The sequence below is a fragment of the Ruegeria sp. BHSC037 genome (assembly GCF_059613045.1).
Window position 1 is genome coordinate 1 of the sequence record NZ_JBXWRT010000005.1, and the last position, 57,671, is coordinate 57,671.

Genomic DNA, 57,671 nt, shown 5'->3' on the forward strand with positions numbered 1-57,671 from the left:
CTTCCTCGAGCGCGTGGATAAGCCCTCGGAACTTGGAGATTTCAGCTATGAAGTGGCCGACACCAAACTGAAGCGCAAAGCGCATCCAAAGCATGTCTTGCAGCTCGTGCTCTATTCCGATCTGCTGACAGAGGTGCAGGGCGTGGCGCCCGAGTTCGCCCATGTCGAACTTGGCGACGGCACCCGCGCGACACTGCGGCTTTCGGATTATGCCCATTACGCTCGTGCCGCGCGGGACCGGCTCCAGGCCTTCGTGGCGGCGCCCGAACCGACCAGGCCAGTGCCGTGCGCGGACTGCGGCCTTTGCCGCTGGGGCGATCATTGCGAAAACACCTGGCAGGCCGAAGACAGCCTGTTCAACGTTGCGAACATCTCGCGCGGGCAGGTGAAGAAGCTCGAGGCCGCCGGTATTTCCACACTGGCCGGATTGGCAGCCCATGAAGGTGGGGTCCGTGGTTTGGCCTCGGGCACTTTGGGCAAGCTGCGCAGCCAAGCTCGTCTGCAACACGAGCGCAAAACAGGCGGGCCGTCCTTTAAACTGCGCCCGCCCGAACCCGGGCGCGGCTTTGATCTGCTACCTGAACCTCAGCCGGGTGATCTGTTCTACGACATCGAGGGTGATCCGCACTACGAGGGCGGGCTCGAATACCTGCACGGCGTCTGGTTCGACGGCCAGTTTCGTGCCTTCTGGGCCCATGACCACGTTGCCGAAGCGCGGGCTCTGGCCGGGCTGCTTGAATTCTTTCGTGCACGGCTGGCTGAATACCCGGAGGCGCGAATTTATCACTACGCGCCCTACGAGATCACCGCGCTCAGGCGCCTGACCACAAAATATGGGATCGGCGAAGCCTTCCTCGATCGGCTGTTACGCGAGCGGCGTTTCGTCGATCTCTTCGCCGTGGTGCGTGGCGGGTTGATCGCGTCCGAGCCCAACTATTCGATCAAGTCGATGGAAGCCTTCTATGGTTTGACCCGCGAGGGCGAGGTCAAGACCGCGGGCGGATCGGTGGTGGCCTACGAGAAATGGCGCGAGACCGGCGAGCAGGCGATCCTTGACGAGATCGAGGACTACAACCGGATCGACTGTATCTCGACCGAGCAACTGCGCGACTGGCTGGTATCGATCCGTCCCGCAGGACCGTGGCCAAAGATGGCCGCCGATGCCGGCGAGAGAGAGGAAGAAGAGGAAGCCGAGGTCGTCGCCCTGCGCACGCGGCTCGCAGCGAGTGGCCTGCCTGAGGATCGGCTGGAGATGTTGTTCAACCTTGGCCTTTTTCACAAGCGCGAGGCCAAGCCCGCGTGGTGGGCGATCTTCGACAGTCTCGGCAAGGACGAGGACGAGCTGATAGACGATCTGAACGCGCTTGGCGGGCTGGTGGCGACTGGCCCGGCAGAGCCGGCGAAGCGGTCCATGCTCCGCGAATATCTCTTCCCGCTGCAAGAGACGAAACTGCGTGCGGGGCAGCGCCCGAATGTGCCGCATGAAGAAGGCTTTGCCTCGGTCGCGCTGGAGGAGTTCGACGCCACCACCGGCCGATTGGTGCTGAAGGTCGGCGCGGCCAAGGCGCATGTGCTGGCAGACCGGCTGACGCTGCATCCGCCCGCGCCGATCGACGCGGGCGTGATTGCCGAGGCGCTGCGCGACGTGATCGAGGACCAGTGCGGGGCGCAGCTTTTTCGCGCGGTCGATGACCTACTATCCCGCCGCGCGCCGCGTCTGCGCGGCTGGTCGGGCGACATCCTGAAGGGCGACGATCCCGTGTCCGGCACCATCGCCGCCGTGCAGGCAATGGATGAGACCGTGCTGCCGATCCAGGGCCCGCCCGGCACCGGCAAGACCTATGTCACTGCCCGTGCGATCCTCTCGCTGGTGCGCCGTGGCGCGCGGGTGGGGGTGACATCGAACAGCCACGAGGCAATCCGCAATGTTCTGATGGGCTGCCTTGACGCGCTGGAAGATGAGGATCTGCCGATCACGTTGGACCTGATACACAAGGTCTCGAGCGATGATGGCGGCTATCCCGACGATTGTCCCATTCAGCGCACGACCTCGAACGACGAGGCCGCCGCCGGGGGCCATGTGGTGGGTGGCACGGCGTGGTTCTTCGCGCGCGAGGAAAACGTGCAGGCCTTCGACTGGCTGTTCGTAGACGAGGCTGGACAGGTGGGGCTTGCCAATATGGCGGCAATGGGTCGCGCGGCGAAGAACATCGTGCTGGTCGGCGATCCCCGGCAATTGCCGCAGGTGATCCAGGGGGCGCATCCCGAACCGGCCAACCTCTCCTGTCTTGAGTGGATGCTGGGCGAATACGCTACCGTCCCTTCCGATCGCGGCATCTTTTTGGCTACCACCCGCCGGATGCACCCCGAAGTCTGCCGCTTCATCTCTGATCAGGTTTATGAGGGGCGACTAGCAAGCCACCCGGACACTAAGCGGCAAACCGTGTCTGGTACGCCCTTCCCGCAGGCCGGAGCATTCTGGGTTCCGGTCGCACATGAGGGTAACGCACAGGTTGCGCGCGAAGAGGTCTCAGCAATTGCCGAGGCTGCTCGTGCGTTGGTGGCCGGCGCATGGACCGACAAGGACGGTAGCACGCGACCCGTAACGCAAGCCGATATCATCGTCGTCGCCCCATACAATGCCCAGGTGAATGCCCTGCGCGAGGCACTGCCCGCGGGTATCCGCGTGGGCACGGTCGACAAGTTTCAGGGACAGGAGGCGCCAGTTTGCCTAGTCTCCATGACCGCCTCATCGGCCGAGGAAACGCCGCGCGGGATGGACTTCCTATACTCTCTAAATCGCGTCAACGTAGCGGTATCCCGTGCCAAGGCGCTGGCGCTCGTATTCGGAAGCCCCCGCTTGCGAGAAGCGAAATGCGAGACGGTGGAACAAATGAGGTTGGTGAACACGCTTTGTGCCTTGGAGGAAGGAGCGATCAACGAGTTTTGAAAAGATCATTTCAGGTTTGTCAAAGGACACGGCGAAGACGCTCAAGCAACGACTGGAGAACGCCAACCGCCTTCTCGCTCGCGACTCCGCTCATGAGAATGCGAAGATTTTGCGAGCCGCCATTGCGGAAGAGTTGGCCAAGCGAAAGTTGGCGAACCGAAAGATGGTTGGGCCTTTGTGGTGGGAGCCGCATGACCCCGACGTTCCTGAGTTCCTTGCCTACGAAACAGCGGACTCGACCGTGCCAGTGGCGGCCATCTTCAAGCACAACATGCATACAGCCACACGCAAAGACGTATATTCGGTGCGGATCGGCGAACACGAGTTGCCCGGACGGTTTTCTGAAGTCGAGATGGCGCGCCGCGCAGGTTCCGAAGCATTGGAGAAGGGCCAAAGGCCGTGAAGTCCCGGAGATCGACTGAGACGATGGTGAGGATAGAAGGTGAGGACAAATGAAAGATAAAGGCTGGTTTGTGATGCGTCCGCAGAAAGCTCAAGCTTATGGCCGCCCCGAGGCCGGGGGCTTTCTTGTCCGCAAGGACTCCACGGTAATGCGGGAAGGATCCCCTCGTGTGAAGCGGGATCGCGAGGAGCGCGATCGTCTGGTTCGGCAGGGGGTCCTTGTTCCTGACAGCGACCCGGACTTGTATCGCTTTTCGCGCGATCACCTGTTTCCAAGTGCGAGTGCCGCTGGCGGCGTTATCAAGGATGGGAATTGCAGCGGTCCTCAAAGTTGGCGCCGCGCCAGCGACAGGAAAACACTCAAGGAACTTTCCTGATGAATGACTCCTCCTATCGCATAGAAAGATGAGGCCTAGTAATTGAAATTGTCTACCGGTATCGCGTCCCTCAATTTTTCCGAGGCTCTGAAGATCAAAGCCCGCAATGCGCTTTCGAACGCACTTGATGCGCATCGCAAGGATCTCCCGACCTACGAAAGCCTTAAGAATCTCGGAGAAGTCATTGGGACTGAGTATGGTGATCGTGTCCTTTTCGAACTTATACAGAATGCACATGACGCTCACGAAATTGGTGAGGACGGCGCAATCTCGATCAAGTTTGTAAAGGTATCGGATTCCGAAGGTTGCCTTTATGTCGCCAACCGAGGGCATGGTTTCAAAGAGCGCGACGTTAATGCCATCATGAATTTAGCGACCAGCGGAAAAGAGATCGGTGAAGGGATTGGTAACAAGGGACTCGGATTTCGAAGTGTTGAGGCGATCACTGACGATGTACACATATACTCGCGATCTCAGGGCGGGGCGTCCAACACATTTGACGGATACTGCTTTCGGTTTTCCAAACCCGATGAAATACGTGACATCATCCTGTCCGAACTGCGGCATGAGAATGTTCAGAAGGATGAAGCAGATCGGATCTCGAAGACAATTCCCAGATATCTTGTCCCCCAACCGCTGAACGAAATTCCCCCTGAGGTAAAACGCTTCGCCGCTGCTGGTTACGCAACAGTAGTTGTTGCGCCTCTACGATCTTCTTCTGCTGTCAATTTGGTGCAAGAGCAGGTCGATGAGATCGCAGACTTGGAGCACCCGCTTCTCCTGTTTCTCGATCGCATCGCTGAAGTGCGCATCGACGTCGAACTCGAGGGAAAACGAACACGTAGCCGTCGTTTGACCAGACGCCAGACAATCCTGCGAGAGGGGGCTGGCCCGGGCAACCCGCAGATCTCTGCGATTGACGTGGGAGAGCGCCGTCGTTTCCTCCTTGTGCAGCATGAGGTGGACAAGGAGAGGGTACTTGCTGCCGTTAGGGAAAGTATAGAACGTGCCCCCGCGCTAAAACGTTGGTTGGATTGGAAAGGACAACCAACTGTTTCTGTTGCAGTTGGAATGTCCACGGCAGCAATACTGCACGGGCAACTTTACAACTTCCTGCCGATGGCAAGTGAAGCCGCATCGCCACTCATGGGGCACATTGATGCCCCCTTCTTCGCAGACATCGATAGGCGCAATATTGACCTGGATATTCCGCTCAACAGCCTCCTGATGGATGCTGTCGCGGAAACCTGCCTTTCCGGAGCTCTGACTGCCGTAAAGGAAAAACTGGACATCCCGGCTCGCAGTGTCTTTGACCTGATTGCCTGGACCGGGGATGTCGCATCGAAACTGGACGCTGCAGTTGAAGAGGCGGACCTGGATTTGAAGAACCTTCGCCTCGTTCCAATCATTCCGACCGAAGACGGTGAGAAATGGTCGACGATCAATGAAGTAACCATCTGGCCCGACGCCAATTTCTCCCTGCTGAAGCCCCGCGAAATTGTGAAGCATGTCGGAATACATCTGACTTCCAGCGATCTGGACAATCAGCGCCTTGAACGTCTACGCGAGATGGCGGGGCGCTGTTTCGGCTGGTATGACTGGGAGTATTCTCGTCTGCCGTCACCAAATGAGATCCCTGTTTGGGCGGAAATCTATGCCGAATCGCTAGTCGAGCGGTCGGCGAAGCCGCGAACATGGGCCAAATTCTACAAGGACCTGGTCGCGCTTTGCGAGGCTTCGCACGTGGACTTGGATTGCCTGGATGGCGCCGAGGTTCTTCTTGACCGGGCGGGGAAGCTGCGTTCGGCTGGTGGACATGATGAGGATGAGCAGCGAGGCCTTTATGTTCGCGGAGCAAGTGAAATCGGCAAACGCAAGAAGGGTAACGTTCCTCTGCCGCCATCCTCCCTCACGAGAGGCTATCGCTTTTTCGATGAGAAAATCCCTCTGCCCGACGATGTTCTGGAAGCACTCTCCGACGCAGGGCTTGTCCGGCAGTTTGATCCCTTGGAGGCACTTTCTGGTTTGGGTGCGGCGCTGGGTAAGAAGCCCAGCGACAAGAGGCGGATGGATGCTCTCGATTGGGCATTTCGTGTCTGGGATGCAGCGGGGAAAAGTGCGGAATCCGCAACAAAGGACGCCGATCTGCACGTCCCAACAATTGGAGGCTGGGTGGCCGCCAACAGGGCTGTTTTCTCAGGTGGCTGGACTGCAATCGGAAAGCGTTTGGAAGCCTTTTTAAGCGAATCTTCCGAATACTCAAAGGACTGCGAGCTAGCGAAGAACCAGCTTCTCAGGCCACTAAGCGAGTGGGGGTTACACAGAACAGATAGCAGCCGAAAATGGCAAGCATTCCTAGAACGCCTGGGAGTCACCGATGGTCTCAAGGCAATAGAATCTGGAGTTCAAAGGACGGGTTCACCTACGTACTATTGGAATAACTTATTGTTCAACGGAGATGCTAGCCTGGGCCTCACGAAAAAATGGACGGAACTGGCGCGGCAGACTTCCTTTAATCACCCATACACGGAATACGAGCTGAAGGGGGATTTCTGGCGACTGCCCGGACAGATTGAATACGATGAGTTCCCAGATCATATTCGCGAGGCATTCTACGAGCTGCTTGTCCACCATGTCGCCTGCCATGGAAGAAAATTTTTCTTCGGCCGCCTCGGACGCTACCGGCGTCTGCAACGTGAGTGGGACGAGCGTCGCGTCATCACGCCTTTGGGTGAGTTCCTTCGGACAGAGCAGTGGTTACAGGGCGACTTGCGCGGAGAGCGAATATTTCTTTCGCCGAGCCAATGCTGGGCATCCAAGACCAAAAGACCAGGAGTCCCGGCATTCATCCCGCGTCTCTCTGACGACGCACGGGTGTTAGTCGTCCAAGACGATGTCGCGAAGGTCGCATTCGGCGGAGATCTCGGGCTTCTGGACTGGGATAGCCCGAAGTCGGCCGTAAGTCGCCTCGTTGCGCTAGCGAACTGCGTCGAGAATCTCCAGTCCGGGGATGCGGCGACTTTTCGACGTGAATACAAGCGGGCTTGGAGAGATCTAGCCGAAAGCCAAGCGGACTTGCCATCCGACTTCCCGCTCGCGGTTCACCGTTCCGGCAGCTTGATGCGGATTGAAGGCGACGAAGGTGCTCAGACCACTGTGATCCTCGTGGAAAATGCACAAAACGTTGAGGCGCGAACCATTTCGTCAGCAGGATTGGCGGTACTCGAGTTGGGGGATGTCGACTTAGGGATCATCGGAGAAAGCCTAGGTCATATCGAGGCCTACGCACCAATGAGACTGGACCGCGACACAGTTCGGTTGCTGGTGGATGGCACGGATTTCGGGCCCACGGCCGATGATGATTATCTCGTGTCATTAGGTTTGGATTGGCTTCCTGAAGTTGCAGTAATTGCCAACGAAGTGATTGGCGAGAACCTCGAGCGGGGCATCCTCCCAAAGACCCTGGACAATCGAATTCGGTCGATCAGGGTTCGGAGATGCAGGTCGATTTCACTGATAGTGGCGGGCCAGGAAGTTGCGAGTGGCAATCGTATGGAGTGGTACGGCTATCAAGACGAAGCCAACCCGACGCTCATCTTGACGGAAAGTATCACGATTGACTGGCCACAACTCGCGAAGGGCCTTGCTGCCGAGATCTCCAAACTTGTCCACTCTCGATTGCGATCACTTGAGTTGGCCCTTCTTCGGTTGGCACCGGGACGTCCCGATGGCTCGTTAGAACGACCTACCGATTCCGAATTGGCTTCTGTGCTTGGATGTGATGTCGGAATTGTCGAAGACATGCGTGCAGGGATGCGGACTGATCTGGGGCACGTTCTTCACCTGATCATTCCAGTTGTCGCGTACTTTGAAAATGCCGACCTAGCTCAAGACCTAGCTGATGTCGCCCAAGATCAAAAAGCGGAATTCAATCTTCGGGTTTGGTTGGAGGCCCATCTTTCAGAGAACTCTCCCACCGCCGGTGATCTGCTCACGGCATGTGAGAGTAGCCCCGATCAGCGTTCGATTGTGGCGGCACTGGGCCTTGACTACGGGAAATTCAATCGAGTGCTGTTATCGCTAGGTGAGGAGACTTTAACAAGCAAAGCCGAAATGCAGGCCACATTTAAAGCGTATCTGCGTGAGATGGCACCTGAACTAAGAGACAAACTAAGGCGGTTGCATTTCGACGATTATCGTCGGGGAAATGACCTTTCGGTTTACCTTTCAAGACGAGAGTTGACATTCATCCCGTTCGAGGAGTCTTGGATCCTCGATTTCGAGACACTTGACCGGCAGACGGTGGTCGAGCATGTGGAGAAGTCCGTTGCCAATGAACTTGGGAAGGTGCCTGATGTCGATCTTCCTGCTTTTGAGAAAGTGATAAGCGAGAACCGCAAAGCGGTTCGTGCATTTGCGAAGGAAGCCAAACCCATACTGGGGGCATGGTGCCGAACAAATCTGGTCGATCTTCCAGAGGTTTGGGACCAGGGAGATGAACAAAAGATCGTGCGTTTGATCGAAAATGCTGGCTTGCTTGACTTCGACATTGTCAGTGACGTTGTGCCGGCTCTCTGCAAGCGTGCTGGACTTTGGCCTGAGGGAATGCCTGAAGGAATTGATCCGAAAAGCCTTGGACTCGACCTAAGCGCTGTGAAAGAGGAGCAGGAGCGAAAGGCCAGGGAGCAGCAAGAACGGGAGCGTCGGAAGCGCATCATCCAATTCGCAGGACAGGATCTTGATCCGGGTGATCCGTCCTTTGCCTCGGACCTGCACAACATCGCGGAGGCCGCGATCGCATCTGACGATAGCTGGTTTGAACGAAGCCGCCAGCGGACAAGACTGTTGCAATTTGATGGGGCGTCAAAATCAGACACTGGTGGCGGAAAAGGTGGGGGAGGCAAGCGCGGGCAGCGCGCCACACGACTGACGGAAACGCAGAAGGTCGCAATGGGTGTCGCCAGTGAATGGTTGGCCTATCAGTACCTCACGCGGCGGTTTCCAGATTACGTCGCCGAAAGCTCGTGGATATCGGAGAATAGAACGAAGTTCTTTGGCGGCAGCGAAGGTGACGATTCAGCCGGTTACGACTTTCTTGTGCAGACTCCTAAGATCGACTGGATGTTTGAGGTCAAGTCCACCCTAGAGGATGGATGCGAATTCGAACTGACTTCGAACGAACTGCGCGTCGCCAGCTCTGCTTCGCGCACCGGCCGCAGACGATATCGCATCCTCTATGTTCCGCATGTCTTTTCACCCGAGAAGTGGTGTATCTTCGAACTACCCAACCCGATGGACAAGGAAACACAGGCGCAGTTTTCCGTGGTGGGACGCGGCTCGCTCAGGCTGCGCTTTGAGCGCCGGTAGACCCGACAGACTTGGAGAACCTTCGATCCCGGTCCCGTCCCCTCCGCCACCCAGTCCCGTCGCGGTGTTGTAAGAAGGAATTTGGTTGAGGCGGGCAGGGCGGTTTCGTAGCCTCCGGCCATGACCAAGTGTGATCCATTCAAATACTTTCATAGCAGCCCGGAAATTATCCGCTTGGCGGTCATGATGTACGTTCGTTTCCCTTTGTAGCTGCGGAATGTCGAAGATCTGCTGCACGAGCGCGGAATTGATGTAAGTCACGAGACGATCCGTTTCTGGTGGAACAGATTTGGTCCGATGTTCGCGTCAGAAATCCGGCGTCGGCGGGCGGAAAGACTGCGATCCGGGCGGCAATGGCAGTGGCATGTCGACGAGGTTTTCGTGAAGATCAACGGCGAACGTCACTACATGTGGCGCGCTGTTGATCACGAAGGCGAAGTTCTGGAAGCCGTGGTCACGAAACGTCGAAACAAGCGAGCCGCCCTGAAATTCCTCAGTAAATTGATGCGGCGCTACGGTCGGCCGGAAGTTCTGGTGACGGACCGCCTCCCTTCGTACCGTGCGGCGTTGCGGGAGATTGGAGCGGCCGATCTGCAGCATATAGGCCGTTGGTTGAACAACCGGGTTGAGAATTCGCACCTGCCATTCCGACGAAGAGAACGGGCCATGCAGCGCTTCCGGCGCATGCGAAGTTTGCAGAAGTTCGCCGCCGTTCATTCCTCCGTTTACAACCATTTCAACCAGGAGCGCCACCTCTACACCCGCGAAAACTTCAAGCTGATCCGCAACGCCGCTCTCGCCGAGTGGCGTCAGCTCTGTTCCGCCTAAGTTCCCGTGGTTATTGGGAAACTGAGACTGGTTAGAATCTGTCTGACAGCACCTCCGTGAATACGTTGACAGGCCGCAGCAGCGTGCATGTTTTCTACATTATTCTAAAGGACGAATCCGGGCGCCAGAATCACTGGTGAGAGAAATGCTGCTTTCGTCGCCACCTCTATTATCGTCCATTTAAACGGCAGCCACTGCCAGAAATTGAACCTGGCGTGGCTGCCCCCACTACGTCAAGTTATCACCTGAACAACTTCCAGCAGTGTTCATAGCCTTGCCTGAAAAAAGGCTCGAACCTGCGGTCATACATGTCAGAGTGCCGCTCGTATGCCATGCTCATGCTCATATGTGCGTCACCGGTACCCTCGTGGCATCCGTCGTCGTAATATGCCCGTTCGTTGGAGCCCGGCGTGGGAGCGTTTTCATGCGAGGGTCGCGAGGGCTTTTTTCGCGCATCGGCAGCAGCATTCCGATATCCTACATCGTAACCCTCGCGATAACAGTTTCCGCGCTCATTCCATTTTCTGGCAACCTTCCGACCATGGTGCATCGGGTCATATTCACGCAAATGAGAACCATCGCCCCGACCATCGCGAACGCCCTTTTCATAGGCATGCTGAAAGTCGGTTCCGCAGTTTGCGGCCAGAGCGTCTCCCGCTTGCATGATCCAAAAAGCTGTGCAGGAAACCAAAAAAAAAGCAGTGAGAGACTTCATTGCTCTTCCTCCTTATGCGACTGGTTAAAAAAACCAGGACTGGAAAAATATTATACGCATTCGGGTTTTTGTCTATGTGCAAGGCAAGCTTTGAGGATACGATCCGCGTCGACAGGGGCAGCGAGTTCATCTCTCGCGACATGGACCTCTGGGCCTACCAGCGGTATCACGCTCGGCTTCTTGCTGCCGGGCAACCGCGCCCGCCATCGCCGTTGCTCAAGCACAGATACTGAAACCGGTTAATGGGAGAACGACAGCTTCGTCCGCACACCAGTCATCTGATAAAAAGCCTCAGATGACTGAGACGAGCCCAAGGCAGACGTGAATAAGCTTCAAAAGAGGTCCCGGGTAAACAGCATCCGGTTTCCCTAGGAGGTGATGCCGACGTCCGCTTTGGACGCAGGCATCAATCTGAAAGTTTCCAAGAAATTCGGTTTTGTCGATCAATTTGCGGCCGTTTCGTGATATGATTTCCGCGGAAACCGGTGTGGGGAGGTTCGCAATGAAATCATTTCTTTCAATGACAACGGCACTTGGGGTCCTGGGCGCCGCTGCATTCGCATTCGAGCCGACGCCCGACGGTTCGAGCCTCAGCAAGGCTTTTCCCGGTAAGTCCTATTCCCCCTACGCCCAACGTGGGATACCCGACCGGCCTCTCTGGGGGGATACGCATTTGCATACGTCCACTTCGTTTGATGCAGGTGCTTTCGGCAACCGTTTGGACGCGCGGGCTGCCTATCGCTTTGCCAAGGGTCAAGAAGTGCAGGCAACAACCGGCTTCATGGCGCGGCTTTCACGCCCGCTCGATTGGTTGGTGGTTGCTGACCATTCCGACAACATGGGTCTCTTCGACATGATCTATGCACAGGACCAATCCATCATGTCGGATCCCGAGGGTAGCCGCATCGCAACCATGGTGGCGAATGGCGGCGACGAAGGGGTGGCAGCCGCTCTGGAACTCATCGACGCATATTCGCGTGGTGAGGTGATTTCTCCGGTGCTTGCGGTCCAGGCAGGATCAAAACCCTTCCGCTCTGTCTGGCAGCGCCAGATTGAGGCCGCAGAAGAAGCTTACGAACCCGGTCTTTTCACTAGCTTCATCGGCTATGAATGGACCTCGTTGATCCAGGGTGGAAACATGCATCGCGTCGTCGTATACCGCGACGGAGGCGAAAAGGCTGGCATGATGGATCCGTTCACCACCGAGGCACCCCTTGGTTCCATCAATCCGCGCGACTTGTGGAAATGGATGGCGAACTATGAAGATGTCACGCGCGGAGACGTGCTTGCCATCGCACATAACGGCAACCTGTCAAACGGCATTATGTTTCCTGAGACCGCGCAGTATGATGGCCGGCAACTGGATGCAGAGTATGCGCAGACCCGTGCAATGTGGGAACCCGTCTACGAAGTAACGCAGATCAAAGGGGATGGAGAGGCACATCCCTTCCTCAGCCCGAACGACGAGTTCGCCGATTACGAAACCTGGGACAAGGGCAACCTGAACTTGTCGGAATTGAAGACCGACGACATGCTTGCCGGTGAATACGCGCGTGAGGCTTTGAAAACCGGGTTGCTTCTGGAAACGTCGCTCGGCACCAACCCCTACAAGTTCGGGATGGTTGGATCGACTGACAGCCACACATCACTCGCCACTGCTCAGGAGGACAATTTCTTTGGTAAGCATTCCGGGGCCGAGCCCAATCCTGAACGCCCCGGGCATATCGTCGCCCAGTTCGGAGACGTGGCAATTCTGGGCTGGGAAATGGTCGCATCCGGCCTCGCCGCCGTATGGGCGAGTGAGAACACGCGCGAGGCGATCTTCGATGCGATGGAGCGCAAGGAGGTCTATGCAACGACGGGATCGCGCATCGTGGTACGTTTCTTCGGCGGCTGGAACTACACGATGGATGACCTGACCTCGCGGACCCCTGCAACGGCAGGCTATACCAAGGGCACTCCGATGGGCGGGGATCTTCCGCCGCCATCCGAAGGTTCGGAAGCGCCAACCTTCATGGTCTATGCGCTGAAGGATCCGATCGGCGGAAATTTGGATCGCATTCAGATCGTCAAGGGCTGGCTCGATGCCGACGGCGAGACACACGAACAGGTGTATGACGTGGCCTGGGCCGGTGATCGGGAGCCGGACGCAAACGGCAAATTGCCCTCCATCGGTTCCACCGTCGACGTGGAGCGTGCCACCTGGACGAACTCGATCGGGCAGGGTGAGATGGGAACGGTATGGACCGATCCTGACTTTGATCCCTCTCAATCGGCCTTCTATTACGCCCGGGTTATCGAAATTCCGACCCCACGCTGGACGGTGTACGATGCTTTCCGAATGGGCGCGTCGCTGCCTGACGATGCACCGACGGAGACGCAAGAACGTGCCTACACGTCACCTATCTGGTACACGCCTGGCTGAGCCTAATTTCTCGGTTAAGTGGTTCTCCGGAAGTACTGGCACGGTGCCTATTAATATCACCAGTCGTCCCCTGAAGAAGGGTGAGCCCAAGGCGTTGGTGTCGGTCGGTTACTCGGTTCTAAGATTGCGCAACATGCGGTTCAGAATGCAGACATTTACTTCCTTCGGAAAAGTGAATGCTTGCGCTTCTGTGCTGTCGACTGCCGGTCGGCAGGTTTGTCCCGCAACTCGGATATAGACCCTAGTTTGCTGGACGTCCGGTCTCGGTGAAAGCAGACATCGCATAACGTCGCCCCGATTTCGTCGGCTTGAATGTCTGTTTCTGTCGAAAGCGGTCATTTTTGAAAAACACCCCGAGTTCCGCTATGCGGACTTAGCCGCCATTCGTTATGGCGCGCGAACGACGGCTTGTGTACGACGCGGGAAAATTCATACTGTCTTTCTATTGGCGAATGCCGCGCTCTTTTTGTAGGGGAATGCCCATGAAATTCGTTTTGTCGATGGCGGTTGTTCTATCTGCGATGCCTTTGTCGGCGTTATCACAGGATGATGGGCACAAGCATGGTGGTACACCGTACGCCGGTTTCGAGACACGTGAGATCAAAAGCCTATCCAATCAAGATATAGCTGAGCTTCGCCGGGGCGGCGGTTGGGGACTGGCTCTTCCTGCGGAGTTGAACGGCCTTCCTGGCCCCGCTCATCTGCTGGAGCTTCAAGAAGAGCTTGCGCTTTCAAACGATCAAGTTGCTGAAATTACCGCGTTGTTTGAAGAAATGAGAACCGAAGCCATCGCGGCAGGAGAAAAATTCATCGCTGCTGAAGCTGCGGTGAGCGCAGCTTTTGAAGACACCGAAGTTTCAGAAGATGAACTCGCAATTCTTTTGGCTAAAGCTGCTGAAGCCCAAGCCGCTTTGCGTATGGTTCATTTGTCGAGACATCTCGCGACACCAGCTCTTCTGAGCGATGATCAGATCCGAAGATATAGCGTACTGCGCGGCTACTCAGATGATCCATGCGCCAATGTCCCAGAAGGGCATGACCCAACCATGTGGCGACGCCACAACGGTTGCGATGGGTAGGCCGATCTTCGTTCGTCTTGCAGATACGGAACTCTGGGCCGACGGCCCTTGTTAGCTGGTTGGTCGAACTAAAGGACATTTAATCCGCCAATAACTGTATGCTTTGAAGGGCGTGGGTTTTGCTTACGTTCTAAGGATGGTCATTCTGTTTCTGACGACCGCGCCCACAAATTGATATCTTCTTCCGAACTGATTTCATCGATCTTTTTGAGCTCGTCAGCACTGAAGTCGAGATTATCGACGACGCGTGCGCAATCGACGATTTGTTCCGGCCGGGACGCACCAATAAGTGCGGTCGTTACACGCCCACTTCTGAGCACCCAGGCCAGGGCCATTTGCGCCAGAGTCTGCCCGCGTTCCTCGGCCATGTCGTTCAGAGCACGGACACTTGCCAGAGACCGCTCGTTGATCATGCCATCGAGCAATGACTTCCCTTGCGTGGCACGGCTACCACTCGGAATACCGGTAAGATACTTGGAAGTCAGAATGCCTTGTGCCAGCGGCGTGAATGCAATCGATCCTACCCCAAGGTCGTCCAGTGTATCGAGCAAACCGTCCCGCTCTACCCAACGGTTGAGCAGGTTGTAGGAAGGCTGGTGAATCAAACAGGGCGTCCCAAGGTCGTTGAGAATTTTCACGGCCTCGCGCGTGCGTTGGGAGTTGTAGCTCGAGATGCCTGCGTAGAGCGCGCGACCCGACCGTACGATATAATCCAACGCGCCCATTGTTTCTTCGAGAGGGGTATCGGGGTCAAAGCGGTGGGAATAAAAGATGTCGACATAATCTAGCCCCATGCGCGCGAGTGATTGGTCACAGGACGCAATCATGTACTTGCGTGACCCCCATTCCCCATAGGGACCCGGCCACATGTCGTAGCCTGCTTTGGAGGAAATGATCAGTTCATCCCTGTAACCCGCGAAATCCGTTTTGAGGATCTCGCCAAATGCCTCTTCGGCTGAACCGGGTGGTGGACCGTAGTTGTTCGCCAGATCAAAGTGAGTGATCCCATGATCAAACGCGGTTCGACACATGGCGCGCTTGTTTTCGTGCGTCGAGTCCGCACCGAAATTATGCCACAGGCCTAGGCTGACAACCGGAAGCTTCACACCGGATCGCCCACATCGCCGATACACCATCCGCTCATAGCGGTTCAGCGCTGGGGTGTAAGGAATGGGTTTTGGCTTTGGCGGTCTTTGAGCTTTGGTCATGCGCACATAATCAATGGATTGTCGGGCCTGTCAAACGGATCACCTCCAGCAAGATCGACGCGACTCATTTTCATCCTATTGGTTAGCCTTGCTCCACGTGTGAAAGATTTCACGATCCGATCATTCGCATTCATCGCCAACTCTCAAACGCAGCTAATGAATCCTATGGCGAACTACACTGCGGCGATGAGAAAAACACAGCGGAAGATTTTGAGGCGTGAACCGGAAATTGCCGGTCTGTCGCTTAGGGTCAGGACTCATAGCCAGTAAATGACGAGTGCTGCGAGGGCGATGGCTGACAGGAAGACCTTCGGGCATCTGTCGTATCGCATTGCGACACGCCGCCAATCCTTCAGCCTGCCGAACATGATCTCGATCCGGTTGCGCCTCTTGTAGCGGCGCTTGTCGTACTTGACAGGTTTCTGCCGCTGCTTCCGGCCAGGGATGCAGGCGCCTATCCCTTTGTCTTTCAACGCTTCCCGGAACCAGTCGGCATCATATCCGCGGTCCCCGGGCAGCCAGTCGACATCGGGTGGGCTGCTCAGCAATGCGCGTGCGCCGATGTAGTCGCTGACCTGACCGGCGGTGACGAACAGGTTGAGTGGACGTCCCCGGCTATCGCAGATGGCATGCAACTTGGTGTTCATGCCGCCCTTGGTGCGGCCAATCAGGCGTCCACGCCCCCTTTTTTGACGCCCAAATTGGTCGCGGTCAGGTGGGCCTTCAGGTAGGTGGCGTCGATCATTATGGTCTTGTCTTCGCCGTGAGCGGCAGCCAGACCTGCCATCATCTGGGCGAAGATGCCTTTGTCGCTCCACCGCTTCCAACGGTTTTGGAGGGTCTTGTGTGGGCTATAGGCAGAAGGGGCATCGCGCCATCTCAACCCATTGCGATTAATGAAGATAATTTCACTCAACACGCGCCGGTCATCGACGCGGGGTTTGCCGTGGGACTTCGGAAAGAAGGGCTCGAGACGCGCCATCTGCGCGTCGGTAAGCCAGAAAAGATCAGACATGTTCACCGCTCGTTTTCGAGCCGTGAATCACGCTGCTGGACGAAAATCAATGGGTCCTGACCCTAGAGAAAAGTCTCCTGTTTCGGCAGACAGTTTCACCTTGTCTCGGAGCCGCAGCCGGACCAGGCCCGTTGCCAGCAACCGGCACAGCTCGGCGCGGCGTTCGGTCGGGGCCATCCGGTCGGGCGGCAGCGGGTTGGACCCAAGTCGCGATGTGTTGATCGTGTTTCGCATGGGGCAACGCTACCCGCGCGCCCGTCGAAAACAATGCAGTTCAATGGTTTGCGGGGATTAAGCGGAGGGAGGCGGACGCATGCGTAACGACCGCCGCCGGATTTTGTGGTCTGGAAAGCCAAGGCGGGCCGCCTAGGTTCTGCTCATGCGCCTAATCACATTCATCCTGCTTCTCCTGCCCGCATCGCTTTTTGCCAACGACTGGGACGCCCTGGAACAACCCGGCGCGATTGCGATCATGCGGCATGCTCTCGCCCCCGGAACGGGCGATCCCGCCAATTTCGAACTTGGGAATTGCGAAACCCAGCGGAACCTTGACGCGCGCGGCCGCAACCAGGCCCGCGCGATCGGTGCGGCCTTTCGGGAGCGTGGGATAGAGTTTGACCGGGTGCTGACGAGCCAATGGTGCCGGACCCGCGAAACCGCCGAACTTCTCGATCTCGGGCCCGTGGTGGACGCGCCCGCGTTGAATTCGTTCTTTGGCAGATACGAGCGAAGAGACAGTCAGACCCGCGACTTGCGGGCCTTGTTACGGGAACAGGATGGCCGGGTGATGCTGGTGTCGCACCAGGTCAATATTTCTGCGCTCGCGGGGCAAGCAACGCGATCCGGTGAGGTCCTGATCATCCGGCAGCACGAGGGCGACATCGAGGTTTTGGGCAGCATCCTGTTGGATCCCTGACGGACCCTTCGCGCCTTCGTTACCTTGATCCGTTTCGACGCAGCCTATCATGGTCTGTTCATGACCAACCGGCGGCAGTTCAACGACTATCCCCGGCTCACCGACTACGTCACGCGGATGCTCTACTTGCCCGGCGTGCGGGAAACGGTGAACATGGATCACATCCTGCAGGGCTACTATTCGATTAAGGCGCTCAACCCCAATGGGATCGTGCCGAAGGCACCCGATCATATCGCGGGGCGGTGTCAGAGGGAATCTGGTTGAGCGGAGCAGGGCGGTCTCATAGCGTCTTGGGATGACGAAAGACGACCCATTCAAGTATTTCCGAACCAGCCGCGAGATCATCCGCCTGGCGGTCATGATGTACGTGCGTTTCCCGCTGTCGCTCCGCAATGTCGAGGATCTGCTGCACGAGCGCGGTATCGACATCAGTCACGAATCCGTCCGGTTCTGGTGGAACAGGTTCGGCCCGATGTTCGCTTCCGAGATCCGGAAACGCCGGATCGAAGGGATGAAATCGAGCCGTTGGCGTTGGCATCTCGACGAGATGTTCGTGAAGATCAATGGGGAGCGGCACTATCTGTGGCGGGCGGTCGATCACGAGGGCGAGGTGCTGGAAAGCTACGTCACAAAGACCCGGTACAAGAAAGCCGCATTGAAATTCCTAAAGAAAGCAATGCGTAAACATGGTCGGCCCAAGGTTATCGTGACCGACAAGCTCCGGTCCTACGGTGCCGTTCTGAAAGAACTCGGCGCTGACGAGCGGCAGGAGAAGGCCCGCTGGGTGAATAACAGAGCTGAGAACTCGCACCTACCATTCCGACGACGAGAACGGGCAATGCAACGTTTCCGCCGGATGCGAAGCTTGCAGCTGTTCGTTCCCGTCCACGCCTCTGTCTGCAACCATGTCAATTCGGAGCGCAGCCTCTACTCAAGAGCCAACTTCAAGAAGAACCGCGCCGACGCTCTTGCAGAGTGGCGTCAACTCGGCGCGGCATAAGGGACAACGATCCTGCCCTTGTAGAGACCAGTTCGAATCTGTCTGACAGCACCCGGAGCCACACTAAAAACGGGCTTTTACACCAAAGACCGGACCATGCTGACTGACATCATAGGCAAACGGGCCGGTTGCCAGAGTCGTCGAGTAGTCCATACTGAAATAGCGGTAGCCGAAGAAGATAGACGTGCGGTCCCAAGGCTTCCAATCGAAGCCGGCATTTATTCCTACTTGAAGATCGTTGCCGCCTGCGCCAAAGCCGCCAAGATCGAACGATGCGATCGCTGCCCACTTTTCGTTCAATTCCCACATGCCGCGTGCGCCAACGACGGGTTCCCACCAGCCTTCGTCCCCGCCGAGTACAGGCGTCGGTACCGGTGATGTGATCGTGATCTCCTGCCGGAGCGAGTTGTAACGCGCGCCAAACTGCAGATCGAAGGCCTGCCGTTTCCCATTTGCACCTGTCAAATCTGCAAATTTGTAGCTTGCCATGAAAGCGGCCCATTTCTGCCGAATGTCAGCATTGAATGTCGCATTCGGGATCGGCAGCGCTCCGTCAGCTTCAAGGGCAACATAGTTAGCGTCGAAAATGAACCCCCAATCACCACGCCAAGCCTCGAAGCGACCGGCAGCAGCAAAGTCCAACAGGTCCAACGCATCTCCCAAGTCCAGATCAAGGGGCACAGAGGTTCCTGCGATGGTTGACGTGCCGCTGGTTCTTGCAGGAAGAAACGCATAAAAGGCCAATACATACCGCCAGTCTTGTTCATTTTGACCGGACCGCGAGAAGGGTTCAGCATGCGCCATGCCCGTCCACCCCAACGGCAGAAGGATTGTCAAAGCAAGAAGCCTGATTGAATTCATAAGCATTTAGATCCCTCTCTATAGATAATTCATTTGCTTGGTTAGCCAAAACAGAACGCGCGCTAGCGGCTCTATCGGCCCCGCTTCATCTGTGATCAGCATAGCAGTGCCACTCACACCAAGTTTCGTGGCGTGTTCTGGGAGATCACCTGGTAAAACAAGACGAACCACGAACTGATCGGCGCCCAGCAGTTGGCCGATTGAAGGCAGGGTCCCTGTCGCACCTCCCAGAGTTCCCTCAGCTGTTCCGGGAGCAATGGCGTCCACCGTCGTTTTAAACGATGTACCAGGCAGAGCTTGAAGGGCCACCGAAACCTCAGCACCTGGCAAAAATGCATGAGCCCCACTTTGGCTGAAAACACCTGTAAGTGCGCGCTGCTCATTCGGCACAAATGCGATCGCGGGCTGCAAGCTGGTTACTCGCTGACCGGCGCGAAGGGTCAAAGCCGTAATAATACCGTCTGAGGGGGCCAACACTTCGGTTTGCTCAAGATTCCATTTGGCAGAGGCAAGAGCTTGCTGCGCCTGAGCGACCGAAGCGTGCACTCCGTCCACTTGAGACGCAATTTGAATTTCAATTCCAAGTTTCCTTGCTTGTGCTGCGTCAAGACTGGCTTGCAGTTGCTCAATCTTTGATACGGCTTCCTGCATCTGGAATTCCGTGCTGGCACCTCGCTCTGACAACAGAACAAGATCATCTCGTCGTTGATACCCAAAGACGAGTTGTTCGTTGAGAAGATCGATGTCGGCCTCGGCACCTGCTAGGTCCGCTTGCAGACGCGAGACGCTGGATTGAGCATCAACAAGAGCCGCTTCAAGGCGCGCAACTTCCAGTGCGAATGGAGCGGGATCTATTCGAAAGAGCAGATCACCCTTTGCAATCCGAGTGTTTGACTCGGCTGCGACCTCTACGACAGTCCCCGACACATTTGGAGTAATTTCTATCGTGGTTCCCTGAACGGTCACGCGACCTGTTGGCGCAAGGTAGTTTAGTGCACCTATGACGACCAAGGCGATAACAAGGCCAATCGTAGCCACGACCGTCTTAGACACTCCATTCCAAGGCAACCATTTGAATACGCCGAAGATCAAATAAACCAGAAGGGCATAGAGGCTTAGAACAATGAGCACGTCTTAGCGTCTCCTACCAAACTTACAGTGAAGTGTTTGAAATTTGATGGGCAGAACAAACATTTTTTGCAGCAGCCGCAGCAACAGGTATTTGCACCACAGAAAGTGAGCGGTACGTGAAATGCCGCGCGACAGAGGGCGGTATCGCCAAAGCTGGAGAACCAACGTTCCTTTTTTGAGAGCAATTTTCGCACGAAGCCACCCAGCGATTCGACTACTCAATCATTAGTGTACGTTTCCGTCTAGTTGTCCACACCTTAGCAACTTGGTATAAAATCGCAAATGACCACGATCAAACCCGACCCTAACCCCTCAAAGGTCCGAGTGAGCAAGTCTGATTGGCTTGCAGCTGCACTGGATGTTTTAAAGAACGACGGCATCGAAGCTGTACGGGTCGAGCGGCTCGCCGCCAAGCTTGGAGTTTCCAAGAGCGGTTTTTACTATCACTTCAAAGACAAAAGTGACCTGCATCAGAAGATGATGGACTATTGGCTCGGGCTTGATGCATCCCCAATCCTCCGAGAGCAGGTCTATAAGTCTCGAACACCCCAAGCTCGATTGCGAGTGATCTCTGAAATAGTCGAGCAATCCGAGCTAAATCTTCTGGACAGTGCGATGCGGCAATGGGCCCGACGAGACCGGGATGTCCGTCGTGTGTGGCGCCGAGAAATGAAAAAAAGGTTAGCGCATATACGCAGCATTTTTTCGCTGCTGGGTTTCGAGGGTGATGATCTTGAAATGCGGGTGCGTGTCTTCGTGAGCTATCAACTCAGCGAACAAGAGTTGTTTTTTGACCTGTCGAAAAAGGATCGTGACCGGTTACGTGATTTGCGCATCGCGCTTCTTTCGAAGGCTTTATAGGGCATCCGCCCTGAATATTATTTCTAGACTGTACCGTACATATCAAGCTATTCTCCCTGGCAGGCGCGCTGACAGGGGGGAATGAAATGAAACTCAAGGACAAACTCGGCCTATCGACAACAGCTTGCCTTTCTTTGGTCTGCGCTGCTGCGGTGCTTGTCTTAATGCATAGAGCAGAAGTACCGTTTTCGGGAGCCGCCCATGCTGCCGGTGGTGTCGTTGAAAGCCGCACCGGTACGGCGCCGGATCGTTACGTTTACTATCCAGGCACCGAAGAGCTGTCGCCTGGCGAGGTGCGCGTCGTCGCCTGTGGCACTGGGATGCCAGATCAGCGGCGCGGTCAGGCTTCGGCTTGTTTCCTGTTCGAGTTCGGCAATGGGGAGAAGTTCATCTTCGACATCGGTACCGGCTCGATGCGTAATATCAATGCCCTGATGATTCCGTCGGAGTTCCTGACCAAAGTCTTCATCAGCCACCTGCACACCGACCACTGGGGCGATCTCGACGGTCTTTGGGCCGGCGGCTGGACATCCGGCCGCCCGGTGCCGCTTGAGATCTGGGGTCCGAGCGGGCAAACACCCGAAATGGGAACCGCCTATGCCATCGACGGTTTCATGCGAGCTTACAACTGGGACTTTCAAACGCGCTCGTTCAAGATCACCCCGATCCCGGGCACGATCACGGTGCACGAGTTCGACTATCGGGCAGAAAACGCAGTGATCTATGACGACGGCGAGATTGTCGTACGCTCGATTCCGGCAATCCACACTGGCGACGGGCCGGTCAGTTACATCATCGAATACGCCGGGCTCAAGCTGGTCTTTGGCGGAGACACCTCGCCCAACAAATGGTTCGTCGAATATGCCAAGGACGCCGATTTCGTGATCCACGAAGCCTTCGCTACGCCGGAATTCTTTATGAAGGATTATGGTCAGCCGGCACAGCTCGCCTGGCGGGCCTGCTGCGAATTCCACACCTCCGGCCCGGCCTTTGGCAAGGTGATGAGCGAGATTCAACCAGGTCACGCCGTGGCCTACCACACGATGGAAGAGGCGCATCAGGAACTTCTGTTGAAGATCCGCTCTACCTATGATGGGCCGCTGTCGATCGCGATGGACATGATGACGTGGAATATCACTGCCGATGGCGTGACCGAGCGCATGGCAGTCTCTGCTGACCGGGCCAGCGCGGTGCCGGGGCCGACCCGCCAGCCGCCACCAGACCCGTCCATTCCGGATCCAATGAGCGACTTCATAAAGGCCGGTGAGTGGGCCCCTGGCTTCAATGCGCAAAACGATATGCTTGACGAGTTCCGGGACGAAAACGGTCTAGCCGACGTCGACTGGCGGCCTGCCAAGCCGTGGTACGAGCCGAACGAGTAAGGCCGCGCAGCGCGGGCCGGGAAGTCGGCCTGTTCTTTTTCAAAACACTTGTATCTTGAAGGCGGAGATTTAAACGAGATGAAACACCACAAAATAATTGGGCGTGGAACCTTTCTGCTTTTTGGCGCGCTGGTAAGTGCACTTTTGAACCTCGGTCTTCATGGGATTGCAGAGGCGCAGGAGGAAACCTCGACCGCCTGGTACCCACGAACAGAATCCGTTGGACCAGATGAAATGTTCATCGTCGCGCTCGGCACTGGCATGCCGACCCCCATCACTCGAGCGCAAAAATCAACGGCATGGTATGTCGAACTGGGCAACGGCGACATCTTTCTCTTTGACCTTGGCAGCGGATCAACTGAAAATCTTTTTGCGTTGCGTCCTGATTTTCATAGGGTGGACAAAGTCTTTGTCAGCCACTTACACACTGACCACGTGGCGGATACTGCTGCCTTGTGGATTGGCGGCTGGCTTAGCGGACGGTACACTCCGCTTCACGTCTATGGCCCGTCAGGGGCGACACCCGAGTTAGGCACTGCAGCTTTTGTTGACGGCCTTACAAAGGCGTACGCTTGGGATGTAGCCGGGCGAGCCGGGGTTCTGCCCGATGAGGGAGGCAAGCTGATCGCGCATGAGTTTGATTTCAAACAGATCAACGAGGTCGTATACGAGGAAAATGGTGTCAGGATCACATCGTTCCCGGCCGTGCATTCGCTTGATGGTTCTGTCAGCTATCGGCTCGAATGGAATGGCCTGAGCTTTGTATTCGGCGGCGACTCGGCGCCCAACAGTTGGTTCATTGAGTACGCGAAGGGCGCGGACTTCGTTATCCACGAATGTTTCTACACCCCGGAAGGACTAGCCGCTACGCTCGGTTGGGATCTGCGTCAAGCAACCTTCGTTTCGTCATACATTCATACCCCACCTTCGGGATTTGGGAAAATTATGGCAGAAGTGAAACCGCGTCTTGCCATTGCGTATCACACAATACGTCAACCGGAGCTGGACCAGCTGATGCTCGAAGAAATTCGTGAAGTGTACGATGGACCGCTTATGATTGCTGATGATCTTATGGCATGGACAGTCACGCAGGAAGAAATTATTCAGCGCGAAGTCGTTAGTGCCGAACGCGTGCAGGCACCGCCAACCACGACGGGGTATATGGAAGCGAAGCGCAGCGGCGAAGCAACTTATTCGGAATTCACGGCAAGCGGAAAATGGGAGGGATACACGCCCCCTCCGCTTCCTGAGCGCTAATCCAGAAAAAGCGGCCGCCACTCACGTTGTATGCTCAGTGGCGGATCGCTAAACTTTTGAACAGCTCCTTCAAAATAATGCACTAATGCCGGATTTATTTGGGGTGTTCTGTGCATTCTTTCTGCAACGGGCGAACATGTTGCTAGTCTTCAAAGGGTAAGAAAATGCAAAAATTTTTTGGATCCCAATCCGCAAAGCTTACGGCTGTCAGAAGGCTTGGGCTTTCGCCAAAAACGACTTGAGTTACTGGCGCTGAACCAGTCCGATAGCAGTATCGCTTGAGCGTGCAGATACCTAAAAGTTGTTGAAGTTCAAACTTTTTCAGGCGCAAATAGGCATATCAGCGGCACGGATTTCGTATAGTCAAAAACATGCATCTGTATTTGAAATCCCTACAATTTTTGTTGTCTCTGGCCATCTGGAGCGTGATGTTTTCGATCCCATTGCGCGCGGACTACATTCAGTACAATGGAGCAGAGGTCGCGCCAAATATCGCTGAGATTTTCATTGCTCCGGATGGGGTGCGTGTGCAACTGGAAGTCTACGTGGGCGACATCGAACATTTTTCGGATCTTGTTCCGGACGATTGGTTCGACGATGTCAGCGCCCGCAAATCCGAAAGCGAGCGCGCTGAACGCTTTTCACGCGACGGGCTGACCATCCGGAGAGACGACGAAAGCCGTCTGCCCGTATCCATAAACCTCGTTGAACCGAGGTTTCGCATTGATCGTGGATCACCACTTTCCGGGCAACGCAATCCGTTAACTGGACAAATTATGCCTTCGGCGCCCGAGGACACCAGGGTTCTTTATGCTGAATTATTCTACAGTTTCGAAGGGGATGCGCCGGCAGCAATTTCTTTTGCTCCACCGTTGCAGGACGGTAGTCCGGTTGCATCCATCGGTTTCATTGTTCGTGACCGTGGCATACCGGTGGCCAATTTCGGTTTCCTTTCAGACTCGATACGCCTCAACATAGATTGGGACGACCCGTGGTACTCCAAATTCGACAACCCGAGTCTAACCCGCCATCATAAGTCTGGCGCGACAACCTACATTTATGTTGAACCGAGGGAAGTGCGGCACGAAACACTGATACGTTTGCGTGATCTCGCCCCTTGGCTCGGGCTTAACTTTAAAGGCGGGGCGGCGTTGAGCCCAGAGCAGCAAGCAGACGTATTAACCCGTTCGCTCGAGTTTTTGGCAGGGCGAAATCACATCGAAATTGATGGGCGTTTGCAAGAAGCAACGTATCGGCGCGGTGCGATACTAACAATGGATGTCACCGGGTTGGAAGTTGTACGTGAAAACACCGAGGTGAACGTTGATGAAGCGTTTGTTGGTGTCATATACTCATTCCCCCACCGTGACCTTCCCAAGGAAGCTGTCGTCACTTGGGATATGTTCAGCGACCGAATAAAAAATGTTCCTGCAACCCTGTCGGACCCTGCAGGTCCATTCTTAAGCGGCGCGAACTCCGATGATCCAGTCGTTCGCTGGACCAATCACCTTTTGACCTACGAAAGCCCTCAAGTGGAACCCGTCAAGTCTGGTGGAGTTGGCAGTTTGCGAATGCCAGTAGTGTCTGTGCTAACGGTGCTTTTGGCCGTTGCAGCCGGATCACAAGCGTTTCTGAAAAAGGGGCTTTCCCGCGCGGTAATGTTTGGTGTGGCAATTGCCAGTTTGGCGGCAGGATACACTCTCCGTGGCGCAGGTGTTGTGCAGGTGCGCAACCCCATAAGCATGCAGCCCGACCAGGAGGTAGCTACCGACGCTTTAAGACGACTGTTGGAAAATGTGAACAACGCGAATTTGGAAATCACTCCAAAGGATCGTCAGAACGAGTTGGCGCAGATAGTTTTACACACCGAACTAGCTGAGGTTGCGGCGGAACTAGATCGCGCATTGGCTGTGCGTGTTCCGGGCGGCGGGGTCGCGCGGGTTACAAGCCTCGAAGAAGTCTTTTTGGACGACATAGCTCAACTGGAAAACGGATTCGGATTCCGAGCCGTCGCGAGTTGGACCGCCGAAGCCACTGCTGCGCACTGGGGGCACAGCCATCGCCGGCCAATTCTATTCCGTGCGCTTGTCGAGGTCGTGGAAGACGGCGGCTATTGGAAATTACAAGGTATTACCGTGTTAGAGGCGCGCGTAAAAAATGCTTAATCTGCGGAGTCTGATCGCTTTTCGTGGTTTTCTTTTTGCACTGCTTGCGCTGGCACTTGCTTTGACCGATACGGCGCCTGCCACGGCGCATTTCCTGTTAAACTTAAATGTTCGTATTCTTCATGTTGAGCATCTGCCAGATGGGCTCCGTATCCACATGCGGACACCGATGCCGTATCTCGTGGCAGACAAAATAGGTGAAGTCGACGATAGCGCTCTTCCTGAGCCTGCACCATTTACCAGCAACGCATTCGAAGATGGGCAAGTTGTACATTTTCTTGACGCGGCCAAGGTCGCCTCGGATCCGAAGGGGCTTGGTCGTATCGCAGAAGAGGCTCTATTGATAAATGTCAACGGGCTACGTCTGCGCGGCGAGGTCGAAAGTGTCCGTTTGCACGCTGTCGGCCGAGAGCCAGGCTTTGCAACGCTTGACGAAGCTCGCGCCGTATTCGCGCTAGATACGAATGTTTCGAATCTCCCAACGCCGCTTTATGTGGGCGACTCTGTAGTGGATATTCAGTTACGATACTTTTCCGAAGTGTCAGATTTAGCCTATTCACTCTCCAGTGGATTGAATCCAAATCTACCGGATCAGGAGAACACAGCAAATCTGATCATTGACTATGGCCCCGGTCAGCCAAAGGTCTTTCGTACACGCGGCCTTCTTGACGAACCTGTTGAAATATCGCGGTCGCAGGCAGCGGCCATTCTAACCTTTGTCTGGGAAGGTGTACGTCATATCCTAGAGGGCTTGGACCATGTTCTCTTCGTCATTTGCCTTGTACTTGGGGCTGCGACATTTAGATCGCTGTTGTGGCGGGTCACCGGCTTCACTGTCGGTCACAGTGTTACACTGGCACTGGGGTTCTTTGGCTACGTTCCAAAAGGGAACTGGTTCGTGCCGGCAGTCGAAACCGGAATAGCGCTATCGATTATCTATGCTGGATTGATCGCAATCCGACAACCTTCCGAAAACGAGGGGCCTGAGCTCAAAATCATTCTTGTTACGTTCGGCATCGGTCTCTTGCACGGGCTGGGTTTCAGTTTTGTCTTGCAGGAGATATTACAGGTGACCGCACCAAACATTTGGCAGAGCTTGCTGGCATTCAACGTAGGCGTCGAGTTGGGCCAATTTCTTATCGTGCTAGCCATTTGGCCGTTGTTTGGACTGGCCAACAGATATGCTGCCCATCTTGGAAGACTTACTCGCCAAGTTACCGCGACAGCGTGCGTCGGGATTGCTGTCTACTGGACAATTGACCGTGTCTCTCAACTCGCAGCGAGCTTTGCTTGAAGACTGATTTGTCCTCAATAACTCTGAACTCTACAACTTGGCTTGCGGCAAACATCGACGTAGATTTTTCGGATAACGCCCGCTAACTTTGTGGACGGTTGCGTACAATATACTGCTGATCCGACCATCCGACAAAGAGAACTATGGCATAGATCATGTACGTCGCCGTCAAAAAACTGTTCGGACCAGGATTGGACAAGACTTGGCAGCTTGGTACGGAAAAAACCCTGTTATTGAACTATGCTATGGCAATTGACTACCCACGCACCGACAGCGCTACGCAGTTTTGCCTTGGAGCGGAAGATGCTTGCGCGATTTGACTGGAGGACCGTTTGCACCTAGCCAAAACCTTCACAATATTCTGGTCGTTCGCTTTGCGCAGCGCACCTGTGCGGTGTTTGAATTTGCGGGTGTTGTTAACGTGCTTCCTTCCAGTAGTTATCGCCGGGTGCGCCATACCTCGAAATCTTGTTGGCATTGGAGAGCCTCTCTCGAACGAAAGCGATTCAATAAGTGCAGCAACGCATCGAATTTATGTTGCGACCACGAGAGCCCCATCTGATGACGAAGGTGTATTTTTCTCTGGAGGTCGGTCCGAAAGTCTGCACTTCGCCTCGGTGGATGTCTCGATCCCGCCAAATCACCAGCCTGGAGAAGTAAGCCTTCCAAGAAATGGCCCACCAGATCCGTTGAAGCATATTGTGCTCCACAATCCCCAGCGGATAACCGGTGCTGCCTCTTTCGCCGATGTAATCGACAGCGCCGCGACAACTCGAAATATCACTAGGCGTTCGGCTTTGGTATTTGTTCACGGTTACAACACCAACATGACCGAAGCTATTGCTCGATTTGCACAGCTAGTTGAAGACACCGGTTATCAAGGCATTCCTATACTTTTTTCATGGCCTTCGACGCGTCGAACCATCGACTATGTTGCTGATATTAACAGTGCAGCAATTTCTAGGGATGCCATGGTTCAGGTAGCTCTGTTGCTTGAAACTACGCGGGTCAACGGCTTCGACATCGTTGCACATTCGATGGGTAACTTCCTGACAATGGAAGCGGTGCGCACAATGGCGCTTCAAGAAAACCTGGAAGCTCTAAACAAGTTGAACACCATTGTCCTCGCGTCGCCTGACATCGATGTAGACCTCTTTGTCCGGCAGTTGGCCACTGTGCCAAACGAAGAGCGAAGAAAGTTCGTAATTCTGATGTCTAGAGACGACAAAGCTTTGCGGGTCGCACGTATGGTTGCCGGTAATCAACCACGTCTGGGAGCCGCAGATCCACAGTCCATTAGCCAGTTCGGATTGACAGTGATTGACTTGACTGAGATTGAAGACACCACGAGCATAAATCACTCTAAATTCGCCAATTCCCCGGAGATCGTCCAACTTCTTGGTCAACGGCTTGCCAAAGGTGACGCGCTTTCGACGGAGGAAAACGCCGGCGGCGTTTTCATTCAGAAGGTCGGTGGTGTGATAGATGTCTTTCAGCTTCCTTAATGACTGCAGGAAACTACCAATTTGGCGGCATTGTTATTTCTTTGACCTTGTCAGATAAACCGGCTTGAGACGGGGAGGGCGGTTTTGTGGCGTCCGGCCGTGACCAAACGATCGCCGCTCCGCTATTTCAAGACCTCGCCCCAGATCATCCGGTTGGCGATGATGCTGTATGTTCGGTTCCCGCTGTCGCTCCGAAACGTGGAAGATTTGCTAGACGAGCGCGGCATCGACGTGAGCCACAAGGCCGTTCGGTTTTGGTGGCACAGGTTTGGTCCGAAGTTCGCCGCCGAGATCAGAAAACGACGTATCGAGGGGATGAAGTCGAGTTGCTGGTGGTGGCATTTGGACGAGATGTTTGTGAAGATCAAGGGCGAGCGGTACTACCTTTGACGGGCTGTCGATCACGAAGGAGAAGTTCTGGAGAGCTTCGTCACGAAGAAGCGTGACAGGAAAGCCACGTTGAAATTTCTAAGAAAAGCAATGCAAAAGCACGGTCGCCCCGAAGTGATCGTGACTGATCGGCTCAGGTCGTTTGGCGCTGCTCCAAGAGAGATTGGTGCGGAGCAGCGTCTGGAAACGGGGCGCTTGTTGAGCAACCGCGCTGAGAATTCGCATCTGCCGCTTCGACGAAGAGAACGGGCGATGTTGCGTTTCAGGCGGATGCGCAGTTTAGAGAAATTCGCCGCCATTCACGCCTCAGTTCTAAACTTGTTCAACTCAGAGCGCAGCCTGTCTTCTAGAACAAATTGCAATCTTAACAGCGCTGCCGCTATCGCAGAGTGGCGCGGTTTCTGCACCGAATAAAGTGCAGGCATCCTGCCCTTTGTGAGACTGGTTCGCACTAGTCTGCCAGCACCGCCATGGCAGCTCGTTGAGGCCTTTGGGTTGTTTTGTCTAGTTAGAGAAATCCAGATCCAAAAAGCAATGCACTGGTGATCACCCCTAGGAGCGGTACCACAAGAGGAACGCGAAAATGCTTGGGGGCCTCGTCCGGCTGCATCTTCAGCAGGATAAGCGAAATGTTGACGAGCACAAAGACGCCCAGAACGATCTGGGATGTGCGCTCTGCCAAAGTACCAATCGGTGTAGTTTGAGTCAGCAGAACGATGATCGCTACAACCAGCAAAGTAGCTACAACCGGTGTCTGCGTTGCCTTAGGGACTATCGCCAGAACCTTCGGCAAATGGTCACGGTCTGCTAGTCCGTAGATCACCCGCGAGGCCATAATCATCTGGATCAGTACTCCATTGACTGTCGCCACAATCGCGACCGCGGAAAAGCCCTGTTTAATCACCTCGGGGGCGTTTGAAAACACAAGCGCGAGGGGTGCTGTGGATGTCGAGAGAACATCGATCGGAACAACAAGTAGAACCGTCATTGAGGTTCCCAGATACAACACCGTCGCCAGAACGAGGGTTAGTAAAATCGCTTTTGGGATGGTGCGCACGGGGTCTTTGACCTCTTCCGCAACATTGGCCATGTCTTCGAAGCCAACAAATGCAAAGAAGGCTAGAAGTGATGCCGCGAAAATGCCTCTCCACGCGTTGAGTTCAAGTGGCGGAAGCATCGAACTGATCCCGTATCCCTGCGGATCCTGAACCGACATGCCCCAGCCAATCACAAAGAGAAGGCCTGCGATCTCGATGATCGTGATGACAGCCGCAACAAAGACAGATTCAGTGATCCCCCAAAGCGCGATTAGACCCATGATCAGAACGACGCTGATGGTCAAAACAGGAATCGCAAAACCGGTCAAAGCATGAAGGTATGATGCTGCGCCAATTGCAACGGCAGAAGCGGAGATAACGCCCGAGGCTGCCACCGCAAACCCAACGAAAACCGCCATCCATCTTTTCTGAAATCCCGCCTCAACATAGGCTGCTTCACCTGCGCTGACAGGAAATCGAGTTGCGAGTTCTGCATAGGAAAGCGCGGTGAGTGATACGACGAGCGCGGCTACAACGAACGACAACGCCGCAAACGGTCCGGCAATGTCTGCTGTTGCACCGACTAAAACGTAAATGCCCGCTCCGACCGTTACCCCAAGGCCATAAAGCGTGAGCAACGGGGTAGTAAGGGCCCGTCTGAGTTTCTGTTCGTTTGGATCACCAGAGTTCATAGGTGGTTTCCGCCAACTGCCCATTCCGAACGTCGTCAGTGGCGTCCTTCTCTTTTTATCTCGATTGGCGCAGCGGCTTGATCCTATGGTCAAAGCCGCACCGAATGCCTTGTGTCTCAACGTTTGGGCGCATTGGACGCCAATCGACTAACTGGGGGCTCGCCATCACTCTTGCCGAGCCCCCGTGGGTGGAACCTCCACTTCTTCAGAATTCCGTTCACCTTTGTGTTTACTTGGGGACAGGACGGTGAACGCAGAATATGTTGAAACATTCGAATTTCACTATGCAATTCGTGTTGGTGCTTTGATCTATGTCAATCAACTCGCGGCGTCGGGTCTGCGAGGCTGAACGCAAACCAACTGACTTTTGTCGTCGGATTTAAAGGCAAAGCAAACATGCTAGGCGGTGTGAGACTTAGGGTGGAAAGCAATTCGTGATGTTCTGGAACCTGTTACCGGCCTTAGGCGGCATCGGCCTGTTCCTTGTCGGCATGCTGTTGATGACCGACGGTTTGAAGGCTTTGGCAGGGGCGAAATTGCGAGACATTTTGGGCCGGTTCACGTCGACACCGTTTACCGGGGCCGTAACAGGCGCGGTCACGACAGCTGCAATCCAGTCTTCCAGTGCGACCACCGTTGCGGCCGTCGGGTTTGTCGCGTCTGGTCTGCTCACATTTCCCCAAGCGCTTGGGATCATCTTTGGGGCCAATATCGGAACGACCATGACAGGTTGGCTCGTCGCGCTCTTGGGGTTCAGGCTAGACCTGGGACAAGTGATGTTGCCAGTTGTTTTTATCGGGGCTTTGCTGGCTCTTTCGGGAAGAAAAGCGGTTTCCGGCCTTGGGCTGGCGTTGGCCGGGTTCAGTTTGATTTTCATTGGGATCGAGCAGCTCAAGTCCGGGCTTGAGGCGTTTCGCGGCGTAGTTACTCCTGCCGATTTTCCGCCAGATACACTGCTAGGCAGGCTGAAGCTTGTATTGATCGGCGTCCTGATAACGATGGTGACGCAGTCTTCGAGCGCTGGCGTTGCGACAGCATTGGCTGCGTTGAGCGCTGGTGCTGTGAACTTCCCTCAAGCGGCGGCGCTCGTCATTGGAATGGACGTGGGGACAACTTTCACCGCTGTTCTAGCCACCTTTGGTGGGGGCACGATGGCTCGTCGAACCGGTTTTGCTCATGTGATCTACAACGTGATGACAGGAGTAATGGCATTTTTTTTGCTGGGGCCATTTACTTCGGTCTTTGTAAGCGGGGTGGGGGCAGGAAATTCTCTGACTGCGCTTGTCGCGTTCCATAGTTTCTTCAACGCCATAGGCGTGGCGCTGATCTTGCCCTTCGCCAAACCCTTTGCCAGATTTGTCGAGGCGCTCGTACCCGACCGAGGTGCTGAGTTAACGAGATCTCTGGATCCGCTTGTCCTTGGGACGCCGGAAATAGCTGTGGATGCAGCAAAAGCTGCAGTCGAACAAATTGTTAGGGCCGAAGTAGCGCACCTTCGGTTATGTATGGGGGCATCGCAGCCAAACGGAATCAACTTTGGGCGGGACAGCATTGAGACTGCTATATCCGAAGCGCGCTCGTATCTAGATAAGATAGAACTGTCCAGCAGGTCCGACGTAGAGTTGTCCAGCATCAAGGGTATGTACCATATCCTCGATCATCTTGATCGGTTGCTTTACCGGTGTAGCCAAGATGATCGGATAAGCGAGTTGCCGAAAGACCCGCGCTTGAAACGGCTTGCTTCAGTGGTGATTGCGGCGACTGATGGCTATTTGGAAATCGACAATCCAGCGCAGTGTGAAATCACGCTGAATCGCGTTCGCCGTTTTCTGCGACGACAGAGGAAACTTCGCAGAGACTTGCTCATCGCCGATGCTGCGACTGACAGTCTGCCGGACGACGTGGTCTGGGCTCGTTTGGATGCCCTCAGATGGTTACATCGCGTGTCTTATCACCTTTGGCGAATTCGTTGGCATTTGAACGCATTGGAAGGAGTGCCGTCTGGGCGCGAGGGTGGTAAGGTCAATGACGAAGTGGCGTAGTTGGAGGTCTACCCGGATTAGATTGGGCGTGTGCTCAAACGCTATTCGACTGAAACGCCAATGTTCGTGCTGGTTCGGACAACATGAGCAAGGTCAAAGACGTTCCTTAGCTATACTGTTTAATGAGATCTTCATTAGTGGCAGAGATTTGGAGGAGAATATGCAGGTTTATCGAGGGATTTTACTGGCACTGTTAGTCACCGGGCCTGCACTAGCACAGGAGGTCAGCGTCAGTGCGGGAAGTGATTTGTACCGGACGTATTGCTGGCAATGTCACGGTTTCGAAGCGACCGGAGACGGGCCAATGGCCGAAATGTTGGCTATTCGAACACCCGACCTTACCAAATTGGCGGGCGAAAACGACGGTGTGTTTCCGATAGTTCGCATAGCTGAACAGATTGATGGTCGTTCACAATTGCTCGCCCATGGGGGCGAAATGCCAATCTTTGGCGCGGTGTTTGAGACAGACCAAAAAATCGCGGTGGCTCTACCTAATGGGCAATCTATGATGGTAGGCCTGCCGTTGGCGAATTTGCTCGCCTTTCTTGAATCGATCCAGTCTGAATAGTCACTGACCAATCTGCTCATCCGCGTCAGCCGTTCGTCTGATTGACATGAGAGTCAACGGCGGCCCCAACACCTCGAAGGCCACAGTACTGGCTAGAGTAAAGGCCATGATCAACGCGGCCCAATGCGGAAATTGCTCTCCGGCTACAAGGGCCATTCCTACCGCGACACCGGCCTGTGGTAACAAAGCGGTACCGTACCAGCGGGTCTGACGGCGAGGCAGGCCGCCCAGTATTGCTCCGCAGTAACCTCCGACAATTCGGGCCACGGCACGCAAGAATAGGAAAAGAGCACCAGCCCAGCCCATCAAGCCGAAGGCTTCAATTTCCAACGTGGCGCCAGCCAACAGGAAGAACAGGATCATAAATGGCCACTGAATGTGCTCGATCTCATGAAAAGCATGGTCGTGATGGCGGGCAAGATTCCCGATAACTGCGCCCGCAACCATGCCTGCTACCAAGAAGGAAACCTCCAGCCAAAGCGCGAGGCCCGCTGTAAGAAAGACTATGCCCACTGCTTCTGCCTGCGTTGGCTCCCCCGGTTTCAAGCGGCCGGTCAGGTAAGCGGATGGCACGCCTAGTGCGCAACCCAGCAAAATAGCCCCTCCGAAATCCCACATCGCTGTGGTCGTGACAGTGGCCCAACCGTCCGAATGACCGGCCAGAACCAAGGCGATGCTGAAAACAATCAGACCCCAAGCGTCATCAATTGCGACAACGCCCTTTAATGTCTCGGTGAAGCTGTTGGACACCCCAGATTGTTTGATCACGTCTGTCATGGCGGCCGGAGCTGTAGCCGTAGCAATCGCCGCCAACACTAACGCCAACCCGAAGGGTACGCCAATTGCGGTCAGTCCAGCAGGCACAATAACAAGGGTTGCAACCACGATTGAAATCGAAATCGTCAGAATGGCTCGGCCATGCCGTACCAGGTTCTCGTATGTCAAAGATCCTCCAAGAAGGAACGCGACCATCGTCAAGGCTACAATCGATATCTCGTCGAACCACATTGCGACGTCGAGTGGGATCAACCCCATTCCGGCGTTCCCGGCGATCAGACCGAGGAAAAGTAAGGTTGTAACACGAGGAAAATGCGTGGCCCGGCCAAGTTGGTCGGCCGCCAATCCGGCAAGGAAGAGGATACCAAGGGTAATCAGAAAGCCGGCAATGTGCATAGAAAACCAAGCGTTAAGTTCTTGTCTAGACTACTCTAACTCCAACACTGCCCTCTAGGAACCGATGTCGGAGAGAATGTGAGTGCCCTGTCGCGGTCTAAGCCGAGAGTTCTAAAGATAAGCGTAATTGATCTGTATTAAGGCGAAAGCATGCCGCAGGTGGCACAATAGCTTACTCAGGAAATGAGGAGGAATTTTCGATGCCGAGAAAGAAATCTAGCACAAATAGCCCGACCTCGCTTGTGGATGTTTTCAAGCAAATGCAGCCGCCCATGTCTGGCAATCCGGCCTTCGGTGCCCAGATCGAACAGTTTTGGGACGCACAAGAAAAATTGCTCGAAGAAACAGAGGCCTTTGCACAGCATTGGTTCGAACGGCGTCATGAGGCGGTCCGGACGGCTCTAAAAGCTGCACGAAATGTGTCTTCCGCGAACCCGTCCGATCCCTCCAAAGCCCTTCAGAGCATGGCGGAGTGGCAGCGCCATTCGGCGGAGCGGTTGGTTGCTGACATTCAGGAATGGTTCGAAACCGTGTCGCGTTGTGCATCTTATGTCGCTGAAACCGAAGCTGAAGCCGTTGAGAAAACAGTTGATGAGGTTGTAGCCGCTACAAAGAGCGCGGGGAAATCGTCAAAGTCTGAGCCTGTTTAGGTTTCCTGCTGCCGAGGAACCAAACTGGAATCGCCGGAGCAGTAGGTAGGCGGTCAAATGTACAAGAATATCCTGATCCCGGTTGCTCTGGACCAAGAACACGACACACAAGCGTCGTTTGAAGCCGCGCGCCAATTGGCTGATGCGGACGCTGTATTCACCGTGATACACGTCCAAGAACCAATTCCGGCGTATGTAGCGTCTCAGATTCCCAGCGAAGTACTTGCCAATACGCGGCATGAAATCTTGGAAAACCTGCATCAAACTGCTTCTGAAATTCCAGGCGCGAAGGTTCGGCTCATCTCTGGTCACGCGGGTAGGGCTATTGTCGACTGCGCAAATGAGAGCGACGCGGATTGCATCATCTTGGCTTCGCACAAGCCTGGTTTTGAGGACGTTTTCTTAGGTTCCACTGCGAACCGAGTCGTGCATCACGCCAGGTGCTCGGTTCATGTAATTCGTTGAGCGGTCTTGTCAGAAGAACTTTGCTTGAGTGGGGCGGGGGTGTTGCGTAGCTTTTGCCCAGGACCAGACCTGCCTCCTTCGAATACTTTAAAACCAGTCCCGAGATCATCCACCTTGCAGTGATGCTGTACATTCGTTTCACGCTCTCGCTTCGGAATGTCGAAGATTTGTTGCACGAGCGAGGCATCGACGTGAGCCACGAAACTGTCCGGTATTGGTGGAACAGGTTTGGCCTTATGTTTGCTGCTGAGATCGGAAGAAAGCGTGTTCAGCAATTGAGAGCCTACACCAAATGGAAGTGGCACGTGGACGAGGTTTTCGTGAAGGTGAATGGCAAGCAACACTACCTCTGGCGGGCCGTTGATCATGAGGGCGAAGTGCTGGAAGCAATCGTTACCAAACGCCGAAACAAGGCTGCAGCACTGAAATTCCTCAAGAAATTGATGAAGCGGCACGGTTGCGCCGAGGAGGTCGTCACAGATCGATGCGCTTCCTACAAGGCTGCGTTCAGAGAAATGGGCGCGCTCGAAAAGCAACAGACGGGCAGGTGGATTAACAACCGCGTCGAGAATTCACACCTTCCTTTTCGACGGCGTGAACGCGCCATGCAACGTTTCAGGCGCATGCGAAGTTTACAGAAGTTCGACGCCGTCCATTCCTCCGTCTACAACCACTTCAACCAAGAAAGATCGCTCACCAGCAGAGACTCCTTCAAGCTGAACTGGGCCGCTGCTCTTAGCGAGTGGCGTCAACTTTGTTCCGGATAGGTTCGCGGTTTCCGTGGCAAACTGAGACTGGTTCGCATTCGTCTGACAGCACCTTCGGGGCTAGGTTCAAGACTATTCGACGTACGAAACCTACAACCCAAAGCCCACGTTTCCCGTTGCTTGAGCATAATATTTGCCAAACATACCAGCGTCGCGAGCTGGGCTCTGGAGGCTATGTGTCAGTTTCCGGCTTTGCGACGCGTGACGCTTGATCAAGTGTGCTCTTTAGCCATCACATCCGCAAAGGACTTGAAGAACTTTGCCGCCAGTTTCTTGGCAGTGCTTTGGATAAGTCGGCTGCCCAGTTGGGCGAGTTTCCCGCCAACATCTGCTTTGGCAGTGTATTTGAGAAGGGTTGCGCCGTCTTGGTCTTCCAAAGTCACGTCTGCGCCGCCCTTGGCATGACCCGCCGCTCCGCCATTGCCCTGACCGGTGAGCGAAAACGCATCCGGCGCGCCGTCGGTGTTCAGCGTAACATTGCCGCTGAACCGCGCCTTGACGGGTCCGACCTTCAACACAACCTTGGCTTCAAGTTCGGTGTCTGAATGCTTTATTAATTCTTCGCAGCCTGGAATGCACTGTTTAAGGATTTCTGGGTTGTTCAACGCGGCGTAGACCTCGGCCTTGGGAGCGTCAATTCTGATTTCGTCAGCAAGTTCCATGTGTCTTCTTCCTTAGCAGCAGGGAAATTTGATGCGGGCCAGTTGGTCGGCCTGCACGGGGGTGAGTTCGACGGATCGAGTCATTTTTGCCCAAAGACGGCTTAGAGTGTTCATGCTGCAACCTCCTTCATGGGCAGGCAGTGGGTCTGGTAAGCTTCGGGCGTGTCGATATCGATAAAGAGCCCGGGCGTACGCAGGGGCAGTTCCTGAACCAGATCGGCATTGGCGCGCGTGAACTTTTGGCAGCCTGGTTTCTTTGGATCCTCCAACAGCCTTGCGCGCAAAGATCGCGGCACAACCAAGGGGTTGCCGCGGTTACCCTGATGAACAGGAAAAGAGATCTTGTCGGGGTCGGCACAGTAATGCGCCGTGAGCAATGCGAGGATATCGGTGCTGGACAACAGAGGTTGATCCCCCAGCCCGATCAGCAGCGTCTGAGCATCAACAGCATTCCGCAAGCCCTCCGCGACCGAGGTAAACTGGCCAGCGGCGAAGTCTGCATTGAAAACGGTGTCCACTCCGGTGCCGTCCAGCGCCTCTTTAACCAAGTTCGCATCGTGTCCGAGAACGACCAGAATGGGGCCATCAATCGCCGCCTGATATTGTTGGGTGACATGGCGGATCATCGGGACGCCATCAACTGGCAACAATAGCTTGTTTTGCGCACCCATGCGCCGCGACAGACCTGCGGCCAGCAATATTGCCGTCGTTTCAGTCATCGTCGTCCCGTTTCACGTTCGAGCGCCGAACCTTGACGAGTTCCGCCAGAATGGAGAGTGCAATTTCTTCGGGCGTGACAGCTCCGATGTCCAAACCGGCGGGAGCTTTGACCGCGCGGATGTCGGCCTGATCTATGCCTTTCGCGATTAACTTGTCTGACAGCGCGCCGTATTTTCGTTTGCTCCCGACAAAGGCGATATACGCAGGTTTGGACAGCAATGCGCGTTCCAGAGCGGCCAGATCACCCTGGCCTTGTGTGGCGATGATAATGACGTTTTGGCCGGCGACAGGGCTGTCGGGAATGTCCGAGCCCACTGACCAGTGAAACTCGGGCGCCAGAGCTGACAGGGCTTCGGCCACGGGCGAGGCACCGATGACAGTCAGCAAAGGCATGGGCAGGCAGGGTTCGATAAAGATGTCGATGCTGCCGCGTGATGGACAACCATTGCGGGCAAATCGGGTGCCATCAATGGTCTCTCCGGAACTGACGCCCTTTTCCGCCAAAAGCTCTTCGGGCGCGACCGAAACCAACTGCGGTGCGCCACTGCGCAGAGCCTCAATCGCGGCCTTTTTGACTGCACCGCGTGTGCAACCGCCGCCCAACCAGCCCTGCACGATGGTACCGTCCGCGCTCAGAAGCGCCTTTGCGCCGGGCTTGGCAGCGGTTGACCCGGCTGTGCGCACAATCGTGGCAAACGCGAACGGTTGCTGGCGGTCGCGCAGGTCCTTTGCGGTTTGTGCAAGATCTCCGTCAAGGATTTCAGCAGGTGTCATAGTCGGCTCAGTTCCCCTTCCAAAGCGGCCAGATCCCCGAGCGTGTTCGCGGGGGCAAACACGTCCAGATGCGGCAGTGCAGCCGCCATTCCGCTGGCAACGGGGGCATAGTCCGCCCATCCCTTCAGTGGGTTCAGCCAGATGACCTTGCAGCCCCGTTTCTTCAGCTTGGCCAGCGCGGCGTCGATCTGGTCCGGCGGAGCGGTGTCGTAGCCATCGGACAGGATCATCACGACGCTGCGGCCGTCGACAAAGCGCTTTGCATAGGTATCGGCAAAGCGCAAAAGCGATGGTCCGATCTTGGACCCGCCGCCAAAACCGTCCGCCATCAGTGACATCCGGCCAATGGCGCGCATCGCGTCCTTGTCCCGCAAGGCCTCGGTAATGCGCACAAGCCGCGTGTGAAAGAGATACGCATCCGCAGACGTATCGGCGCGCATAAGCCCTGACAGAAAGGCCAGAAACACCTGTGAATAGACGGTCATTGACCCTGACACGTCGCACAGCGCGACGATCTTGCGGGTCCGGTCGGGGCGGCGCTTGCGCAACAGCTTCAGCGGCTCGCCCCCGGTCGATAGACTGCGGCGGATTGTCTTGCGGAAATGCAGACGATCGCCCTTGCGCGCGGCAATGCGGCGGCGGGACCGGCGATCGCGCAGCGCCGCACCCAGGCGGCGTGCCACGCCTTCGGCCTCGGCCACGTCTTCGGGGCGGACGATGTCTCGCAGGTCCTTGCGCATCAGGTTGCGCACCTCGGTGGCGATCAATTTGCCTTCGCCGTCGCTTTCCGCTTCGCCCTCGCCATCGCTGGTGTCCGGCGCGGTCGAGGATCCGGCGCTGCCGGTGTCCTCGCCCTGTACATCTCTGGACGAATGCACGCCCTCACCGCTGGGGGCCGATAGGGTTGGCATGACCTTTGTCCGGACGCGTCCGGCGTCCATCCAATAGCTGTCGAAAAGCGCGTCAAACGCGTCCACGTCGCCTTTGCACCCGGTACAGACCGCTTTTAGAGCCCGTCGCGCATTTTCTGGACAGGCGGCTTCGACTTCGTTCAGCGCGGCAAGCGCCGTATCCGTTTCGGCCACGCCTAGGCGCAGTCCGTTTTCACGCAGATGCGCCATGAACCCGGCGACGCGTGCTGCCGGCCCAGGATCGCGCCCGGCGAATTTGGTGACCCGGCTCACGCCGCGCGTCCCGCGATGCGCTGGGCCACTTCAGTAGTGATGTTGGCCTGATCGCTCTGGGTTTTCAGAAGCGTGGTCAGCGTCGATTGCAAAATCGCCGGGTCCGCCGTCAGATCGGCAAGGCCAAGCCCCATAAGTGCCGCGGCAAAATCCAGTGTTTCTGCGATGCCCGGGGTCTTTTCCAGCTCTTCCTTGCGCAGGGATTGCACAAAGCCCACGATCTGGTTGGCCAGATGCGCTTCGATGTCGGGGCAGCGGGCCTTCAAAATCGCCAGCTCCGTGGCGCGATCGGGATATTCCACATGGGTATAGAGGCACCGACGACGCAACGCATCAGACAGATCGCGCGTTCCGTTGGACGTCAGGATCACAATAGGCCGTGTCGTGGCCGTAACGGTTCCCAACTCGGGGATCGAGACCTGATAGTCTGCCAGAATTTCCAGAAGGTAGGCTTCGAATTCTTCGTCGGCCCGGTCGATCTCGTCGATCAGCAGAACCGGCGCAACATCCTGGGTCAGCGCCGCCAGCAGCGGGCGTTCCAGCAGAAAGTCGCGGGAAAAGATGCGCGCTTCGACGTCTTTGCCGGTTTGGCCATCTTCGGCAGCCGCGCGGATGCTCAGCAACTGGCGCTGGTAGTTCCATTCATAGATCGCCTGCGCTGCGTCCAAGCCTTCATAGCATTGTAGCCGGATCAGGCGGGTGCTGCGAGACGCAGCCAGAGTGCGCGCAACCTCAGTTTTGCCAACGCCCGCCGCGCCTTCCAGAAGAAGCGGACGGCCCAGTGTCAGTGCTAGATGCAGCGCAACGGCCAGATCGTCGGAAGCGACATAGCCTTCACCTGCAAGGGCACCCTGTAAATCGGTCCAAGTCATAGTTGGATGTGGAGGTGCGCGTGACCACGCACCTCCTCCCTCTTGTTAGCCGTGCAGGCCCAGATCATTGGCGGTCTTCCAGATCCGCCAGTGATCGTGGGGCATATGACTCTGACGCAGACCAAAGGCCCGGAAGGCATCATGCACCGCGTTCGAAAACGCCGGCACGCCGCCCACATTGGGGCTTTCGCCCACACCCTTGGCGCCGATCGGGTGATGCGGGCTGGGGGTGACGGTGTGGTCGGTGGTGTAATGGGGCGTCTCCCATGCAGTGGGCAGGAAGAAGTCCATCAGCGTTCCGGTTTTCACATTGCCCATGTCATCATAGGCGATTTCCTGACCCATCGCGATGGCCAGCGCCTCGGTCAGGCCGCCATGGACCTGACCTTCGATGATCATCGGGTTGATCCGTGTCCCGCAATCGTCCAGCGCATAGAACTGCCGGATCTCGTGCTCGCCTGTATCGACGTCGATTTCCATCACGCAGATATAGGCACCGAACGGATAGGTCATGTTGGGCGGGTCGTAATAGCTGACCGCCTCCAGACCCGGCTCGATCCCCGGGATCGCCTGATTGTAGGCGGCAAAGGCGATTTCTTTCATCGTCTTGAACCGCTCAGGCGCGCCTTTGACAACGAACCGATCCACGTCGAATTCCACGTCATCGTCGTGAACTTCCAGCAGATAGGCTGCGATCATCTGGGCCTTGGCCCGGATTTTTCGGCCCGCCATCGCGGTTGCCGCACCAGCCACAGGCGTCGACCGAGACCCATAGGTCCCCAAACCATATGGTGCGGTGTCTGTGTCGCCTTCCTCGACCGTGATGCTGTCGGCAGGAAGTCCAATCTCGCTGGCCAGGATTTGGGCGAAAGTGGTGGCATGCCCCTGACCTTGTGAGATGGTGCCCAACCGCGCGATGGCAGAGCCCGTCGGGTGGATCCGGATTTCACAACTGTCGAACATTCCAAGACCCAAAATATCGCAGTTCTTGACCGGACCGGCGCCGACGATTTCCGTGAAGTGTGTCAGGCCAATTCCCAACAGCTTGCGGGTTTTTCCGGCCTTGAAGTCCTCGACCCGCTGTGCCTGTTCGGCACGCAGATCCTCGTACCCAACTGCAGCCAGCGCCTTGTCCCAGGCGGTGTGATAATCGCCCGAGTCGTATTCCCATCCCAGCGCAGACTGATAGGGGAACTGATCGGCCTTGATAAAGTTGATCCGCCGCAACTCGGCCGCGTCCATGTTCAACTCAATCGCCAGAACTTCGATCATCCGCTCAATGAAATAGGCCGCCTCGGTCACCCGGAACGAGCAACGATAGGCCACACCGCCCGGTGCCTTGTTGGTATAGACACCGTCAACCGCCAGGTAGGCTGTCGGGATGTCGTAGGACCCGGTGCAGATGTTCATGAACCCGGCGGGGAACTTGGTGGGGTCCGCGCAGGCGTCAAACCCACCGTGGTCCGCCGTGGTGTGGCACCACAGACCGGTGATCTTGCCCTCTTTGGTGGCCGAGATCTTGCCGTGCATCCAGTAATCCCGGGCAAAAGCAGTGGTCATCAGGTTGTCCATTCGGTCTTCGATCCACTTGACCGGCTTGCCGGTCACGATCGAGGCCACGACCGAGCAGACATAGCCCGGATAAGCACCCACCTTGTTGCCAAAACCGCCGCCAATGTCGGGCGAGATGACACGGATGTTGTGCTCTTCAATGCCGGAAATCAGGCTGACCACGGTCCGGATGGCGTGCGGTGCTTGGAAGGTCCCCCACAGCGTCAGCTTGCCATTGACCTTGTCCATGGAGGCCACACAGCCGCAGGTTTCAAGCGGACACGGGTGTGTCCGGTGATAGTACACCATCTCTTCGGCCACGACGTCTGCTTCGCCGATGACCTGCTCGGTCGCTTCTTTCTGCCCGGCTTCCCATGTGAAGATATGGTTGGGATGCTTACGGGGACCGTGCGCGCCATCTGCCGTGGGGTCGAGGTCTTCGCGCAGAACCACATCGGTTTTCAGCGACTCGAACGGATCGACAATAACGGGCAGCTCTTCGTATTCGACCTCAACTGCTTCGATGCCATCGGCTGCGGCATAGCGGTCTTCGGCTACGACAAAGGCCACTTCCTGGCCCTGGTACAGAACCTTGCCGTCGGCCAGCACCATTTGTTTGTCACCAGCCAGCGTCGGCATCCAATGCAGGCCCAGCGGCTCGAGATCAGCAGCGGTCAGAACCGCCAGAACGCCCTTAACCTTGAGGGCTTCTTCAGTGTTAATCGATTTGACGCGCGCATGTGCGAACGGTGAACGTACAAAATCGCCGAACAGCATGCCGTCCAGCTTGATGTCGTCGACATAGTTGCCTTTGCCCTGCGTAAAGCGTGCATCTTCGACGCGCTTGCGCGAGCAGCCCATCCCTTTGAGATTGGCGACGCGGTCTTCGCGGTTTTCTACTTCGTCCTTCATTCTGCGGCCTCCTTGGCTGCATTCATCACGGCCGCGGCGGCTTGGATGGATTTGACAATGTTCTGATACCCTGTGCAGCGGCAGAGATTGCCGGCCATGCCGAACCGAATTTCCTCTTCGGTCGGGTTCGGGTTTTCTTCCAGAAGTTTGGTGGCGCGTGTGATCATGCCCGGGGTGCAGTATCCGCACTGCAGACCGTGATGTTCCTTGAAGGCCTCCTGCAGTGGATGCAGGCTGTCTGGTGTGCCGATGCCTTCGATGGTGGTAACATCCTTGCCGTCGGCCTGGGCCACGAACATTGTGCAGGATTTCACCGATTTACCGTCAATGGTCACTGTGCATGCACCGCAATGCGAGGTTTCGCATCCAATATGCGGGCCTGTGATCCCCAGGCGTTCGCGCAAGGTGTAAATCAGCAGTTCACGCGGCTCGGCCAGAAACTCCTCTTCCTTGCCGTTGACCGTGAGTGTGATGTGCATTTTCTTTGACATTCTGGTTCCCCCCTCAGGCCCGCGACCAAGCGCGTTCGATGGCACGGGTCAGGATGACGCCGGCCACATGTTTCTTGAAAGCCACGGGACCGCGGTTGTCTTCGGTCGGGTCGATGTCTTCCATCATGGCGGCGACGGCGGCCTTGATGGCGTCCGCGTCCACGGATGTGCCGACCAGCGCCTCTGCGGCGGCCGCGGAATAGATCGGTGTGTCGCTCAGGTTCGTCATCGCAATCGCAGCGGACGCACAAGTGCCGCCCGATTTCACGATCTGCACGGCCGCAGCGGCGGTCGCGTAGTCACCGATTTTCCGTTTTTGCTTTTCGTAGGCATATCCGCCTTGCGGCACCGGGATCGAAATGCTGGTCAACACCTCTTCGTCTTCCCGAGCGGTCATGTAGGCAGCCTCATAGAATTCACGGGCCGCAACGGTGCGTTCGCCATCGGCACCGACCAAAGTGAATTGTGCATCGAGGCATTGCATTAGGCCGGGCATATCATTGCCGGGATCGCCGTTGGCAACATTGCCACCGACCGTGCCCATATAGCGGACTTGCGGGTCTGCGATTTGCAACGCCGCTTCGCGCAGGATGGGTGCTGCGCTTGCAAGATCTGTATGGTCGATGATTTCGGCTTGGGTCACCATCGCTCCGATGGTGATGGTGTCTGTTCCGACCGTGATTCCACCCAATCCGGCAACGTCTTGCAGATCGATCAGATGGGGCACGTCCGCCATCCGAAGTTTCATCATCGGGATCAGGCTGTGTCCGCCTGCCATGACGCGTGCGTCATCCCCGTGTTCTTCCAGAAGAGCAATTACCCCATCCAAATCTTTCGGGCGGTAATACTCAAACGCCGCTGGAATCATCTCGCTCCTCCCTGCTTGATATTCTGGCTGGAGCGAAGCCTGCATCCATCGGTATACGCAGGCTCTAGAAAACCACTGATTTTCGCAGTTTTTGCACGAAATGCGCCTTAAGCTGCACCAGTTGCGCCCAGTTCACCCGAGAGGATCGACTGAATATCCTTCAGCTTGGACCGGCTGACCGGGACGGGCGGGAGTTCCGGTTCGTTGAAGGTACAGCGACCCTTGTCTTTGGTGCGTTCAAACCGGGCAACCTTTTCGGGGTTTACCAGATAGCTGCGGTGCGTCTGCACAAACCCGGCATTCAGAAGGCGCTTTGTTGCCTCTGTGATCGGCCAGACGCAGAACAGGCGATCCTTGCACGTGTAGACCTGTGTGTAATGACCGTCTGCCCGGACGAATGCGACATCCTGAGGTGCGACGTAGATTTTCGCTCCCTCCCTTTCGCAGGGAATTTGCAAAGTCGCCTCGGGCGGCAGCATGGCTTCCTGCGTCGTTTCATTTGCTGCCTCGGATTGCTGCGCGGGCCCGTCTAGATAGGTCGTGCTCACCCAAAGAAAGGCACCAAAAATCACGAAGCCTGACAATACTACGCCAATGGCCAACGTTTCGTTGCTCATACCCGGGCCAAAATCTCCAGGAACGGGTACCGCAACAAAATTTGTTCCTGCCATGGCTAGGAAGTGTACGGAACTGACCGCCAGCCCAAAACAGACGGTAGCAAGAAAGATGTGCAAATTGGTGCGTCGTTGATAGGCCACCCAGACCGCGAGCATGCACAAGGCAATCGCCATGGCAGAGGACAACGCGACACCGGGAACTGTGTATACCGCTTTGCACAGTTGCAGCCCGGCCATCCCGACATAGTGCATCACCAAGACGCCCAGCCCAACAATTCCGCCAGCTGCCAATATCATTGGCGTCGTACGTTCCGTGAAATGCAGCAAAATCAGTGCACAGCCGACGATCAATATGGCAATCAGCGCCGAGGCGAGCGTTATGGCCGCATCATAGTAATAGGGGATCGGCATTTGCAGACCGAGCATGGCCACGAAATGCATCGACCAGATGCCTCCACCGAGCGCGACGGAAGCGAGAGAAATCGCGATCTTGCGTTGCGATGTCGATTTGGCCGCCATGTTTCGGGTCAGCGACAAGCCCGTGAACCCCGCGACAATTGCCATCGCGCAGGACATCACCACCAGAATTGGGTCGTGGCTGAACTCCAGCATCTGCATTCACTAAGAATGACCAAGAAATCCCGATTTGGCAAACGCCGTTCGCCACAGAGCGATCACGTTCCACGGAACTGCAAATCGGCACCTATAGGCGCCGAGGCGGTTACATTGATCTTGCTGGAGCATAAAGAGGACGCAACATGTCGGAGTTCAGGACTATAAGGTGTACCCGGCGCGAAACAACCGCCGCAACGTGCGCCCACGGATGGATACCCAGGTGCCAACGGCTGGATGTACCGATGCTCGACCGCTTTGGGCTCCGTGCCGACGGTCAGCCCGAATTGCGCGAGAAACCGCTTCCTAATGTCGAATGTCGGCGCATCAGGCTACGCCATTAAAACCGAAAGGCTGTCTCGATTTTGTCAATGTATGCTTGCGGGGCTGGGCTGCAGTTCGGACGGTCGCAGCGCCGAAAGACCGTTCTGAGCCCAAAGCAGACGCCCTTGACACAGCGTGAGCAAGGCTTTTCTTATCCATCATGACTGACCTTTCGACCCTGTTGCTGGATGAACTCAGCCTCGACGAAGCTGCCCGACCGAAAGCGCCGCCGGTGGCGGACGCGACAGAAATACACCGTCAACGAGGCCAACAACTAGCCGCGATCCACCGACATTATCTGATGGAGATGGCCCAAATCGGCGCCGTCCTGACCCGGATCGAAGCGGGGGACACGCCGCCTGAGCACCTGAAGCAGATCGTGCTTTCACTCGACATGGCTGAGAATTTTAGAGTATTCGGATCGCTTTGCGGGCGCGAATGCCAGGTGCTCAAGTTCCACCACGACATTGAAAGCGCTGATATGTTTCCACGTATCGAGGCAGCCAGCGGAGACAGGTTCCGCGAGATTGTGGCCAAATTGAAGGCAGAACACGAGGTGGTCCACGAGTTAATCATCCGCCTCGGTCGTGCGGCTGAAGCTTTGGCGGAAGACCCTTCCGATGCAAATTTCAAAAAGACCGCCGCCACATTCCGGAAATTGGAAGAGGTTGTACGCTCCCATTTCGGCTACGAAGAAACCGAATTGGCGGAGGCCATCGGGTACTATCTCGGGGCGATCTAAAGGTGCCTTTTAGACGCCGAACCATCGTCGTCATCAAGAACTCTTTAGACCGAAAAGCGGTCTCCGACCCAAAAAAGCGTTTAAAAATCAGTGAACTAACGTTGCGAGTGCAGAGCGGACCCTGCCCAGAAACGCTCGGCGGCATCCTGCCAAAAGCAAAAAAAACGCATTTCTCGCCGCAGCAACGTTTAGCGGTCCAACGAACCGGCAAATTGGAACCAAGGGCTTGTTCCTAAGGCGTTGCGCTTGACGCAGGTCAAAGAACTTTAAGGTCAAACGTAGATATTGGCTTGTCAATGGAACGAGGGGATAGTTGCGATGCGACTAAGTCTAACTGCCTTGGCTTTGGCAGTGATGGTCGGAACAACGGGGCAGGCGCAGACGACGACGAACACCCTCGAGGGCCTGATCGAGAGTGCGGAGGTGCCGATCACCTCGGACAATTTCATTCGGGCCGCCACTGACCTTGAGCTTCAAAAATACGTGTCGCTCGCGGGTGGCATCAATCGGTTTTTCCACTTCCGGGAACCGACCCCGGTCGAAAACCAACCGACGATCCGGATGAACCGCGACACGCTCTACAGCACCGCGGTTGTCGACATAAGCGAGGGCGCGACGTTGATCCTTCCAGACGTTGCGGATCGCTACATGACTGCAATGGTTGTCAATCAGGATCACTTCATAAACGAGGTGTTCTTTGGTGGCGGCACCTATACCCTCGACATGGAAACGTTCGACACCCCTTACGTGATTGTCTATCTCCGCGTGCTTGTCGACGCCGCAGACCAAGAGGATGTGGCGGCTGTCAATGCGATCCAGGACGCGATGACAATCGAGGCCAACGCTTCGAACGCGTTCGTGGCCCCAAACTACGATGAAGACGCCTTTGAGGAGGTAGTCGAACAGCTGCTACCGCTCGGTGCTCTTGGTTTCGTTCCAGACAGTTCCCGCATGTTCGGCAAAAAGGAAAACGTCCACCCCATACGTCACATGCTTGGCACGATTGCCGGTTGGGGCGGGCTTCCGGAAGAGGAAGCATTCTACCCGGCGTTTTTCCCAGGTCTGCCCGTCGGTGCATACAAGATCGAAGTGCCGCAGAACGTGCCGGTGGACGCTTTCTGGTCGGTGAGCATGTATAACGCCGACGGCTTCTATGAACCGAACGCTCTGAACGCCTACAGCATCAACTCCGTCACCGGCGCGCGGAATACTGACGGAAGCATGACCATCCATCTTGGAGCCTGCGACGACGGGCGGGTGAATTGCTTACCTATCACACAGGGCTGGAACTATGTGGTGCGCCTGTATCGCCCCCGCCCGGAAGTCCTAGATGGAAGCTGGACCTTCCCCGTTGCGCAACCTGTGAATTGAGAAGGGCGCCCATAATGTTGAAGAAATTGATTCCGATTGCGCTGCTGGCCCCATCTCTGGCTGTCGCAGAGCCAGTAACGCTGGACACCTTTGTCCGGGCCGAGACGGATCATATGTTCCGTGCCAATATGGCCGCTTTTGACGTGGGCGTTGGAGAATTGATCCACGTTCGCAAACCGACGACCCCTGACAACCAACCGGTTATTCGGATGAACCAGGACACGCTCTACTCCGGGATTGTCCTGGACCTGTCCGATCCGGTTGAATTCACTCTGCCCGATTTGGGCGAGCGATACATCTCGATGCATGTGGTCAACCAGGATCACTACATGTACGTCGAAACCGCGCCTGGGGCATACACGCTGACCGAAGAAAACGTTGGTACTCGTTTTGCCTATGTGACTGTACGAATATTCATGGACGCCAACGATCCTGACGATGTGTTAGAGGCACATGCCGCTCAGGACAGCCTTGTCGTGGCTGGGGGTGGAGCAGGTCCGTTCGAGGCACCGGATTGGGATCTGGATGATTTGGCAATTGCACGCACGGCCCTAAGCAACCTTGCCGAACTCGGTTTCAGCAGCTTTTACTCGTTCGGTACCGAGGGAGAAACAAAGCCTATCGATCACCTGGTTGGTGCCGCCGCCGGCTGGGGCGGTCTGCCACGCACTGCGGCGCTCTATGAGATCGACAGCGTCGATGCAAATGATGGCGTAACACCACATTCGGTCACGTTGAATGCAGTACCGGTTGACGCGTTCTGGTCAATCACTGTCTACAACGCCGACGGCTACCTGGAAGCAAACGATCTCGGCCGCAACAGCCTCAATAACGTAACAGCCGAACCCAATTCCGACGGCAGCATTACCATCAATTTTGGCGCCTGCGAAGATGGGCGCGTGAATTGCATTCCTATTACGCCAGGTTGGAACTACACCGTTCGGCTATATGAACCTCGTGAAGAAATCTTGAACGGTAACTGGTCCTTCTCTGCAATCGAGCCGTTGGAGTAAGGGGCACTCAAGCTGGTTTCCAGGTGACCGCATCGTCCGCATCTCGGACATCGCGACCCCAAATCTCGCTGAGCCGGCAACTAATGACCGCTTTTCCCGCTGTATCGCAGCAACCAAATGTAGGGGGCCATGCTGCATTTGCAGGGGACCCTGCGAGGCCACGTCCGGAGTGGGCTCAGAGCGGTCTCGCGGCGCTGCGACGGTCCGAGCTGCAGCCCAGCCCCGAAAGCCGCCATTGAAGAAATCGAGACTGCCTTTCGGTTTCAATGGCGTAGCCTGATGCGCCGACATTCGACATTAGGAAGCTTTCTATCGCGCAATTCGGGCTGACCGTCGGCACGGAGCCCAAAGCGGACGTTCAGATGCAGCACAAAACATTGAATGTGACTTCAACTGGAAACACGAATAACGCCTTGTTGTTAAGATCATCACGTTATCCAGTTAGCCTGAAAATTAGACGCTCCTTCCAAAGACAGCTTCCAACCAAGCCTGAATGACTTGAAAAATCTGATCTATGCGTAAAACTTAAAGTATGAGTGAGTATTTTGATGAAATGTTCAACGGCGATGGATCACTCAGAGGTCCATACGAAGAGATCGGTCGCTGGTTCAACGCGGAAGACGTGTCACGACTGAGGGCGAAACAGCGCGAAGCCGAAAAAGTTTTTAGGCTGACGGGCATCACTTTTAACGTATACGGCAAAGCCGAGGCCGAAGAACGTCTGATACCGTTTGATATCGTGCCACGAGTTATTTCAGCGCGGGAATGGCAGCGGTTGGAACGCGGTATCGAACAGCGGGTGCGCGCAATCAACGCATTTCTACATGACATTTACCACCGTCAAGAAATTGTCCGGGCCGGGCGTGTGCCGGCTGAGATGATTGCCGGAAACGAGGCCTTCCTGCCACAGATGCTTGGTGTCTCACCGCCCGGTCAGGTCTATACGCACATTGTCGGCATCGATCTGGTGCGAACCGGACCAGACGAGTTTTTCGTTCTGGAAGACAATGCTCGTACGCCATCCGGGGTCAGCTATATGTTGGAGAACCGGGAAACGATGCTAAAGATGTTCCCCGAACTCTTTAGCGCAACAAATGTTCGGAATGTTTCAGACTATCCCCGTAATCTGAGACGTTCTCTTGCTGCCTGCGCACCAGCTGTAGCAGACGGAGAACCCACTGTCGCGGTGTTAACCCCCGGCATCTATAATTCAGCCTACTACGAACATGCGTTTCTTGCTGATCAAATGGGCGTGGAATTGGTCGAAGGCCACGATCTGCGGGTTGTCGACGGACGAGTCTGCATGCGCACCACCAGAGGTTATACTCCCATCGACGTACTTTATCGCAGGGTTGATGACGAGTTCCTGGATCCGCTGAATTTCAACCCCAACAGCGCATTGGGCGTGCCGGGTATTCTGGATGTCTATCGTGCTGGCGGCATCACAATTGCGAACGCGCCGGGAACAGGTATAGCCGATGACAAGGCGATCTATTCCTACATGCCGGAAATCGTTGAGTTCTACACGGGCGAGAAGCCCCTGCTAAAAAACGTTCCTACGTGGCGCTGCAGCGACCCCGAGTCGCTGTCCTACGTATTGGACAACCTGTCGGATCTTGTTGTCAAAGAGGTGCACGGGTCGGGCGGCTATGGGATGCTGATCGGTCCGACCGCCAGCAAGAAAGAGATCGCGGCCTTCCGTGACAAGCTCAAGTCGCGGCCGTCGAACTACATCGCTCAGCCCACATTGTCTCTCTCGACGGTGCCGATCTTCGCCCGTTCGGGGCTTGCCCCCAGGCATGTCGATCTGCGGCCGTTTGTTCTGGTGTCCCCGCAAGGGATCGAGATCACCCCCGGCGGCCTGACGCGCGTTGCGCTGAAAAAAGGGTCCTTGGTCGTTAATTCAAGCCAAGGCGGCGGGACCAAAGACACCTGGGTTCTGGAGGACTGACCATGCTGGGAAAAACTGCTGGCGGGTTGTTCTGGATGTCCCGGTATCTTGAGAGGGCGGAAAATACGGCCAGATTGCTGGAAACAGGCCAGAGGATGGCGCTGACCCGGACCAAGAATTCCGATGCGGAATGGGGCTCGGTTCTGAAAACCGCCGGCGTTTTTAGCGGATACAGCGCCAAATATGATGAGATTTCGAAAGACAATGCCGTGGATTGGATGTTGCGTGATGCCGACAATCCATCGTCGATCAAGTCGGTCATCAAACAGGCGCGGGACAACGCGCGCCTTGTTCGAACCGCATTGACCAATGATGTGTGGAGTGCGGTGAACGCCACGTGGATGCAGATTGATCAAGCCATGAAGCGCCGCGTGAATGAGAGGGACCTTCCGGCAACGCTGGAACTTATTCGTCAACAGGCCGCTCTGGTTCGTGGCGCAACTCTTGGGACCATGCTGCGCAACGATATTTTCGATTTCACCCGGATCGGCACCTTTGTCGAGCGGGCCGACAATACCGGGCGTATCCTGGACGTGAAGTACTATGTCCTTCTGCCCACGGCCTTCTCGGTCGGCTCGTCGCTGGACAACATCCAGTGGGAAAGTATCCTGCGGTCCGTTGGGGCAGGCGGTGGCTATCGCATGACCCACGGCCAGAACACCCGGCCGTCGGAAATTGCGCAGTTTCTGATCCTTGATCAGAGGATGCCCCGCAGCCTGCATTTCTGCTGTAGGAAGATTCAAGAGAACCTGTCCTACCTCAGCAAAGACTATGGCTTTGCGGGTCCGTCCGTTACGGCGGCCAACGCGCTTTCCGAGAAGTATCTCGACCGGCAGATTACCGATATCTTTGACCTCGGGCTGCACGAATACATTCAGGACTTTTTGAAGGATCTCGGGGACCTGAGCCGCCAGATCGAAATTGATTACCGGTTCTATGAGTGACCAATGAAACTGCATATACGCCACGAGACACGATACGATTTCGACGCGCCGGTTCCCTTCGGTTTGCAACAGCTGAGGAAGACACCAAAGTCTTTTCGCAATCAAAGCATTGAAAGTTGGAACACCGAAATCACCGGCGGGCGCAAAGAGCTGGTGTTTGAAGACTACCATCGTAACACCGTGGAATTGATCAGTTTCGACGCAAACACCCAAAGTATCTCGTTGATCTCCGAGGGCGTTGTCGAGGTTGAAGACACCCACGGCGTCTTGGGGCCTCACGAAGGGTCGACTCCTTTGTGGCTGTTCAAAAGGCGCACCCCTCTGACAACGCCGGGGAAAGGGGTTGCCGAACTGATAGGCGCGTTGCCCAAAGGTGAACCGCTGGAACAGCTACATGCTCTTTCCGAAACAATTCGAGCTCAGGTCGCGTACGAAATTGGAGGTTCGCACCCGGGCTGGAGCGCAGAAGATGCACTCAAAGCTGGGCGCGGTGTGTGTCAGGACCATGCGCATATCTTCATTACATGCGCACGACAGATTGGAGTGCCAGCACGCTATGTATCTGGTTATTTGATGATGAACGAAACAGAACTTCAGGACGCGACCCATGCTTGGGCAGAAGTGCATTTGGACGGGCTTGGCTGGGTAGGGTTTGACGTTTCAAATGGGATTTCACCTGACGATCGATACGTACGCGTCGCAACCGGGCTGGACTATGCCCAAGCCGCACCGGTAATAGGGAATAGAATTGGAACAGCGGGCGAGCAATTGACAGTGCAATTGAAAGTCGCACAGCAGTAACGGAGAACATGATGACCTATGCTGTGGGCATGCGGCTGAATAGCGGGCTGGTGTTCATGTCGGATACGCGCACGAATGCAGGCGTGGACAATGTTTCGACCTTCAACAAGATGTTCAACTGGACAGTCGAAGGGAACCGGTCGATCACAATCCTAACGGCCGGAAACCTGGCCACTACTCAGGCCACGATAAGCCTTCTGGAAGAACGAACAAAAGCGCCGGCAGATCGCTCACCATCGATCTTAGAGGCGCCCACAATGTTTCAAGTTGCGCAGCTGGTCGCGGCTACGCTGAACGACGTAATCGAGGGGCATGCCCGGTCTGGTCAGCAAGCGGACAGCGCTTTTCACGCGACACTCATTGTCGGAGGCCAGATCAAGGGCGGCCCGTCTCGTCTGTTTTTGATCTACCCTGAAGGCAATTTTATCGAGGCCGGCGACGACACCCCGTTCTTTCAGATTGGTGAGACAAAATATGGCCGCCCGATTCTGGTGCGTGCCTACGATCCGGAAATGAGTTTTTCGGAAACCGTAAAACTCTTGCTTGTCAGTTTTGACTCTACGATTAAGGCCAATCTGTCTGTCGGGGCTCCGCTTGACCTGCTTCTCTACGAGGAAGACAGTCTTTCGGCCGGCACGCGGTCAAGATTCGAGTCCGACGACCAGTACTTGCGCGTTGTTTCTGACAGATGGGGTGACGCTTTGAAGTCGGCTTTGGCCAAACTTCCAGAATACAAATCGGGGCGAAAAACAAACGATTGAGCGTCCGCTTTGTGCGCATGGTTGCCATTCGCGATTTTTCGCTCAACGTCCGCACTGAGCCCAAAACAGACATGGTCAAACCGCCCGAATAAAGACCCGTTACTTTATCCGCCTTTCTTCAATTCGCGAGCCGTCAATCAGATTGGCTGATGGAAAAAGAACCACCGTATCACCCGGCTCCAATCCACTTAGCACTTGAGCTTCGACACCATTGTTTTGGCCGATGTCCACCTTCTTTAGAACTGCGCGGCCGCCAGCATTGGCAAAGACGGCCCAATTCGCTTCCTGTCGAAACAGCGCAGCTGAAGGAACGATGGTGACGTCTTCTTGTTCCCAGACGACTATGCGGACTTCGATACGATATCCGTGTCCCAAAGTCCCTCGAACCTCGCTTGGACCGTCGAATTGTATCGTGGTTTCAACCCGCTGTTCCTCTACTCCCAGTGCTGAGTACTTCGTGTATCCATAGGGGTCAATCCGGCTAACTGAACCACTCAGATCGCCAAGGCCGCCCCAATTGGTGATAATTACACGATCCCCTTCGCTGACCTGCACCGCTTCTGACGACAAGAGTTCTGCCACTACTTCGAGGTCGCCTTCGATGTTTCCGATTTCCAATATCGGCTCACCAGCCGGGAGTGTTGTTTCACTTTTCTGGATAACTTTCAAAATAGTTCCGTCGATGGGTGCGCGCAGCGGAATGCTGTAGGAGGGCGCCCCGCTATCCTCAAGCGCTTCGGCTAGACCTGCGTCATCAAATCCAATCAATCGCGCGCGCGCATTGGCCAGTTCTGCCTCTCGCATCGCGATTGCAGCCTGGACTGTATCGAGGTTGGCTTTAGCGATTCTGGCGGCCTGCTCGGACCTTTCCATCGTGACTTTGCTTGCTATGCCTTTAGCAACAAGCTTTTGTGTGCGCTCAAGTTCGCTTTGCGCGAAGTCGTCCGTAGCCAATGCCGCGTTTAAATCCGCGCGGGCAACCCTGAGCGCTGCTTCCGCGGCGCTGACCGCAGCAAGTGCTTGCTCGCGGGTACGTACATCCAGAGCCGATGGATTGGCCGGCGTCATGCGGGCAACGATCGTTTCACCACCGACGACACGGTCACCGGGCAGAACCGTAACACGTTGCAGTTCACCGGCAATAGGGGAAGAAACGACATAGGGTTCCTTAACCCTCGTTTTGCCTTCTTCGTTGATGGTAACAATCATATTGCCGCGTTCTACCGTCGCAGTATCGACCAGTATCGGGCGCGGCCAGAAAGCGGCAAGGAGAGTAACCGCAACCACAATCGCTGAAACAATTGTTAAGATCGACCGAGAGTACCTTTTTCGGGCGCTCACGAATGCTACTCCCTTGATTTGAGTGCCAGAACCAGATCCGACCGATCCACATTGCGTTTAACCAACCACCCTGAAAGCAATGCTGCAATGACCACAACCACAGTAGCTTGCCCAAAACTCCTGAAACTAAAGTAGGGGGGGATTTGGTACAGGTCCGTACTGAAACCTTGAGAGACCGCGATGGTCAAACCATAGCCTGCTAACGCCCCTAACGGCAGCGCCAGCAACGTGACGACGGCCAATTCACCTAGCAAGACGAAGGCTACTTCTGTTCTTGTGAACCCCAAAACTCGCAGCGCTGCCAGATCCCGGACGCGTTCGGCTTGAGCGACACGAGCTGCATTGTATATTACACCAAACGTTATAACCCCGGCAATCAAGGCCATAATGTAGCGCATGGCGCCTGCTCCTTCGTCCATCACTTTCTGAAACGCACCTCTAGTATCAGATTTTAGCGCCACACCCGCCACCATTGGCATGTCCTTGAGCTGTTTGTAAGTCTCCTCCTCAAGATACTTGTCAGTTCGTATGAATGCTCCGGATACTCGATCCGGTTCGCGGAGAACACGGTTCAGTGCGGTTATCTCCATGTATGCCGGCGATCCCATGAGGCTTTCGGAAATGGCGACTACGGGCAGTTGCAACACAGGACGACGACCTTCGCGTACGTCAACGGAAAGCCAGTCACCCGCTCGGATGTCGAGAATTCTAGCGAGGCCTGATGAAAGAATGACCCCATCCTGGCGCATCGGGATCGATCGTTCAGCACGGTCGATTGCGCGGTTCAACCTTGGAAATTCAGTCAATCCGGTAATCGCACCGCGATAGGAAAGACGACCGTGCTTAAAGATTGCGGGCACGATGCGAACAGGCTCAACTTCAATTACTCCTTCGATTGACTGTACGTCGAACAGGCTTTGGCGAGAAATGGGGTTTATAAAACTGACGGACACGTTGCTCCGATCCATGATATCGAAGGTCAGCTCAGCCATTCTGTCGAAACTTGCTAGAATTGAAGCCATTGCTGCTGACAGAGCGATGCCGGCGCTGACGCCTGTTATCGCGCCTATCATTCGCACGGGCTGGCGCGTAAGCCGGCGCAACACCATTCGAGTTGGTTGGTCCAGATACCCGGCTAAGGCTTTTCCGATTTGCCCGCTTCTGCTGTAATCGGCTGGCGCCGCGGCCCGCATCGCCACTGCAGGTGTCAAGACAAATACCCTACGCAACACCACCATCCCCCCGACCGAAGATGTCAGAATACTCGCTAAAAATCCAAGCGTAACGCTCAGAGGTTCCAGTCGAAAAACTAAAAACGGGAATTTGTAATAAACGAGGTAGACATCTATCAGCGCGCGTCCGGCAACTATTCCCAATATTCCACCTACAATGGCTCCACCCCCAGCAATTATCAGGACCATTTTTAGATAGTGGCTTCCAACCTCCCAGTTCGTGTAACCGAATGCTTTCATCAATCCGATTTCTTCCCTTTCAGAAGCCACCAAACGGGAAATGACAATGTAAAGAAGAAACGCAGCGACGGCCAAGAAGATCGGGGGGACTGTAGCAGACGTACGGCGCAAGCCGTCAATTTCTTCTAAAACAAACTTGTCCGAGGCAAGATCACTAAGCGGGAACGCGCCAAGTCCCCCGAACTTGTCCAAGACCCTATCGGTTGCACGAAGGATCGCAGGTGTTTCCGCTCCGCGGCTCAACGAAAAGAGGGCTTCGTTGAAAGCTCCGTTCAAGTCAAATGCAGCCTCCATAGCTGGACGACTGAGCCACAGAACTGCAAATCGACTATCGTCAGGCACCATTTCTCCCGGCGCTGCGGCAAAAAGAAACTCAGGCGACATTGCAAGTCCGACGACCTCGAAGTTTCGCCGCGCCCCGTTCATGGTTGCAGAGATCTGATCTCCGGGTCTTAAGCCGTGAGCCTGCGCAAAGCTTTGCAAAACAATTATTTCATCAGGCCGCTCGCGAGAGAGGTGTCGACCATCGGTCAAATAGATCAAATTCAATTTGGCTTCACCGATTTCGGGAAGCGAAATGGCCAGAGCGCGAATGGGCAGTTCTATATTCGGTAAGTCCACCAAAGCCTGCCCGACCACTCGGGTGTCGACCGATGAAACTCCAGGTAAATTCCGTAAGTCTTCGGCAATATGTTCTGGAGCTCCGACAACCGGCGCAAAAACGTCTGCAAGACGATATCTTTCGTAATACGCCGTACGGGTCTCATCCAAGCTGACAACCAATCCGGACTGCATGACTTGCATCAGGACGCCGAGTGCAACAACTAAACCGATCGCCGTAGCCTGACTTTTGATGTGCCACAGATCTCTAGCGAGCTTTTTTGCCATTGCAGACATTCTGCATCTACCACTCGATATCTTCTGGCGCGACTTTGGAGGTGTTTTGCGTAACTTCGATTACAGTGCCATCACCAAAGCGGATGACCCGGTCAGCCATGGCTGCCTGAGACGTCGCGTGGGTCACAATCAGAACAGTTGCACCCAGCCGCTCATTCACATCTTTCAGGACCTGTAAAACAGTCCTTCCCGTCTTACTGTCTAAGGCACCTGTTGGTTCATCGCAAAACAGCACGTCTGGCTGTTTCGCAACCGCACGTGCAATCGCG

At 55.6% G+C, this 57,671-nt stretch carries 47 protein-coding genes and 2 pseudogenes (1 of these 49 running past the window's edge); 30 read left to right on the plus strand and 19 right to left on the minus strand.

What is annotated here, in order from left to right; translation table 11 throughout:
• From AC2FMN_RS06085 to AC2FMN_RS06105, 5 genes and pseudogenes are all read left to right on the plus strand, one after another.
• Positions 1 to 2,950 (plus strand): TM0106 family RecB-like putative nuclease (locus tag AC2FMN_RS06085; RefSeq protein ID WP_496686959.1); only part of this gene is annotated, 2,950 nt, incomplete at its 5' end.
• Positions 2,951 to 2,966: 16 nt separating this feature from the next.
• Positions 2,967 to 3,353 (plus strand): hypothetical protein, encoded by a 387-nt coding sequence (locus AC2FMN_RS06090; protein WP_496686960.1) that lies wholly within the window; start codon positions 2,967 to 2,969, stop codon positions 3,351 to 3,353.
• Between the two features lie 49 nt (positions 3,354 to 3,402).
• A complete protein-coding gene (locus AC2FMN_RS06095; RefSeq protein ID WP_496686961.1) occupies positions 3,403 to 3,729 on the plus strand; it encodes a DUF4357 domain-containing protein in 327 nt (108 codons plus the stop codon).
• Between the two features lie 42 nt (positions 3,730 to 3,771).
• The gene (locus tag AC2FMN_RS06100; RefSeq protein ID WP_496686963.1) at positions 3,772 to 9,096 is read left to right on the plus strand and encodes a sacsin N-terminal ATP-binding-like domain-containing protein; all 5,325 of its coding nucleotides are present in this window, start codon (positions 3,772 to 3,774) and stop codon (positions 9,094 to 9,096) included.
• Between the two features lie 120 nt (positions 9,097 to 9,216).
• A pseudogene (locus tag AC2FMN_RS06105) lies at positions 9,217 to 9,924 on the plus strand (IS6 family transposase).
• Between the two features lie 241 nt (positions 9,925 to 10,165).
• Here AC2FMN_RS06105 and AC2FMN_RS06110 read toward each other — a convergent pair.
• Complete coding sequence (locus AC2FMN_RS06110; protein ID WP_496686964.1) at positions 10,166 to 10,639, minus strand: hypothetical protein; 474 nt, start codon at positions 10,637 to 10,639, stop codon at positions 10,166 to 10,168.
• Positions 10,640 to 11,141: 502 nt separating this feature from the next.
• Between AC2FMN_RS06110 and AC2FMN_RS06115 the strand changes: the two genes are divergently transcribed.
• Together AC2FMN_RS06115 and AC2FMN_RS06120 are read left to right on the plus strand one after the other, a co-directional pair.
• Positions 11,142 to 13,064 (plus strand): DUF3604 domain-containing protein, encoded by a 1,923-nt coding sequence (locus AC2FMN_RS06115; RefSeq protein ID WP_496686965.1) that lies wholly within the window; start codon positions 11,142 to 11,144, stop codon positions 13,062 to 13,064.
• A gap of 482 nt (positions 13,065 to 13,546) precedes the next feature.
• On the plus strand, positions 13,547 to 14,143 hold the full coding sequence (locus AC2FMN_RS06120; protein ID WP_496682619.1) for a Spy/CpxP family protein refolding chaperone: 597 nt from the start codon (positions 13,547 to 13,549) through the stop codon (positions 14,141 to 14,143).
• Between the two features lie 140 nt (positions 14,144 to 14,283).
• Here the strand turns inward: AC2FMN_RS06120 and mgrA are convergent, their stop codons facing one another.
• Together mgrA and AC2FMN_RS06130 are read right to left on the minus strand one after the other, a co-directional pair.
• On the minus strand, positions 14,284 to 15,315 hold the full coding sequence (gene mgrA, locus AC2FMN_RS06125; protein ID WP_496682647.1) for an L-glyceraldehyde 3-phosphate reductase: 1,032 nt from the start codon (positions 15,313 to 15,315) through the stop codon (positions 14,284 to 14,286).
• A gap of 293 nt (positions 15,316 to 15,608) precedes the next feature.
• Positions 15,609 to 16,366 (minus strand): IS5 family transposase gene (locus tag AC2FMN_RS06130; RefSeq protein WP_496686967.1). Its coding sequence is split into 2 segments (ribosomal slippage): positions 15,609 to 16,030 and positions 16,030 to 16,366, totalling 759 coding nucleotides; the frame shifts between segments, so codons are not numbered across the junction.
• A gap of 379 nt (positions 16,367 to 16,745) precedes the next feature.
• Here AC2FMN_RS06130 and AC2FMN_RS06135 point away from each other — a divergent pair.
• From AC2FMN_RS06135 to AC2FMN_RS06145, 3 genes are read left to right on the plus strand one after another with little or no spacing between them, the layout of a single operon-like run.
• Positions 16,746 to 17,282 (plus strand): histidine phosphatase family protein, encoded by a 537-nt coding sequence (locus AC2FMN_RS06135; RefSeq protein WP_496686968.1) that lies wholly within the window; start codon positions 16,746 to 16,748, stop codon positions 17,280 to 17,282.
• Positions 17,283 to 17,306: 24 nt separating this feature from the next.
• Entirely contained in the window at positions 17,307 to 17,546 is a 240-nt protein-coding gene (locus AC2FMN_RS06140; protein WP_496686970.1) for a hypothetical protein, read from the plus strand.
• Between the two features lie 31 nt (positions 17,547 to 17,577).
• The gene (locus AC2FMN_RS06145) at positions 17,578 to 18,282 is read left to right on the plus strand and encodes an IS6 family transposase (RefSeq protein ID WP_496686972.1); all 705 of its coding nucleotides are present in this window, start codon (positions 17,578 to 17,580) and stop codon (positions 18,280 to 18,282) included.
• A 63-nt stretch (positions 18,283 to 18,345) separates the two neighbouring features.
• On the opposite strand, the gene AC2FMN_RS06150 is transcribed toward AC2FMN_RS06145, so the two are convergent.
• Both AC2FMN_RS06150 and AC2FMN_RS06155 read right to left on the minus strand, forming a co-directional pair.
• Positions 18,346 to 19,086 (minus strand): outer membrane protein, encoded by a 741-nt coding sequence (locus AC2FMN_RS06150; RefSeq protein WP_496686974.1) that lies wholly within the window; start codon positions 19,084 to 19,086, stop codon positions 18,346 to 18,348.
• A 75-nt stretch (positions 19,087 to 19,161) separates the two neighbouring features.
• On the minus strand, positions 19,162 to 20,274 hold the full coding sequence (locus AC2FMN_RS06155; protein WP_496682608.1) for an HlyD family secretion protein: 1,113 nt from the start codon (positions 20,272 to 20,274) through the stop codon (positions 19,162 to 19,164).
• Between the two features lie 282 nt (positions 20,275 to 20,556).
• Between AC2FMN_RS06155 and AC2FMN_RS06160 the strand changes: the two genes are divergently transcribed.
• From AC2FMN_RS06160 to AC2FMN_RS06195, 8 genes and pseudogenes are all read left to right on the plus strand, one after another.
• Positions 20,557 to 21,135: a TetR/AcrR family transcriptional regulator gene (locus AC2FMN_RS06160; protein WP_496686976.1), complete on the plus strand. Its 579-nt coding sequence runs from the start codon at positions 20,557 to 20,559 to the stop codon at positions 21,133 to 21,135.
• A gap of 86 nt (positions 21,136 to 21,221) precedes the next feature.
• On the plus strand, positions 21,222 to 22,517 hold the full coding sequence (gntH, locus tag AC2FMN_RS06165) for a guanitoxin biosynthesis MBL fold metallo-hydrolase GntH (RefSeq protein WP_496682603.1): 1,296 nt from the start codon (positions 21,222 to 21,224) through the stop codon (positions 22,515 to 22,517).
• A gap of 78 nt (positions 22,518 to 22,595) precedes the next feature.
• Positions 22,596 to 23,774 carry a guanitoxin biosynthesis MBL fold metallo-hydrolase GntH gene (gene gntH / locus AC2FMN_RS06170; RefSeq protein WP_496686978.1) on the plus strand — a complete coding sequence of 393 codons (1,179 nt, stop codon included), beginning with the start codon at positions 22,596 to 22,598 and terminating at the stop codon, positions 23,772 to 23,774.
• 371 nt (positions 23,775 to 24,145) lie between these two features.
• Positions 24,146 to 25,939, plus strand: coding sequence for a hypothetical protein (locus AC2FMN_RS06175; protein ID WP_496686980.1), 1,794 nt, complete (start codon positions 24,146 to 24,148; stop codon positions 25,937 to 25,939).
• A complete protein-coding gene (locus tag AC2FMN_RS06180) occupies positions 25,932 to 27,233 on the plus strand; it encodes a HupE/UreJ family protein (protein ID WP_496686982.1) in 1,302 nt (433 codons plus the stop codon). Before AC2FMN_RS06175 ends, AC2FMN_RS06180 begins: the two co-directional genes overlap by 8 nt.
• Positions 27,234 to 27,388: 155 nt before the next feature.
• Positions 27,389 to 27,553: a hypothetical protein gene (locus AC2FMN_RS06185; RefSeq protein ID WP_496682595.1), complete on the plus strand. Its 165-nt coding sequence runs from the start codon at positions 27,389 to 27,391 to the stop codon at positions 27,551 to 27,553.
• Between the two features lie 297 nt (positions 27,554 to 27,850).
• Positions 27,851 to 28,738 carry an alpha/beta hydrolase gene (locus AC2FMN_RS06190; protein WP_496686984.1) on the plus strand — a complete coding sequence of 296 codons (888 nt, stop codon included), beginning with the start codon at positions 27,851 to 27,853 and terminating at the stop codon, positions 28,736 to 28,738.
• 159 nt (positions 28,739 to 28,897) lie between these two features.
• Positions 28,898 to 29,542 (plus strand): annotated as a pseudogene (locus AC2FMN_RS06195) (IS6 family transposase).
• Positions 29,543 to 29,636: 94 nt separating this feature from the next.
• Here the strand turns inward: AC2FMN_RS06195 and AC2FMN_RS06200 are convergent.
• Positions 29,637 to 30,857 (minus strand): APC family permease, encoded by a 1,221-nt coding sequence (locus tag AC2FMN_RS06200; RefSeq protein WP_496686985.1) that lies wholly within the window; start codon positions 30,855 to 30,857, stop codon positions 29,637 to 29,639.
• Positions 30,858 to 31,294: 437 nt separating this feature from the next.
• Here AC2FMN_RS06200 and AC2FMN_RS06205 point away from each other — a divergent pair, with 437 nt between their 5' ends.
• Positions 31,295 to 32,899: a Na/Pi cotransporter family protein gene (locus AC2FMN_RS06205; RefSeq protein WP_496687172.1), complete on the plus strand. Its 1,605-nt coding sequence runs from the start codon at positions 31,295 to 31,297 to the stop codon at positions 32,897 to 32,899.
• A 160-nt stretch (positions 32,900 to 33,059) separates the two neighbouring features.
• A complete protein-coding gene (locus AC2FMN_RS06210) occupies positions 33,060 to 33,467 on the plus strand; it encodes a c-type cytochrome (RefSeq protein ID WP_496686986.1) in 408 nt (135 codons plus the stop codon).
• Here AC2FMN_RS06210 and AC2FMN_RS06215 read toward each other — a convergent pair whose 3' ends face one another.
• Positions 33,468 to 34,640: a cation:proton antiporter gene (locus tag AC2FMN_RS06215; protein WP_496686987.1), complete on the minus strand. Its 1,173-nt coding sequence runs from the start codon at positions 34,638 to 34,640 to the stop codon at positions 33,468 to 33,470.
• Positions 34,641 to 34,840: 200 nt separating this feature from the next.
• Between AC2FMN_RS06215 and AC2FMN_RS06220 the strand changes: the two genes are divergently transcribed.
• From AC2FMN_RS06220 to AC2FMN_RS06230, 3 genes are read left to right on the plus strand one after another with little or no spacing between them, the layout of a single operon-like run.
• Positions 34,841 to 35,290: a phasin family protein gene (locus tag AC2FMN_RS06220; protein WP_496686988.1), complete on the plus strand. Its 450-nt coding sequence runs from the start codon at positions 34,841 to 34,843 to the stop codon at positions 35,288 to 35,290.
• Between the two features lie 57 nt (positions 35,291 to 35,347).
• On the plus strand, positions 35,348 to 35,755 hold the full coding sequence (locus AC2FMN_RS06225; protein ID WP_496686989.1) for a universal stress protein: 408 nt from the start codon (positions 35,348 to 35,350) through the stop codon (positions 35,753 to 35,755).
• 53 nt (positions 35,756 to 35,808) lie between these two features.
• The gene (locus AC2FMN_RS06230; protein WP_496686990.1) at positions 35,809 to 36,522 is read left to right on the plus strand and encodes an IS6 family transposase; all 714 of its coding nucleotides are present in this window, start codon (positions 35,809 to 35,811) and stop codon (positions 36,520 to 36,522) included.
• Between the two features lie 212 nt (positions 36,523 to 36,734).
• Here AC2FMN_RS06230 and AC2FMN_RS06235 read toward each other — a convergent pair whose 3' ends face one another.
• The 9 genes from AC2FMN_RS06235 to AC2FMN_RS06275 form a co-directional block, all read right to left on the minus strand.
• Positions 36,735 to 37,184, minus strand: coding sequence for an SRPBCC family protein (locus AC2FMN_RS06235; RefSeq protein WP_496684409.1), 450 nt, complete (start codon positions 37,182 to 37,184; stop codon positions 36,735 to 36,737).
• A gap of 110 nt (positions 37,185 to 37,294) precedes the next feature.
• On the minus strand, positions 37,295 to 37,903 hold the full coding sequence (locus tag AC2FMN_RS06240) for a nucleotidyltransferase family protein (protein ID WP_496686991.1): 609 nt from the start codon (positions 37,901 to 37,903) through the stop codon (positions 37,295 to 37,297).
• Positions 37,896 to 38,678, minus strand: coding sequence for an XdhC family protein (locus AC2FMN_RS06245; protein ID WP_496686992.1), 783 nt, complete (start codon positions 38,676 to 38,678; stop codon positions 37,896 to 37,898). Before AC2FMN_RS06245 ends, AC2FMN_RS06240 begins: the two co-directional genes overlap by 8 nt.
• Positions 38,675 to 39,862 (minus strand): vWA domain-containing protein, encoded by a 1,188-nt coding sequence (locus tag AC2FMN_RS06250; RefSeq protein ID WP_496686993.1) that lies wholly within the window; start codon positions 39,860 to 39,862, stop codon positions 38,675 to 38,677. Before AC2FMN_RS06250 ends, AC2FMN_RS06245 begins: the two co-directional genes overlap by 4 nt.
• Positions 39,859 to 40,734, minus strand: coding sequence for an AAA family ATPase (locus AC2FMN_RS06255; protein WP_496686994.1), 876 nt, complete (start codon positions 40,732 to 40,734; stop codon positions 39,859 to 39,861). Before AC2FMN_RS06255 ends, AC2FMN_RS06250 begins: the two co-directional genes overlap by 4 nt.
• Before the next feature lie 45 nt (positions 40,735 to 40,779).
• The gene (locus AC2FMN_RS06260; RefSeq protein WP_496686995.1) at positions 40,780 to 43,197 is read right to left on the minus strand and encodes an aerobic carbon-monoxide dehydrogenase large subunit; all 2,418 of its coding nucleotides are present in this window, start codon (positions 43,195 to 43,197) and stop codon (positions 40,780 to 40,782) included.
• Complete coding sequence (locus AC2FMN_RS06265) at positions 43,194 to 43,688, minus strand: 2Fe-2S iron-sulfur cluster-binding protein (RefSeq protein ID WP_490361285.1); 495 nt, start codon at positions 43,686 to 43,688, stop codon at positions 43,194 to 43,196. The genes AC2FMN_RS06260 and AC2FMN_RS06265 overlap by 4 nt, the downstream gene beginning before the upstream one ends.
• Positions 43,689 to 43,701: 13 nt before the next feature.
• Positions 43,702 to 44,556 carry an FAD binding domain-containing protein gene (locus AC2FMN_RS06270; protein ID WP_496687173.1) on the minus strand — a complete coding sequence of 285 codons (855 nt, stop codon included), beginning with the start codon at positions 44,554 to 44,556 and terminating at the stop codon, positions 43,702 to 43,704.
• 107 nt (positions 44,557 to 44,663) lie between these two features.
• Positions 44,664 to 45,791 carry an MHYT domain-containing protein gene (locus AC2FMN_RS06275; RefSeq protein ID WP_496686996.1) on the minus strand — a complete coding sequence of 376 codons (1,128 nt, stop codon included), beginning with the start codon at positions 45,789 to 45,791 and terminating at the stop codon, positions 44,664 to 44,666.
• A gap of 478 nt (positions 45,792 to 46,269) precedes the next feature.
• On the opposite strand from AC2FMN_RS06275, the gene AC2FMN_RS06280 reads away from it, so the two are divergent.
• The 7 genes from AC2FMN_RS06280 to AC2FMN_RS06310 all read left to right on the plus strand — a co-directional run bounded on the left by AC2FMN_RS06280 (position 46,270) and on the right by AC2FMN_RS06310 (position 53,692).
• Positions 46,270 to 46,851 carry a hemerythrin domain-containing protein gene (locus AC2FMN_RS06280; RefSeq protein WP_496686997.1) on the plus strand — a complete coding sequence of 194 codons (582 nt, stop codon included), beginning with the start codon at positions 46,270 to 46,272 and terminating at the stop codon, positions 46,849 to 46,851.
• 354 nt (positions 46,852 to 47,205) lie between these two features.
• A complete protein-coding gene (locus AC2FMN_RS06285) occupies positions 47,206 to 48,222 on the plus strand; it encodes a DUF1214 domain-containing protein (protein ID WP_496686998.1) in 1,017 nt (338 codons plus the stop codon).
• Between the two features lie 14 nt (positions 48,223 to 48,236).
• Complete coding sequence (locus AC2FMN_RS06290; RefSeq protein ID WP_496686999.1) at positions 48,237 to 49,235, plus strand: DUF1214 domain-containing protein; 999 nt, start codon at positions 48,237 to 48,239, stop codon at positions 49,233 to 49,235.
• A gap of 532 nt (positions 49,236 to 49,767) precedes the next feature.
• Positions 49,768 to 51,186, plus strand: a complete 1,419-nt coding sequence (locus tag AC2FMN_RS06295; protein ID WP_496687000.1) for a circularly permuted type 2 ATP-grasp protein — start codon at positions 49,768 to 49,770, stop codon at positions 51,184 to 51,186.
• A 2-nt stretch (positions 51,187 to 51,188) separates the two neighbouring features.
• On the plus strand, positions 51,189 to 52,130 hold the full coding sequence (locus AC2FMN_RS06300) for an alpha-E domain-containing protein (protein WP_496687001.1): 942 nt from the start codon (positions 51,189 to 51,191) through the stop codon (positions 52,128 to 52,130).
• Positions 52,131 to 52,133: 3 nt separating this feature from the next.
• Complete coding sequence (locus tag AC2FMN_RS06305; RefSeq protein WP_496687002.1) at positions 52,134 to 52,931, plus strand: transglutaminase family protein; 798 nt, start codon at positions 52,134 to 52,136, stop codon at positions 52,929 to 52,931.
• A gap of 11 nt (positions 52,932 to 52,942) precedes the next feature.
• The gene (locus tag AC2FMN_RS06310) at positions 52,943 to 53,692 is read left to right on the plus strand and encodes a proteasome-type protease (RefSeq protein WP_496687003.1); all 750 of its coding nucleotides are present in this window, start codon (positions 52,943 to 52,945) and stop codon (positions 53,690 to 53,692) included.
• Between the two features lie 99 nt (positions 53,693 to 53,791).
• On the opposite strand, the gene AC2FMN_RS06315 is transcribed toward AC2FMN_RS06310, so the two are convergent.
• The 3 genes in view from AC2FMN_RS06315 to AC2FMN_RS06325 are tightly spaced (at most 16 nt apart) and all read right to left on the minus strand, a layout consistent with a single transcriptional unit that may run on beyond the window.
• Positions 53,792 to 55,033 (minus strand): efflux RND transporter periplasmic adaptor subunit, encoded by a 1,242-nt coding sequence (locus tag AC2FMN_RS06315; protein WP_496687004.1) that lies wholly within the window; start codon positions 55,031 to 55,033, stop codon positions 53,792 to 53,794.
• A 5-nt stretch (positions 55,034 to 55,038) separates the two neighbouring features.
• Positions 55,039 to 57,393, minus strand: a complete 2,355-nt coding sequence (locus AC2FMN_RS06320) for an ABC transporter permease (RefSeq protein ID WP_496687005.1) — start codon at positions 57,391 to 57,393, stop codon at positions 55,039 to 55,041.
• Between the two features lie 16 nt (positions 57,394 to 57,409).
• A protein-coding gene (locus tag AC2FMN_RS06325) for an ABC transporter ATP-binding protein (protein ID WP_496687006.1) crosses the window boundary here: on the minus strand, positions 57,410 to 57,671 show its final stretch. 464 nt of this gene lie beyond the right edge of the window; the window shows 262 of its 726 coding nt (coding positions 465–726); its start codon lies off the right edge, out of view; its stop codon occupies positions 57,410 to 57,412.

What these genes read in the sequence shown, in the direction of transcription:
- gntH (WP_496686978.1), top strand. Translation starts at nt 22,596, where the DNA reads ATGAAACACCACAAAATAATTGGGCGTGGAACCTTTCTGCTTTTTGGC.
- AC2FMN_RS06095 (WP_496686961.1), top strand. Translation starts at nt 3,403, where the DNA reads ATGAAAGATAAAGGCTGGTTTGTGATGCGTCCGCAGAAAGCTCAAGCT.
- gntH (WP_496682603.1), top strand. Translation starts at nt 21,222, where the DNA reads ATGAAACTCAAGGACAAACTCGGCCTATCGACAACAGCTTGCCTTTCT.
- AC2FMN_RS06275 (WP_496686996.1), bottom strand. Translation starts at nt 45,791, where the DNA reads ATGCAGATGCTGGAGTTCAGCCACGACCCAATTCTGGTGGTGATGTCC.
- AC2FMN_RS06135 (WP_496686968.1), top strand. Translation starts at nt 16,746, where the DNA reads ATGCGCCTAATCACATTCATCCTGCTTCTCCTGCCCGCATCGCTTTTT.
- AC2FMN_RS06160 (WP_496686976.1), top strand. Translation starts at nt 20,557, where the DNA reads ATGACCACGATCAAACCCGACCCTAACCCCTCAAAGGTCCGAGTGAGC.
- AC2FMN_RS06300 (WP_496687001.1), top strand. Translation starts at nt 51,189, where the DNA reads ATGCTGGGAAAAACTGCTGGCGGGTTGTTCTGGATGTCCCGGTATCTT.
- AC2FMN_RS06270 (WP_496687173.1), bottom strand. Translation starts at nt 44,556, where the DNA reads ATGATTCCAGCGGCGTTTGAGTATTACCGCCCGAAAGATTTGGATGGG.
- AC2FMN_RS06320 (WP_496687005.1), bottom strand. Translation starts at nt 57,393, where the DNA reads ATGGCAAAAAAGCTCGCTAGAGATCTGTGGCACATCAAAAGTCAGGCT.
- AC2FMN_RS06260 (WP_496686995.1), bottom strand. Translation starts at nt 43,197, where the DNA reads ATGAAGGACGAAGTAGAAAACCGCGAAGACCGCGTCGCCAATCTCAAA.
- AC2FMN_RS06235 (WP_496684409.1), bottom strand. Translation starts at nt 37,184, where the DNA reads ATGGAACTTGCTGACGAAATCAGAATTGACGCTCCCAAGGCCGAGGTC.
- AC2FMN_RS06215 (WP_496686987.1), bottom strand. Translation starts at nt 34,640, where the DNA reads ATGCACATTGCCGGCTTTCTGATTACCCTTGGTATCCTCTTCCTTGCC.
- AC2FMN_RS06255 (WP_496686994.1), bottom strand. Translation starts at nt 40,734, where the DNA reads ATGACTTGGACCGATTTACAGGGTGCCCTTGCAGGTGAAGGCTATGTC.
- AC2FMN_RS06180 (WP_496686982.1), top strand. Translation starts at nt 25,932, where the DNA reads ATGCTTAATCTGCGGAGTCTGATCGCTTTTCGTGGTTTTCTTTTTGCA.
- AC2FMN_RS06175 (WP_496686980.1), top strand. Translation starts at nt 24,146, where the DNA reads ATGCATCTGTATTTGAAATCCCTACAATTTTTGTTGTCTCTGGCCATC.
- AC2FMN_RS06185 (WP_496682595.1), top strand. Translation starts at nt 27,389, where the DNA reads ATGTACGTCGCCGTCAAAAAACTGTTCGGACCAGGATTGGACAAGACT.
- AC2FMN_RS06145 (WP_496686972.1), top strand. Translation starts at nt 17,578, where the DNA reads ATGACGAAAGACGACCCATTCAAGTATTTCCGAACCAGCCGCGAGATC.
- AC2FMN_RS06115 (WP_496686965.1), top strand. Translation starts at nt 11,142, where the DNA reads ATGAAATCATTTCTTTCAATGACAACGGCACTTGGGGTCCTGGGCGCC.
- AC2FMN_RS06150 (WP_496686974.1), bottom strand. Translation starts at nt 19,086, where the DNA reads ATGGCGCATGCTGAACCCTTCTCGCGGTCCGGTCAAAATGAACAAGAC.
- AC2FMN_RS06220 (WP_496686988.1), top strand. Translation starts at nt 34,841, where the DNA reads ATGCCGAGAAAGAAATCTAGCACAAATAGCCCGACCTCGCTTGTGGAT.
- AC2FMN_RS06295 (WP_496687000.1), top strand. Translation starts at nt 49,768, where the DNA reads ATGAGTGAGTATTTTGATGAAATGTTCAACGGCGATGGATCACTCAGA.
- AC2FMN_RS06305 (WP_496687002.1), top strand. Translation starts at nt 52,134, where the DNA reads ATGAAACTGCATATACGCCACGAGACACGATACGATTTCGACGCGCCG.
- AC2FMN_RS06210 (WP_496686986.1), top strand. Translation starts at nt 33,060, where the DNA reads ATGCAGGTTTATCGAGGGATTTTACTGGCACTGTTAGTCACCGGGCCT.
- AC2FMN_RS06225 (WP_496686989.1), top strand. Translation starts at nt 35,348, where the DNA reads ATGTACAAGAATATCCTGATCCCGGTTGCTCTGGACCAAGAACACGAC.
- AC2FMN_RS06240 (WP_496686991.1), bottom strand. Translation starts at nt 37,903, where the DNA reads ATGACTGAAACGACGGCAATATTGCTGGCCGCAGGTCTGTCGCGGCGC.
- AC2FMN_RS06205 (WP_496687172.1), top strand. Translation starts at nt 31,295, where the DNA reads ATGTTCTGGAACCTGTTACCGGCCTTAGGCGGCATCGGCCTGTTCCTT.
- AC2FMN_RS06265 (WP_490361285.1), bottom strand. Translation starts at nt 43,688, where the DNA reads ATGTCAAAGAAAATGCACATCACACTCACGGTCAACGGCAAGGAAGAG.
- AC2FMN_RS06120 (WP_496682619.1), top strand. Translation starts at nt 13,547, where the DNA reads ATGAAATTCGTTTTGTCGATGGCGGTTGTTCTATCTGCGATGCCTTTG.
- AC2FMN_RS06310 (WP_496687003.1), top strand. Translation starts at nt 52,943, where the DNA reads ATGACCTATGCTGTGGGCATGCGGCTGAATAGCGGGCTGGTGTTCATG.
- AC2FMN_RS06110 (WP_496686964.1), bottom strand. Translation starts at nt 10,639, where the DNA reads ATGAAGTCTCTCACTGCTTTTTTTTTGGTTTCCTGCACAGCTTTTTGG.
- AC2FMN_RS06285 (WP_496686998.1), top strand. Translation starts at nt 47,206, where the DNA reads ATGGTCGGAACAACGGGGCAGGCGCAGACGACGACGAACACCCTCGAG.
- AC2FMN_RS06200 (WP_496686985.1), bottom strand. Translation starts at nt 30,857, where the DNA reads ATGAACTCTGGTGATCCAAACGAACAGAAACTCAGACGGGCCCTTACT.
- AC2FMN_RS06245 (WP_496686992.1), bottom strand. Translation starts at nt 38,678, where the DNA reads ATGACACCTGCTGAAATCCTTGACGGAGATCTTGCACAAACCGCAAAG.
- AC2FMN_RS06280 (WP_496686997.1), top strand. Translation starts at nt 46,270, where the DNA reads ATGACTGACCTTTCGACCCTGTTGCTGGATGAACTCAGCCTCGACGAA.
- AC2FMN_RS06290 (WP_496686999.1), top strand. Translation starts at nt 48,237, where the DNA reads ATGTTGAAGAAATTGATTCCGATTGCGCTGCTGGCCCCATCTCTGGCT.